The organism is Rhizobium sp. NLR8a (assembly GCF_019685235.1).
Classification (GTDB): domain Bacteria; phylum Pseudomonadota; class Alphaproteobacteria; order Rhizobiales; family Rhizobiaceae; genus Rhizobium.
On sequence record NZ_JABDWI010000003.1, the window covers coordinates 220,714 to 276,652 of the forward strand.

General features: G+C 61.6%; 54 protein-coding genes, 1 tRNA gene and 1 pseudogene (2 of these 56 running past the window's edge). 29 read left to right on the top strand and 27 right to left on the bottom strand.

The genetic code is table 11. The annotated features are described in order from the left end of the window. The 4 genes from HJC04_RS06865 to HJC04_RS06880 form a co-directional block, all read left to right on the top strand. Positions 1-2,172: the 3' portion of a FecR domain-containing protein gene (locus tag HJC04_RS06865; protein ID WP_311044460.1), read on the top strand. 1,545 nt of this gene lie to the left of the window's left edge; the window shows 2,172 of its 3,717 coding nt (coding positions 1,546-3,717); the start codon falls outside the window, past its left edge; the stop codon is at positions 2,170-2,172. Next, positions 2,172-4,139, top strand: coding sequence for an adenylate/guanylate cyclase domain-containing protein (locus tag HJC04_RS06870; RefSeq protein ID WP_221145425.1), 1,968 nt, complete (start codon positions 2,172-2,174; stop codon positions 4,137-4,139). The genes HJC04_RS06865 and HJC04_RS06870 overlap by 1 nt, the downstream gene beginning before the upstream one ends. Before the next feature lie 553 nt (positions 4,140-4,692). After that, positions 4,693-5,250, top strand: a complete 558-nt coding sequence (locus HJC04_RS06875; protein ID WP_221145426.1) for a DUF308 domain-containing protein — start codon at positions 4,693-4,695, stop codon at positions 5,248-5,250. Positions 5,251-5,421: 171 nt separating this feature from the next. After that, positions 5,422-6,402 carry an SDR family oxidoreductase gene (locus HJC04_RS06880; protein ID WP_221145427.1) on the top strand — a complete coding sequence of 327 codons (981 nt, stop codon included), beginning with the start codon at positions 5,422-5,424 and terminating at the stop codon, positions 6,400-6,402. A gap of 566 nt (positions 6,403-6,968) precedes the next feature. Here the strand turns inward: HJC04_RS06880 and HJC04_RS06885 are convergent. Next, complete coding sequence (locus HJC04_RS06885; RefSeq protein ID WP_221145428.1) at positions 6,969-7,721, bottom strand: nucleotidyltransferase domain-containing protein; 753 nt, start codon at positions 7,719-7,721, stop codon at positions 6,969-6,971. A 272-nt stretch (positions 7,722-7,993) separates the two neighbouring features. Here HJC04_RS06885 and HJC04_RS06890 point away from each other — a divergent pair, with 272 nt between their 5' ends. Continuing rightward, on the top strand, positions 7,994-8,689 hold the full coding sequence (locus HJC04_RS06890; protein ID WP_210630820.1) for a fumarylacetoacetate hydrolase family protein: 696 nt from the start codon (positions 7,994-7,996) through the stop codon (positions 8,687-8,689). Between the two features lie 10 nt (positions 8,690-8,699). Beyond that, on the top strand, positions 8,700-9,230 hold the full coding sequence (locus HJC04_RS06895) for a gamma carbonic anhydrase family protein (RefSeq protein ID WP_221145429.1): 531 nt from the start codon (positions 8,700-8,702) through the stop codon (positions 9,228-9,230). A 178-nt stretch (positions 9,231-9,408) separates the two neighbouring features. Here HJC04_RS06895 and HJC04_RS06900 read toward each other — a convergent pair whose 3' ends face one another. Further along, positions 9,409-10,116, bottom strand: a complete 708-nt coding sequence (locus HJC04_RS06900) for an isoprenylcysteine carboxylmethyltransferase family protein (RefSeq protein WP_221145430.1) — start codon at positions 10,114-10,116, stop codon at positions 9,409-9,411. A 214-nt stretch (positions 10,117-10,330) separates the two neighbouring features. Continuing rightward, entirely contained in the window at positions 10,331-10,732 is a 402-nt protein-coding gene (locus tag HJC04_RS06905; RefSeq protein ID WP_210630817.1) for a hypothetical protein, read from the bottom strand. A gap of 311 nt (positions 10,733-11,043) precedes the next feature. On the opposite strand from HJC04_RS06905, the gene HJC04_RS06910 reads away from it, so the two are divergent. Next, positions 11,044-11,415, top strand: coding sequence for a hypothetical protein (locus tag HJC04_RS06910; RefSeq protein WP_210630816.1), 372 nt, complete (start codon positions 11,044-11,046; stop codon positions 11,413-11,415). Between the two features lie 20 nt (positions 11,416-11,435). Here HJC04_RS06910 and HJC04_RS06915 read toward each other — a convergent pair whose 3' ends face one another. Next, positions 11,436-11,834 carry an ester cyclase gene (locus tag HJC04_RS06915; RefSeq protein WP_221145431.1) on the bottom strand — a complete coding sequence of 133 codons (399 nt, stop codon included), beginning with the start codon at positions 11,832-11,834 and terminating at the stop codon, positions 11,436-11,438. Between the two features lie 68 nt (positions 11,835-11,902). After that, the gene (locus HJC04_RS06920) at positions 11,903-12,478 is read right to left on the bottom strand and encodes a transglutaminase-like cysteine peptidase (RefSeq protein WP_221145432.1); all 576 of its coding nucleotides are present in this window, start codon (positions 12,476-12,478) and stop codon (positions 11,903-11,905) included. Positions 12,479-12,669: 191 nt separating this feature from the next. On the opposite strand from HJC04_RS06920, the gene HJC04_RS06925 reads away from it, so the two are divergent. After that, a complete protein-coding gene (locus tag HJC04_RS06925; protein ID WP_221145433.1) occupies positions 12,670-13,959 on the top strand; it encodes a hypothetical protein in 1,290 nt (429 codons plus the stop codon). Positions 13,960-14,195: 236 nt separating this feature from the next. Here the strand turns inward: HJC04_RS06925 and HJC04_RS06930 are convergent, their stop codons facing one another. Genes HJC04_RS06930 through HJC04_RS06940 form a run of 3 tightly spaced genes read right to left on the bottom strand, consistent with a single transcriptional unit; the run spans position 14,196 to position 16,346 of the window. Continuing rightward, positions 14,196-14,594 (bottom strand): Fur family transcriptional regulator, encoded by a 399-nt coding sequence (locus HJC04_RS06930; protein WP_210630812.1) that lies wholly within the window; start codon positions 14,592-14,594, stop codon positions 14,196-14,198. Then, positions 14,591-15,403 (bottom strand): iron chelate uptake ABC transporter family permease subunit, encoded by an 813-nt coding sequence (locus HJC04_RS06935; RefSeq protein WP_210630811.1) that lies wholly within the window; start codon positions 15,401-15,403, stop codon positions 14,591-14,593. Before HJC04_RS06935 ends, HJC04_RS06930 begins: the two co-directional genes overlap by 4 nt. Continuing rightward, the gene (locus tag HJC04_RS06940; protein WP_210630810.1) at positions 15,396-16,346 is read right to left on the bottom strand and encodes a metal ABC transporter ATP-binding protein; all 951 of its coding nucleotides are present in this window, start codon (positions 16,344-16,346) and stop codon (positions 15,396-15,398) included. Before HJC04_RS06940 ends, HJC04_RS06935 begins: the two co-directional genes overlap by 8 nt. A gap of 101 nt (positions 16,347-16,447) precedes the next feature. Here HJC04_RS06940 and znuA point away from each other — a divergent pair, with 101 nt between their 5' ends. From znuA to HJC04_RS06960, 4 genes are all read left to right on the top strand, one after another. Further along, on the top strand, positions 16,448-17,530 hold the full coding sequence (gene znuA / locus HJC04_RS06945) for a zinc ABC transporter substrate-binding protein ZnuA (protein ID WP_210630793.1): 1,083 nt from the start codon (positions 16,448-16,450) through the stop codon (positions 17,528-17,530). A 144-nt stretch (positions 17,531-17,674) separates the two neighbouring features. Then, a complete protein-coding gene (zigA, locus tag HJC04_RS06950; protein ID WP_221145434.1) occupies positions 17,675-18,880 on the top strand; it encodes a zinc metallochaperone GTPase ZigA in 1,206 nt (401 codons plus the stop codon). Between the two features lie 475 nt (positions 18,881-19,355). Next, on the top strand, positions 19,356-19,739 hold the full coding sequence (locus HJC04_RS06955; protein ID WP_210630789.1) for a VOC family protein: 384 nt from the start codon (positions 19,356-19,358) through the stop codon (positions 19,737-19,739). A 93-nt stretch (positions 19,740-19,832) separates the two neighbouring features. After that, positions 19,833-21,164, top strand: coding sequence for a hemolysin family protein (locus tag HJC04_RS06960; RefSeq protein WP_210630788.1), 1,332 nt, complete (start codon positions 19,833-19,835; stop codon positions 21,162-21,164). Here the strand turns inward: HJC04_RS06960 and chrA are convergent, their stop codons facing one another. Together chrA and HJC04_RS06970 are read right to left on the bottom strand one after the other, a co-directional pair. Next, positions 21,165-22,586, bottom strand: coding sequence for a chromate efflux transporter (chrA, locus tag HJC04_RS06965; RefSeq protein WP_210630786.1), 1,422 nt, complete (start codon positions 22,584-22,586; stop codon positions 21,165-21,167). It abuts the gene before it with no gap. Position 22,587: 1 nt separating this feature from the next. Beyond that, a complete protein-coding gene (locus HJC04_RS06970) occupies positions 22,588-23,403 on the bottom strand; it encodes a sulfurtransferase/chromate resistance protein (RefSeq protein WP_210630785.1) in 816 nt (271 codons plus the stop codon). Between the two features lie 332 nt (positions 23,404-23,735). On the opposite strand from HJC04_RS06970, the gene HJC04_RS06975 reads away from it, so the two are divergent. Next, positions 23,736-24,050 carry a hypothetical protein gene (locus tag HJC04_RS06975; protein ID WP_221145435.1) on the top strand — a complete coding sequence of 105 codons (315 nt, stop codon included), beginning with the start codon at positions 23,736-23,738 and terminating at the stop codon, positions 24,048-24,050. A gap of 513 nt (positions 24,051-24,563) precedes the next feature. Here the strand turns inward: HJC04_RS06975 and HJC04_RS06980 are convergent. The 10 genes and pseudogenes from HJC04_RS06980 to HJC04_RS07025 all read right to left on the bottom strand — a co-directional run bounded on the left by HJC04_RS06980 (position 24,564) and on the right by HJC04_RS07025 (position 34,123). Then, complete coding sequence (locus HJC04_RS06980) at positions 24,564-24,866, bottom strand: acid shock protein (RefSeq protein ID WP_210630781.1); 303 nt, start codon at positions 24,864-24,866, stop codon at positions 24,564-24,566. 803 nt (positions 24,867-25,669) lie between these two features. Then, the gene (locus HJC04_RS06985; RefSeq protein ID WP_210631595.1) at positions 25,670-25,966 is read right to left on the bottom strand and encodes a hypothetical protein; all 297 of its coding nucleotides are present in this window, start codon (positions 25,964-25,966) and stop codon (positions 25,670-25,672) included. A gap of 141 nt (positions 25,967-26,107) precedes the next feature. Then, positions 26,108-26,183 (bottom strand) — tRNA-Lys (locus HJC04_RS06990). A gap of 219 nt (positions 26,184-26,402) precedes the next feature. Then, entirely contained in the window at positions 26,403-27,314 is a 912-nt protein-coding gene (locus HJC04_RS06995; RefSeq protein WP_221145441.1) for a PhzF family phenazine biosynthesis protein, read from the bottom strand. A gap of 227 nt (positions 27,315-27,541) precedes the next feature. Beyond that, positions 27,542-28,312: an NUDIX hydrolase gene (locus HJC04_RS07000; protein WP_210630777.1), complete on the bottom strand. Its 771-nt coding sequence runs from the start codon at positions 28,310-28,312 to the stop codon at positions 27,542-27,544. 8 nt (positions 28,313-28,320) lie between these two features. Beyond that, positions 28,321-29,430, bottom strand: coding sequence for an endonuclease/exonuclease/phosphatase family protein (locus HJC04_RS07005; RefSeq protein WP_221145443.1), 1,110 nt, complete (start codon positions 29,428-29,430; stop codon positions 28,321-28,323). Positions 29,431-29,547: 117 nt separating this feature from the next. Next, the gene (locus HJC04_RS07010; protein WP_210630774.1) at positions 29,548-30,567 is read right to left on the bottom strand and encodes an ABC transporter ATP-binding protein; all 1,020 of its coding nucleotides are present in this window, start codon (positions 30,565-30,567) and stop codon (positions 29,548-29,550) included. After that, positions 30,555-32,248 (bottom strand): annotated as a pseudogene (locus tag HJC04_RS07015) (ABC transporter permease). The gene HJC04_RS07010 and the pseudogene HJC04_RS07015 overlap by 13 nt, the downstream one beginning before the upstream one ends. A 7-nt stretch (positions 32,249-32,255) precedes the next feature. After that, a complete protein-coding gene (locus tag HJC04_RS07020) occupies positions 32,256-33,233 on the bottom strand; it encodes an ABC transporter substrate-binding protein (RefSeq protein ID WP_221145444.1) in 978 nt (325 codons plus the stop codon). Between the two features lie 122 nt (positions 33,234-33,355). Continuing rightward, on the bottom strand, positions 33,356-34,123 hold the full coding sequence (locus tag HJC04_RS07025) for an alpha/beta fold hydrolase (protein WP_210630768.1): 768 nt from the start codon (positions 34,121-34,123) through the stop codon (positions 33,356-33,358). Between the two features lie 193 nt (positions 34,124-34,316). Here HJC04_RS07025 and HJC04_RS07030 point away from each other — a divergent pair, with 193 nt between their 5' ends. From HJC04_RS07030 to HJC04_RS07040, 3 genes are all read left to right on the top strand, one after another. After that, on the top strand, positions 34,317-34,787 hold the full coding sequence (locus tag HJC04_RS07030; protein WP_221145447.1) for a MarR family winged helix-turn-helix transcriptional regulator: 471 nt from the start codon (positions 34,317-34,319) through the stop codon (positions 34,785-34,787). A 222-nt stretch (positions 34,788-35,009) separates the two neighbouring features. Continuing rightward, complete coding sequence (locus tag HJC04_RS07035; RefSeq protein WP_221145449.1) at positions 35,010-36,068, top strand: aldo/keto reductase; 1,059 nt, start codon at positions 35,010-35,012, stop codon at positions 36,066-36,068. 204 nt (positions 36,069-36,272) lie between these two features. Further along, the gene (locus HJC04_RS07040) at positions 36,273-37,316 is read left to right on the top strand and encodes a DUF2278 family protein (RefSeq protein ID WP_221145451.1); all 1,044 of its coding nucleotides are present in this window, start codon (positions 36,273-36,275) and stop codon (positions 37,314-37,316) included. 278 nt (positions 37,317-37,594) lie between these two features. Here HJC04_RS07040 and HJC04_RS07045 read toward each other — a convergent pair whose 3' ends face one another. Beyond that, positions 37,595-38,815, bottom strand: coding sequence for a PLP-dependent aminotransferase family protein (locus tag HJC04_RS07045; protein ID WP_221145453.1), 1,221 nt, complete (start codon positions 38,813-38,815; stop codon positions 37,595-37,597). 388 nt (positions 38,816-39,203) lie between these two features. Here HJC04_RS07045 and HJC04_RS07050 point away from each other — a divergent pair, with 388 nt between their 5' ends. The 9 genes from HJC04_RS07050 (at position 39,204) to HJC04_RS07090 (ending at position 45,673) form a co-directional block, all read left to right on the top strand. Next, positions 39,204-40,304, top strand: coding sequence for a branched-chain amino acid aminotransferase (locus tag HJC04_RS07050; protein WP_221102477.1), 1,101 nt, complete (start codon positions 39,204-39,206; stop codon positions 40,302-40,304). Positions 40,305-40,614: 310 nt separating this feature from the next. After that, entirely contained in the window at positions 40,615-40,866 is a 252-nt protein-coding gene (locus HJC04_RS07055) for a type II toxin-antitoxin system ParD family antitoxin (RefSeq protein WP_210630758.1), read from the top strand. Continuing rightward, complete coding sequence (locus tag HJC04_RS07060; protein ID WP_221145455.1) at positions 40,850-41,185, top strand: type II toxin-antitoxin system RelE/ParE family toxin; 336 nt, start codon at positions 40,850-40,852, stop codon at positions 41,183-41,185. The genes HJC04_RS07055 and HJC04_RS07060 overlap by 17 nt, the downstream gene beginning before the upstream one ends. Further along, positions 41,175-41,762 carry a cyclopropane-fatty-acyl-phospholipid synthase family protein gene (locus HJC04_RS07065; RefSeq protein WP_221145457.1) on the top strand — a complete coding sequence of 196 codons (588 nt, stop codon included), beginning with the start codon at positions 41,175-41,177 and terminating at the stop codon, positions 41,760-41,762. Before HJC04_RS07060 ends, HJC04_RS07065 begins: the two co-directional genes overlap by 11 nt. Before the next feature lie 278 nt (positions 41,763-42,040). Next, positions 42,041-42,478 (top strand): DUF2231 domain-containing protein, encoded by a 438-nt coding sequence (locus HJC04_RS07070; protein WP_210630752.1) that lies wholly within the window; start codon positions 42,041-42,043, stop codon positions 42,476-42,478. Beyond that, on the top strand, positions 42,478-44,049 hold the full coding sequence (locus tag HJC04_RS07075) for a sorbosone dehydrogenase family protein (protein WP_221122673.1): 1,572 nt from the start codon (positions 42,478-42,480) through the stop codon (positions 44,047-44,049). Before HJC04_RS07070 ends, HJC04_RS07075 begins: the two co-directional genes overlap by 1 nt. Before the next feature lie 74 nt (positions 44,050-44,123). Continuing rightward, positions 44,124-44,447: a hypothetical protein gene (locus HJC04_RS07080; RefSeq protein WP_210630749.1), complete on the top strand. Its 324-nt coding sequence runs from the start codon at positions 44,124-44,126 to the stop codon at positions 44,445-44,447. Between the two features lie 136 nt (positions 44,448-44,583). After that, positions 44,584-44,847, top strand: a complete 264-nt coding sequence (locus HJC04_RS07085) for a DNA-directed RNA polymerase subunit alpha C-terminal domain-containing protein (RefSeq protein ID WP_210630747.1) — start codon at positions 44,584-44,586, stop codon at positions 44,845-44,847. 25 nt (positions 44,848-44,872) lie between these two features. Then, positions 44,873-45,673: a TIGR04290 family methyltransferase gene (locus tag HJC04_RS07090; protein ID WP_247241718.1), complete on the top strand. Its 801-nt coding sequence runs from the start codon at positions 44,873-44,875 to the stop codon at positions 45,671-45,673. Here the strand turns inward: HJC04_RS07090 and HJC04_RS07095 are convergent. Then, positions 45,637-47,388, bottom strand: coding sequence for a hypothetical protein (locus HJC04_RS07095; RefSeq protein WP_221145459.1), 1,752 nt, complete (start codon positions 47,386-47,388; stop codon positions 45,637-45,639). The two genes, HJC04_RS07090 and HJC04_RS07095, sit on opposite strands and share 37 nt — an antisense overlap. A 142-nt stretch (positions 47,389-47,530) precedes the next feature. Between HJC04_RS07095 and HJC04_RS07100 the strand changes: the two genes are divergently transcribed. Genes HJC04_RS07100 through HJC04_RS07110 form a run of 3 tightly spaced genes read left to right on the top strand, consistent with a single transcriptional unit; the run spans position 47,531 to position 50,237 of the window. Further along, on the top strand, positions 47,531-48,634 hold the full coding sequence (locus HJC04_RS07100; RefSeq protein ID WP_221145461.1) for an inositol-3-phosphate synthase: 1,104 nt from the start codon (positions 47,531-47,533) through the stop codon (positions 48,632-48,634). Then, positions 48,631-49,230: a histidine phosphatase family protein gene (locus HJC04_RS07105; RefSeq protein ID WP_221145464.1), complete on the top strand. Its 600-nt coding sequence runs from the start codon at positions 48,631-48,633 to the stop codon at positions 49,228-49,230. Before HJC04_RS07100 ends, HJC04_RS07105 begins: the two co-directional genes overlap by 4 nt. A gap of 32 nt (positions 49,231-49,262) precedes the next feature. Continuing rightward, positions 49,263-50,237: a beta-xylosidase gene (locus HJC04_RS07110; RefSeq protein ID WP_221145466.1), complete on the top strand. Its 975-nt coding sequence runs from the start codon at positions 49,263-49,265 to the stop codon at positions 50,235-50,237. Here the strand turns inward: HJC04_RS07110 and HJC04_RS07115 are convergent. From HJC04_RS07115 to HJC04_RS07130, 4 genes are all read right to left on the bottom strand, one after another. Beyond that, complete coding sequence (locus HJC04_RS07115) at positions 50,211-51,512, bottom strand: Coenzyme F420 hydrogenase/dehydrogenase, beta subunit C-terminal domain (RefSeq protein ID WP_221145467.1); 1,302 nt, start codon at positions 51,510-51,512, stop codon at positions 50,211-50,213. The two genes, HJC04_RS07110 and HJC04_RS07115, sit on opposite strands and share 27 nt — an antisense overlap. Positions 51,513-51,627: 115 nt before the next feature. Further along, positions 51,628-52,689 (bottom strand): polysaccharide pyruvyl transferase family protein, encoded by a 1,062-nt coding sequence (locus HJC04_RS07120; RefSeq protein ID WP_210630737.1) that lies wholly within the window; start codon positions 52,687-52,689, stop codon positions 51,628-51,630. Between the two features lie 195 nt (positions 52,690-52,884). Next, the gene (gene ilvC, locus HJC04_RS07125; protein ID WP_210630735.1) at positions 52,885-53,904 is read right to left on the bottom strand and encodes a ketol-acid reductoisomerase; all 1,020 of its coding nucleotides are present in this window, start codon (positions 53,902-53,904) and stop codon (positions 52,885-52,887) included. 50 nt (positions 53,905-53,954) lie between these two features. Further along, complete coding sequence (locus HJC04_RS07130) at positions 53,955-54,605, bottom strand: TetR/AcrR family transcriptional regulator C-terminal domain-containing protein (protein WP_210630733.1); 651 nt, start codon at positions 54,603-54,605, stop codon at positions 53,955-53,957. 188 nt (positions 54,606-54,793) lie between these two features. Here HJC04_RS07130 and HJC04_RS07135 point away from each other — a divergent pair, with 188 nt between their 5' ends. Further along, entirely contained in the window at positions 54,794-55,252 is a 459-nt protein-coding gene (locus HJC04_RS07135) for a hypothetical protein (RefSeq protein WP_405047648.1), read from the top strand. 26 nt (positions 55,253-55,278) lie between these two features. On the opposite strand, the gene HJC04_RS07140 is transcribed toward HJC04_RS07135, so the two are convergent. Further along, positions 55,279-55,939: the final stretch of an FGGY-family carbohydrate kinase gene (locus HJC04_RS07140; protein ID WP_221145469.1), read on the bottom strand. Its footprint extends 971 nt past the window's final position; only the last 661 of its 1,632 coding nucleotides appear in the window; its start codon lies off the right edge, out of view — the gene reads right to left on this strand; the stop codon is at positions 55,279-55,281.

Sequence of the window (55,939 nt, forward strand, 5' to 3'; positions counted from 1 at the left end):
CTCGTCCTGCTCGCCCGCGGCCGCTATTACCTGCAGACCGGCGAGCGCGACAAAGCATTGCAAGATCTGCTTGCCGCCAGCACGGCCAATCCGGCGCATTCGCAGTCGCAGTTGATGCTCGCTGCCGCCCATTACGAAAAGGGCGACCGCATTCCATCCCAGCAGGCACTCGACAATGCCGACCGCCTCGACAAGAACGATCCGGCTATCTCGGCATTCCGCACTGCCGTCGATATCGACGATTACGACGCCGACGGCGCTGTCCGCAACGCGCAGGAGTTCCTGCGCCGCTCGCGCGCCCGCGGCGGCGATTACAGCGGCCTCGGCGCCAATGCGAGCGCCGGCTCGACGCTGAACGACGCCTTCCGGCTCCAGGGGCTGGATGCCTGGGGCCGCTATTACGGCGATGCGGTTTTCGATCCCTTCCAAGGCAGCGGCTATATCGATCAGTCGATCAAGGGCAGCATCTTTCCTTTCGTCAACGCGACGAACTTCAGCGACGACAATATCATCCAGAACCGCGGCAACGCGTCGAGCTACTCATCCTTCATCCAGGGCCTGCTGATCTCTCCGCACATGCTCTCCGGCCGCTCGCGCTCGGCAACCCTATTCGACGTGCCCTTCATCGAAGGCTCGCTCGGCGGCGGCATCAACAGTGTCGACGGCCATACAAGGCGCATCGGCGAAGCCGATATCCAAGGCTATTCAAACGCGACGATCCCGATCAGCTTCTACGGCAATCTGACCTGGGAAGAACTGGCGCTCGACCGCGACTACCGGGATTTCGGCGGTGTCCAGACGGATAACAAGCTGCTGGGCGCCAACGGTTATCTGACGGCAACAGTCACGCCTGACGATCGCGTAGTAGCCTTCGTCAACCATGGCAAGAACGATGGAACCCTGAATGCGTTGTCCTCAAACACCGGGTTCATGGAACTCCTGTTCCGTGTCCCTATCGCGCTGCCTCTCTACACAACAGAGCAGACCGCACGAGAAACCACATATGCCGGCATCGGCTGGAGCCATACGTTTGCCTATGAAAACGTGTTGAATGGAGCGTTGCTTTATTCAAGAAGCAAATCGACCACGAACAGCGCGCTTGATGTCGACGTGGACCCGGTGTTTATCGGCGCAGGGGTTCCCTTCGTCATTCCCTTTACCAACGTCACTCAGGAGATCGAATCTCATACCTATATCGGCGCTTTGAGCCATTCCATAGGTGCCGGACCTTTGACATTTCGCTACGGCATCGAAGGCGGCTGGATGGATGCCAGCAGCAGCGTCGATACGACGCTCCTGGGCTTGACAGCTCCTCCCGATCGTACCGAGAATACCATCGATATCGGCCGCGCCTATGTCGATGTGCTGCATGAGATCACGCCCGATCTCAAGGGCGAATACGCCTTGTTCGCCACGCGCATGGAGGGGGACGGCATTGATATCAGCCGGCTGGAGCCGCGCTTCGGTCTTGCCTGGGCGCCGGTTGAAAACCATTGGCTGCGTGCTGCCTTCATGCGTCAGAGCTTTGATACCACCGTGCCGACTCTTTCCCCGATCGGCGTACTTGGGCTGCAGGCGAACCAGTTTTCGAACAATCTGCAAGGCTATACGGATACGGTCGCCCTCCAGTGGGATGCCGAATGGACCGACCGTTTCTTCACGTCAGTGGAGTACCAGCATCAGGAACTGCATGATTTCTCGATCGATTTTCCGCTCATCTCGCTGCCCTCGGATACGAGTCTGCCGATCTCGCGCGGCCGCATCGATCGCGCTGCCGTCACCGCCAACGTCGTGCTCGGCCATGGTTTCGGCCTTTCCGCCACCTACGCCTACATGGATTCGGAAAACAGGGATCCGCTCGAACCGATCTACGGCGGCCCCCTTCCCTTCATACCGCAGAATTCAGGACAGATTGCGCTGACCTGGGTCAACGAAGCCAAGGTCAAGGCGACGGTTGCCGCCAACTATATCGGCGAGCGCGACGGCGATCGGTTCGGCACCAAACTCGACGATTATTGGAGCCTCGACGCCCACTTGGTCTGGGAGCCCTTCGACAAGCGCATGGAGCTGGAAGCGGCCGCCTATAATCTGCTCGACGAGGACTTCGAGATCACGCCCGGCGTGCCCGGCTGGGGCCGCGCCTTCAAGGGCACCCTCAAAGTCCGCTTCTGATGCGGGTGCGGGACAAGCCCCTGCAGGCCAGGCAGACCAGGAGCCGCCATCTCAGGCTGCTGGTGCTATCGCTGACCACGCTGATCGCCATCTTGCTCCTGTCGCGCCTGCCCGCCTGGTCGCTGCTGGAGCTCAGAAGCTTCGACTATCTCTCGACCGTCGACGACCCCCGTCCGCCACCCGGCGGACCCGTCATAGTGGCGATCGACGAACCCTCGCTTGCCGATATCAATGCGCAGTGGCCCTGGCCGCGCAGCCTGCATGCCGAGCTCATCAGCCAACTGCGCGCCGCCGGCGCCCGCGTGATCGGCCTCGATATCATCATGGCCGAACCCTCTACATCTGATAATGACGCGGCGATCACCAGGGCGGTCGGCCCCGATGTGGTGCTGGCCGGCGACGAGACACTGATCGAGACGCCGCAGGCCTCGCAACTGATCCGCGCGACACCCCTGCCGCAAATGATCGAAGCGGGCGCCGTCACCGGCATCGCCTCGATCGATCTGAGCGGCGACGGCATCTTCCGGCGCATCCCGGGCTATGAGGATGGCTTCGCGGCGATGCTAGCAAAGGTCTCGGGCGTGGCGCCCGAAGCGCTGCCGGCTGGCCGGCTTATCCAATCCTTCGGCCCGGCCCGCAGCTATCCCACAGTCTCCTATTACCAGGCGCTTGACCCGAAGAACCTGTTGCCGCCGGGCTACTTCAAGGACCGCGTCGTGCTCGTCGGCTTAAGCCTGCAGAACGCACCTGCCATCGACAAGGGCGGTGTCGATGCCTTCGCCACACCCTATACAGTTCACACCGGCAAGCTGGTCTCCGGCGTCGAAATCCAGGCGACGATCTACGACAATATCCGCGGCGGCCTATCGATCGCCGAGGGCCGGCTGCCGACGGTTGCCGCCTGCATCCTGGTATCGGTGCTGCTTGCCGCCGCCACCGTCTGGCGCTCAACGGGCTGGCTGACGGTGGTGAACAGTGCGGCGGCGCTCCTCGCCTTCGCGGCCGTCAGTGCCGCCGGCATCCGACTTACCCATGTCTTCGTTTCACCGCTCGGCCCGACGGTCGCCTATATCTCCGTCGTCTTCGCCCAGGCCGCCTTCGATTTCGCCGAGGAGCGCCGCAACAAGCGTCAGATCACCCGCGCCTTCGCCCAATACATCTCGCCTGATCTTGTCAAGCGCCTGTCGAGTGACCCGTCGCAGCTGAGGCTCGGCGGCGAGCGGCGCACGCTTTCGGTGCTGTTCTCGGACGTACGCGGCTTCACCACGATCGCCGAGACGCTGAAGGACGATCCGGAGCAGCTGACCGGCCTGATCAACCGTCTGCTGACGCCGCTTTCAGACGTGGTGATGGATCACGGCGGCACGATCGACAAATATATGGGCGACTGCATCATGGCCTTCTGGAATGCGCCGCTCGACGACCCCGACCATGCGCTTCACGCCGTGCGCGCCTCGCTCGCCATGCAGTCGGCGATTTCCCGGCTGAACGGGCAGCTGGAGCGGGAGGCGGCTGCACTCGGCCGCAAGCCGCATGTTTTGAAGATGGGCGTCGGCATCAACACCGGCGAATGCATCGTCGGCAACATGGGCTCGACCCGCCGCTTCGACTATTCCTGCCTCGGCGACAGCGTCAACCTCGCCTCCCGCCTTGAAGGCGCATCGAAGAATTACGGCGTGGCGCTGCTGCTCGGAGAAGAAACCGCCAGGCTGGTCGCTGACACCTATATCGTCGTCGAACTCGACCGCATCATCGTCAAGGGCCGCACCGCCCCCTCACCCGTCTTCACCGTCGTTCACAAAGCCGACGCCAAAGCGCTGGCCGCCCACCAGGCCTTCATCGACGCCAAATATTCCGCCACGCTCGCCCCGTCGGACCCGGTCTTCGACAAGCTGTCTGCCGATATTCCCGAGCTTGCCGGTTATTATGCGATCGTCAGGGATGCGCTGACGGAAGGCGGGGAGTAATCGCGCAGCGACAGTTGTGCACAGATGCTCCTCCAGGAACCGCTCGTTTTCCCCAACGCTGTTCCTTTGCATCCATCCAGCCTTGGCGCACCCGCCTCGCCCTTCGAGGCCCCTGCGGGGACCTCAGGATGAGGCTCTCTTGAGCTTCGGCGCGGCATCCTCCAACGCGCTCCTCATCCTTGTACGTTGCCGTTGCTGTATAGTGGCGTTGTGCGACTGGGATGCCTATTTCAGGTGGGAGTGGATGGGTGTGCCGCGTGGCACCCCCTCTGTCCTGCCGGACATCTCCCCCACAAGGAGGGGAGATCGGCTGGGCGTAACGGCTTCCCCAAACAACTAAAGCACCATGATTGTCGCTGCCGGCTGGGAAGGAGCGACGGTCAGGCCACTTGCCAATCTCCACCCTTGTCGGGGAGATAACGCCTCCCTTCTGGTAGATAGATTGTCAAGTCTTTCGGTGCATCGCGGCATCACAAGAAGGTGTGCGGCCGAGACGTTGACTCTCGTTTTTATTTACCTACTAGTAGGATGGCAATTAGAAAGGAATCTGCCGATGCAAACTCAATCTTCCCCCCAGTCCGACTGGCTGAGATCCTATTATTTCATCCGTGCCGCCTTCTCCATGATCTGGATTGCCGCCGCCATTCTCCTTGCCCGGCAGCCAAGCGCCGTGGCCTTTCTGCTGGTGATCTATCCCCTGTGGGATGCGCTGGCCAATCTGGTCGACACCAGGGTCAATGGCGGCCTGCAGGCCAACCCGTCTCAGACGTTGAATGTCGCCGTCAGCACCGTCACGGCCCTCGCCGTCGTCATCGCGCTCGGCCACAGCACCTACGCGGTCCTGACCGTGTTCGGGGCCTGGGCGATCCTTTCCGGCCTGTTGCAGCTCTATACCGGCGTCAGGCGCTGGCGCATCTACGGCGCCCAATGGGTCATGATCATGAGCGGCGCGCAATCGGCCCTTGCCGGCGGCTTCATGATCAGCCAGTCCTTTGCCGCCGCCGCGCCGAATATCCTCGATATCGTGCCCTATGCCGGGTTCGGCGCCTTCTACTTCCTGCTGTCCTCGGTCTGGCTCGTCGTCGCAGTCCGTCGCAAGGCACGTGCATAAACGGCCCCGGCCACACGGCGGCAATCTCGGGGCATCCATCGCCACCGGCGGGGGTCGGGCACCAGCCACTCCCATGCTCTCGGCAGCACACGAGATTGGGGGAGACGCCCCCCTTCTTTCCGGCTATTAAGAGTGACCGCATATCCCGCCCACAGGCCCTGAGGTCACTCCATGGCTTTGAAAGTCCTCTTCATTGGCGGCACCGGCCAGATCTCCCATCCATGCGTCGAACGCGCCGTTGCCGAGGGCCATCATGTCAGCGTCTTCAATCGCGGCCTGAGAAGCACAGCCTTGCCTGACGGGGTAACCCCGATCGTCGGGGAACTCGGATCGAGCGCCTATGCCAATCTCGCCAAAGCGAACTATGATGTCGTCTGCCAGTTCATCGCCTTCACGCCAGATCAGGTGGCACGTGACATCGAGGTCTTCGCCGGAAATTGCCGCCAATATATCTTCATCTCATCGGCCTCGGTCTACGAAAAACCGCCGCGTCATTACGTGATCACCGAGAAGACCCCGGCGATCAATCCTTACTGGCCGTACAGCCAGGCCAAGATCGCCTGCGAGGAACTGCTCAGGAAATCCGGTGATCTTGCATGGACGATCGTCCGCCCCAGCCACACCGTCCGCACCGGCCTGCCGATCATGATGGGCGACAGCGACATCATGGCGAGGCGCATGCTGGACGGCGACCCCATCATCGTGGCCGGCGACGGCCACACTCCATGGACACTCACCCGCTCAGTCGATTTCGCGGTGCCTTTCATCGGCCTTTTCGGCAATCGCGCGGCGCTCCGTGAAATCTTCCACATCACCTCGGACCGCGCCCACATCTGGAACGATATCCAGAAGACCATCGCAAGATTGCTCGGCGTGGAGGCCAAGATCGTCCACGTGCCGACGGACACGCTGATCAAGTACAATCCGGATTGGATCGGCCCCCTCCTCGGCGACAAGGCTTGGACTGGGATCTTCGACAATTCGAAGGTCAAGCGCGTGGCTGGCGACTTTACCTGCGCCGAGAGCCTGGACGAAATCCTGGCCGACTCTATCATGCACCTCAAGCAGCGCCTGGCGAAGAGCCGCCCGCCGAAGGGGGAGCTGGATGCGTTGATTGATAGGATTTGCGCAGAGCAGAGTGCTCTTGGTTAGGTCTGCTCTTTAGGGCTGAGGCTCAAGGTCAGATAGAATTTAAGTCAGCATCTCCAAAAGGGCCGAGGGCGAACGGAGGAGGCCTCCCACCACGACCCCTACAAGACCAAGTGCCAACGCTCCCACAAGCCCGTGACTTTGCCAGCCGAAATAGGCACCTGCTGCGGTAGCTGTAACAGTGACCGAAATGTTCCACACGATCGCCACCAGTGACATCGACCGGCCCACAGCTCATTGCTTCTTTTTCGTCACGGTAGAAATCATCCTCCAAGCCCTTGATGGGTCTGATATAATAATCAACCTTCCTTCCCACCAGATAGGCCCCCGCGCTAATTCAGGACATACGCTCAAGAAAGCTATCCCTGTTTTCAAGGCATCGGCTTCCAAGGCTGTCACGCGATAGCCCAACGTCTGTTTTAACGCGCGGCATTCTCCAGCGCTTTTTATCAGGCGCGGCATCCTCCAACATCCCTCATCCTGAAGGCGCGCAGGCCAAAGGCCGGAGCCCGAAGACAGGGCGCAACCCTGCTTCTTGCCTACATCCGACACCGGCGCACCGCTCGCGCCTATTCTCGCCGCCGCGCCTCCACAGGAGCCTCCTGCCTGAAGCAGTCGAAAAAGCGCCCGCCATGCAGGGCAATTTCCCGATCGGCGAGAGCCAGGAACCGGGCGCCGTCACCCTGCACCGCCAGTCTGAACGCGGCATCGAAGTCTGCTGCCAGTTCCACATCGAGCTCCCGCAGGAGCCGCGGCGCCCACTTGCCGCGACCAGCCCATGCGCCGCGCCCGCGCAGCATCAAATCGGCGAGCTTCTGATAGAGAAGCGCGGCGATGGCGGCAATCTCTTCAGGCGGGCGGTGGCCGCGCAGGTCATCGGCGAGATCGGTGACCTGATAGCGCAGCATATCGTAGCTCGGGCCATCGAGAGGCTTCGGCCCTGCGGCAAGAACGCTCGCCGCCTTCGCCTGGATGAACCGCGCACGCTCGATGTCAGGCCCGACGATGCTGCCCGTCGCAACCATATGGACCATGATGGGACAGCCGCCCTCCGCATCCTGATGGAGATAAAACGCCAGCGTCTGCGGATCATGGACGAAGGCTTCGACCGGAAAACGGTCTTCGGTGAAGGATTCCCGCCAGGCCCGCTCGAGCGACGGAAATACAACGACGAGATCGATGTCCGAAAACTCGGTCCCCTCACCGCGCATGATGGAACCGGAAACATAGGCGAAGGCGGCCCCGGCATAACGGCTGGCCAGAGAGCGGCAGGCGGTGGCAAGCGTCCGCTCGGCAACAATTTGTTTCCCGATATCGTCCATGTTCTCGTCCTCGAATGCGGGAGACGAGCGGCAACAAAAAACCCGCTCGTTTCCGGCGGGTTGGTGTCTTCTGCGATGAACGGAATTCAGTTCACGCGTCTGCCACCCGCCGCCAAGCGGTGGTCGTAGACGTCGTGGAGACTGCGAAAATCCTGCTCATGGACGTAAGTTATCGCCCGCCGGCAACAGCGTCAATCCGCCAAGCACGCTTCCCCGCGACACTGTTTTCCGTCTAAGATGAGCCTAAGACTCGTTGAACAGGAAGCCCCGCCATGCCCCATCCCGCCACCGTCATTCCGCGTCCCGCACCGGTTTTGCTGCCGGTTGATGGCAGCGACGAGCGTTTTCCGGTGCGCCGCGTCTATTGCGTCGGGCGTAATTATGCCGACCATGCGATCGAGATGGGTCATGATCCGAGCCGCGAGCCGCCCTTCTTCTTCCAGAAGAACGCCGATAATCTGCTGCCGCCTGGCAATGCCTTCCCCTACCCGCCGCTGTCGAACGACGTGCATTACGAGGTGGAATGCGTGCTGGCGCTGAAATCGGGCGGTGCGAACATCCAGGCCGCGAATGCACTTGACTGCATCTACGGCTATGCCGTCGGCATCGATTTCACCCGCCGCGACCTGCAGGGCGAGGCCAAGAAGCTCGGCCGTCCCTGGGAACTCGCCAAGGCCTTCGAACATTCCGCCCCCCTCTCGGCGATCGTGCCGGCGAGCCGCCTCGGCCATCCCGCCGACGGCCGGATCTGGCTGGAGCAGAACGGCAGGCGCGCCCAGGACGGCGACCTCAACCAGATGATCTGGAAGGTGCCGGAGATCATCGCCGAACTGTCGAAGCTCTTCGTACTGGCGCCCGGAGACGTGATCATGACCGGCACGCCGGCCGGTGTCGGCGCGGTTGCCAGGGGCGACCGCATCACCTGCGGCATCGAGGGCGTCGCGATGCTCTCCGTCGACATTGTCTGAGGAGAGACCCATGCCCGTCTACGCCCTCGGCGGCCTGACGCCGAAACTGCCGCCCGCCGGCCTCCACTGGATCGCGCCGGATGCGCATGTGATCGGCGATATCGAACTCGGCGAGAATGTCGGCATCTGGTTCGGATCGGTGCTGCGCGGCGATAATGAGAAAATCACCATCGGCGCCGGCACCAATATCCAGGAAGGGGTGATGGCCCATACCGACATGGGCTTTCCGCTGACGACAGGCAAGGGCTGCACCATCGGCCACCACGCCATCCTCCACGGCTGCACGCTCGGCGACAACGTGCTGATCGGCATGGGTGCGACCATTCTCAACGGCGCCAAGATCGGCAACAACTGCCTCGTCGGTGCCAATGCGCTGGTGACGGAGGGCAAGGAATTCCCTGACAACTCGTTAATCGTCGGCGCACCCGCCCGTGTGGTGCGGGTGCTTGACGAGGCGGCTGTCGAGGGTATTCGCCGCTCGGCGGAAAATTATGTGGCGAATTGGCAGCGGTTCGGGCGGGATCTCAGGTTGATTGCGTGATTGCCGGTGGCAGCCCTCGCGGCCCTCATCGGAAAGCAAGCCTAGCGGCTGGCTGGCAACCTCGGACTTCGCGCAGGCCCGGCCACACGGCATACTGATCAACCCTCATCCTCGGATGCGCAGGCGAAAGGGCCGGAGCCTCGAAGGACGAGGACCGGTCACAGGCGCTTGAAACCGCTCACCAAACACCGGGAATCCACCGCCAGCGCACCCGTTCCATATACTCCGCATATCCTTCAAGCCCCTTGCGCAACTCCGCCTCCTCTCCGAGCGTCCGGCCAAAGAGCACGACGACGAGCAGCCCCACGGGGATCAACGCATAGATCGACGCGAGTGACAGCGCTGTCCCGGTGGCGAGCAAAATGGCGGTTGCATAGCCGGGGTGGCGGATGACGGCGTAGGGGCCGCTGTCGATCACCTTGTGGTCGCGGTCGGTCTGGATGCGCACCGTCGGCTCGAAATGCCGGTTGACCGATTGTGCCCAGGTGAGGCCGAGATAGCCCGCGCTCATCACGAGATAGCCGAGGACAACGACCCACCAGGGTTGCGGCGCCCAGTGGAAACGGCCGTCATCGAACGCGCCGACCGGAAGAATGGCGGCAAAGAGAATGATCGTCAGCGTCGCGACCACGGCGTCCCAGCGCTTGGTTCCCTTCTGATATCGGCTACGCGCCGCAAACAACTCCGGATTCGTCCGCCAGATCCAGACGAGCGCGATTGCTGTCAGCGCCACGAAGAGGCCGAGAAAGATCCAGCCGCGCGGCCAGGCGAACGTGCCGGCGGGCCAGAACAGTGCGACAATCATCACTGCAACGGTTATCGCGAGCGATCCGAGCGACGGCGCCGCCGCAAACGAGCGACGCGGCCGGCTGTGTTCCTGCGTCATGACCGTTTTTCCGTTCCACCGGGCAAGCGCCTTCTGCTGTCGGCAGCGGCCGCAAAAGTCTGACTGTCCTACGCCTGATTTAGGAAGTGAAACGCGCGCAACAACCCGTGGCGAGACGGCAAATGAAACCGCCCCGATAACAGGCGTCATTGTTTCCGCAGTTGCGTGGCCGGAGACTGCCGTTGCGGCAGGATTGGATATTGCTGAAAAACGCCTATTCGGCCGCTTCCAAGAACTGGTTCTCGCCCGACGAAGCGGCAAGCGCCCGAACCTTGGCTTCCGTCTTGGCGATCAGCTGATAGAATTCGTCCTGTGCTTCCACATCCAGCTGAATGACGGCATTGACGTCATCAGGGGTATCGCAAACACAGGCAACCGCCGAAATTGGACAGATGCCGCCGGGATAACGCTTACCGGTCCCCGTGTAGGCACGACGGCCCCAGCGCTCGGAATACACCGTTTCCTCCCGATCGAGATGGAGGATCGTGCCTTTACAGGCGGTCACGATGGCCGCCTTGCCGTAGGCGAACCAATGATAATTCAGCTTCCGGAGAATATATTTGCCAGTGATGTCTTCGCCAGCCAGTTCGGCAGGGTCTTCTATCATTCGGATCATGAGAGCGTCCTCAACATGAGAGCAATATCCGTCATCTCTACTTGCCTCGCAAGTCGAAAAGTGCAGCTTTTGTAGTAGCTTAGTCACAAAGTGTTTCTGATTCTTACATCTTGCACGCGCCAGGCAGCTTGCTGGCCATGCAATCCATCGTCGAATTTCCTGCCTTTGCACCCGATTCCGCCTTTTCCAGCGGGCAGCCAAGCCGCCTTGCGTTTTCCCGTTGAGGCCCAATATATGAAACCTGGATCGGCCAATCAGCCGTCGGATGACGGCTCAACTGGTCCGCCGGTTCACACCAGCAGGAGTGCCCCATGGTCGAAGCCGTCAACCGCATCTCCTCCACGGCCGCGTCCGAGCCCACCAAGGTCGGCATCAGCACCTCGATCGGCTCGGAACCCGACAATGCCTGGGTTGCCGCCCGCCAGTCGCAGATCACGGCCGATCAGCACGCATCCAAGGGAGCCGCGGAGACGAATGGTGCGGGCACTCTTGTTCCGCACGCGGATCTGCTTGTCGACCACGAGGAGCATCCACGAAAGCAGCATGGGCATGCGCGATCGGGCGAAGGGGAAGAGGCCGGCGAAGACGCGGAACAGCCGCTCCTGTCTGGTGAAAGCGAGCGGATCGGCACCCGCAATTTCGACGACGATACGCCTTTCGGCGAGCGCGTCGCCATCCTCTGACGAAGTCCCGCTCCGCCGTGTCACAGCCCGTCCACAAGCTGAGCCTCGATCGCCGCCTTGTCGATGACCGACCAGACCTCGATGATTTTTCTGCCGCGAAATTCGTAGATCACGTTTTCGGTAAAGGAAAGGTGCCTGCCGTTCACATCCAGCCCGAGAAATTTTCCTTTCGGCGAACAGTCGAAGCCCAGACGGCAGGCAACGTAAGGCGGATCGATAAGAAGCATTCGCACATTGAAAGAAAGATCGGGAATCAGATCGAAATCCCGCACCAGCATGGCGACATAGCCCGCAAGTCCAAGCCGCCGGCCATTATGGACCGCATCCTCGTCGACGAACTGGCCGAGATTGGGCCAGTCCTGGCGGTTCAGGCAGGCGATGTAGCCTCGGTAAAGATCGGCAAGTTCGGCTTTGGTCACGAACGAATTCCTTGCTCGGCTGAAGCATTCGGCAGCGGCGGCGAGCGCGCCGACTCGCGGCTTTCAGCTCAGGAGAACTCGCCGGCGCGGGGACCGGCAAGCGTCACGCGCCAGCCTGTGCGCGACTGGAAATCCTGGGTGGCCAAAAACGTGTAACCCGTCGTGCGCCAGGGCTTCACGGTGCTGGTCAGATTGTCGAGCACATAATCGCCGCCGGCCGTGCGGGCAATCAGAACGACGTGGTTCTGATCATGCGGTCCGATCACCACGGAAAGCGCCAGTCTGTTCGATGGAAAACCCGCCTCGATCAAGTCCTTCATCTTCTGCAGCGCATAGTCCTCGCAGTCGCCACGGCCGGCAGCTGGCAGTGACCAGACATCCCCATTTCCGGATGACGAGCGATCTTCCGCCGAAACGATACGTCCGTTTACGGCACGATTGACCTTTTGAAGAAGCGCTATTCCCGCCTGCTCGTCCAACTGTTGCGCCACCGTCCTGCCGCACAGCCACTTGTACTTGGCGCAGGCCGCAGCGAATCCCACCGGTGCGCCGATGCTTCGCTTCACGGGCAGCGATGATCCCGCAACTGCCGGAAAATGCGGAACAATTACCAAAAATATCGCAAGAGAAAGGAGATGCTTCATGGCCGATTCCTTCTGTTCGTAACGGGAGAATATCACGACCAGTATAAAAATTTATTAAAATTTTATACTTGCGAATTTAACTCTATTTGGCGATAGAAACAGATTAACCATTGTTTATTCTTCATGTTAATCCCTTGTTAGTATAAGTCTTCTCCCCATTAACGGTTAATTAACCTTGGGAGACGAGTGAAATGATCAGCAGAGCAGCAAAATTCAGCCTCGCTGTGGCGTCCCTTCTGGCAAGCAGCAGCTTGGCGACGGCAGCCCCCACAGTCGTTAACTGCAAGGCCGCAGTCCGCGGCACCCTCGAATACAGGCTGTGCATGCCCACGCGGGCAATACAGACCGACAGCAAATTCGGTCCGAACGATAAGGATCGCAGCAGCCATGACGCCGGTGGCAAGAAGACTTCCAGCACCAGCTCGCACGCCAGCAATGGCAACGGTGGCAATGGCGGGGACAGCGAAGACGTCGGCCAGAATGGCGGCAGCGGCGACCAGGGCGGCAGTGGCGATCAGGGCGGTAGCGGCGACCAGGGCGGTAGCGGCGACCAGGGCGGTAGCGGCGACCAGGGCGGCAGCGGCGACCAGGGCGGCAGCGGCGACCAGGGCGGTAGCGGCGACCAGGGCGGTAGCGGCGACCAGGGCGGCAGCGGCGACCAGGGCGGCAGCGGCGACCAGGGCGGCAGCGGCGACCAGGGCGGCAGTGGCGACCAGGGCGGCAGCGGCGACCAGGGCGGCAGCGGTGACCAGGGCGGCAGCGGTGACCAGGGCGGCAGCGGCGACCAGGGCGGCAGTGGCGACCAGGGCGGCAGCGGCGACCAGGGCGGCAGCGGTGACCAGGGCGGTGGCGGTGACCAGGGCGGCAGCGGTGACCAGGGCGGCAGCGGCGACCAGGGCGGCAGCGGCGACCAGGGCGACAAGGGCGACAAGGGCGACAAGGGCGACAAGGGCGGCAAGGGCGACAAGGGCGGCAAGGGCGACAAGGGCGGCAAGGGCGGCAAGGGCGACAAGGGCGGCAAAGGCGACAAAGGCGACAAAGGCGACAAGGGCGGCAAGGGCGACAAGGGCGACAAAGGCGACAAGGGCGGCAAGGACCACGATGATCACGGCCGCGGCAAAGGCGGGAAGGATCACGACCACGCCAAGGACGAACCCGGTAAGGGTGGAAAAGACCATCACGGCGGCAGCAAGGACGGGGAAGATCACGGCCACGGCAAGGGCGGCAACGACGGCACGGGCAGCAGCGGCAATGATGGTGCCGGCAAGGGCGGCAACGACGGCGCGGGCAGCAGCGGCAATGACGGTGCCGGCAAGGGCGGCAACGACGGCGCGGGCAGCAGCGGCAATGATGGCGCCGGCAAGGGCGGCAACGACGGCGCGGGCAGCAGCGGCAATGACGGTGCCGGCAAGGGCGGCAACGACGGCGCGGGCAGCAGCGGCAATGACGGCGCCGGCAAGGGCGGTTCCGGCAAAAACTGATCGGAACGATTGAGGCGGTCTGCCCGCGCCAGTCCGCTGGCCGGCAGAGCGGGCCAACCCCTCTTTCCTGATGCTCGCGCTTGTCGCGAGCATCTCCCTGCGGTCGCACCAAGCAGATCCTCGAAGCCAGCGCGAGGCTGACTCGGACGGAAAAAGGTTGTCAGCACGTGGAGGGCCGGTTTGCCGGCCTTATCCTTTTGAGCGCCCTGTTGTTTGCAACGGGACGGCTCCCCGTCTTACGCCCCGCAGGCCTCGCACAATCCGCGAATCTCGATCGTGGTCTTCTCGGGCTTGAACTTCTGCCCGCGCACCCAGCTCATCAGCCGGTGGTCGACCTCGTGGTCGTGGAATTCCATCACCTGGCCACAGCTTTCGCAGATGGCAAAGGCGACGATGCCGTGGCTGTGGCAATTGTCGCCCGGATGGGCGCAGGCGACGAAGGAATTGATGCTTTCGAGCCGATGCACGACACCATATTCGAGCAGCTTCTCCAGCGCCCGGTAGACCTGCAGCGGCGCGCGAAAACCATGGTCGCGCAGCTTGTCGAGGATGGTATAGGCGCTGAGCGGCCCCTCGGCCTTCTCAAGCACCTCGAAGACCAGCGACTGGTTCTTGGTGAGTTGCGGTGTTGTCATGAGCCTTGTCCTTGCGCGAGCGCGCGGCGCCTGACGGGAAGCAGGCTGAGAATGAAGAGGATCAGCGCCGCGACCACGATCGAAGGACCGGACGGCGTGTCGTAGGTCAGCGAGCCGAACAGCCCGCCAACGACGGCGGCCGCTCCGATCAGCGAGGCCAGCACAGCCATGATCTCCGGCGTGACCGAGAAGCGCCGCGCCGCCGCCGCCGGAATGATCAGCAGCGAGGTGATCAGCATGATGCCGACGATCTTCATGGCAATCGCGATGACGACGGCCATCAACAGCATGAAGAACAGCCGCGCCCGCTCGGGTCTCAGCCCCTCGGCCTCGGCAAGCTCGGCATTGACGGTGGCCGCGAGCAGCGGCCGCCAGAGCCAGGCGATCGCCGCCAGCACGAACAGCCCGCCGCCCCAGATCAGCGCAATATCGGTGGTGGACACGGCGAGGATATCGCCGAACAGGAAGGCGATGAGATCGATCCTGACCCAGCTCATGAAGGCGACCATGACGAGGCCGATCGCAAGCGTCGCATGCGAGAGGATGCCGAGCAGCGCATCGGCCGACAGCGCCTGGCGCTTCTGCAGGAAGAGCAGCAGCACCGAGACGAGCGCGGCGACAGCGAAGACGGCTAGCGTCAGGTTGAATTCGAAGAGCAGCGAAAGCGCGACGCCGAGCAGCGCCGAATGGGCGATCGTATCGCCGAAATAGGCCATGCGCCGCCAGATGATGAAGCAGCCGAGCGGCCCGGTCGTCAGCGCCAGCCCGACGCCGGCAAGGATGGCGCGCACGAAGAAATCGTCAAGCATGGCGGCCCTCCCCGCTGCGGGAATGGGCATGTTCATGAGCATGATCGTGCCCATGATGATCGCCATGAGCGTGGGCATGCGCATGCCCATGATCTTGGCCATGTGCATGCTCACGGGAATCGTGAGCGTGCTCATGCGCGTGATGTCCATCTTCGGGATGGCAATGGTCGGTCACTGAGCCGTCCGCATGCAGCACGCGACCATCCGGCAGGTGCGTGTGGTCGTGATGATGGCTGTAGACGGCGAGCGTCTGAGCCGCCCGGCTGCCGAACAGGCGCACATATTCCGGGCTGCGGCTGACGGCCTCGGGCGTGCCGCGGCAGCAGACATGGCCGTTGAGGCAGATCACCGTATCGGTCTCGGCCATGACGACATGGAGATCGTGCGAGATCAGCAGGACGCCGCAGCCGCTGGCGTTGCGGATCGATTTGATGAGGTCGTAGAGCGCGATCTCGCCGGAGAAATCCACCCCCTGCACCGGCTCGTCGAGCACCAGCAGGTCAGGCTTGCGGGCAATCGCCCGGGCCATCAGCGCCCGCTGGAACTCACCGCCGGAAAGGTGCTGCACCTCGGCGCCAATCATGTGGGCAATGCCGGCGGCTTCGAGTGCGGCCTGTATGTCGCGCTCTGGCAGCGGCCCGGTCAGCGTCATCAGTCGGCGCACCGTCAGCGGCAGCGTCCAGTCGATCGAAAGCTTCTGCGGGACATAGCCTACCTTGAGGCCGGAGAGGCGCTCCACCCTGCCCTCGTCCGGCTTCAGCACACCGATTGCCGCCTTGGCGCTCGTCGATTTGCCCGAGCCGTTCGGCCCGATCAGCGTGACGATTTCGCCGCGCGAAACGGAAAATTCCACGCCGCGCACCAGCCAGCGGCCGCCGCGCAACACGCCGACATTTTCGAGCGAAACCAGCCGTTCGCCCTTGGTATTTGCGGGAGAGAGCATCAAATTTTCCGAAAGCGCTGTTGCATCCTGCTATTGCACACGTTATAGCATAACGCAATTGATGTAATAACATAACATTTGTAATTCAAGCGGAGCATATGATGAAACGCGCCTTGGGGCCTGCCCTGAAAACCCTGGCCCTCAGAATTTCGGCTGCCCTCGCCATCCCGGTCCTTGCGATCCCCGCCCTGCTCTTTGCCGGGACGATGCGGGCTGCCGATGCGCCCGTCGTCGTCACCTCGATCAAGCCGATCCACTCACTGGTTGCGGCGATCATGCAGGGCGTGCGCGAGCCGGAATTGATCGTCGATGGCGCCGCCTCCCCGCACACCTACAGCATGAAGCCCTCGAACGCGCGGACCTTGCAGGAGGCGAAGGTCGTCTTCTGGGTCGGCCCGAACCTGGAGGCTTTCCTGGAAAAGCCGCTCGAGACGCTGGGCTCGAACGCCAGTGTCGTCGAACTCGACAACGCTCCAGGACTAACCAAGCTGCCCTTCCGCGAAGGCGGCGCCTTCGAGCCGCATGACGACGGGGACCACGAAAGCGCCCCCGAGCATGCGGATGCCGCCGAAGATGACCATGGCCACGATCATGCGGCTGAGCCCGGACATGACAGTGGCCACGCGCATCACGATGATCATGAAGAGCATGAGCACGGCCACGGCGCCTTCGACACGCATCTCTGGCTCGACCCGATGAATGCCAAGGCGATGGCGACTGTCATCACCACGACACTGGTCGCCGCCGACCCCGCCAATGCACTGACCTATCAGGCCAATGCCAAGGCGCTTGACGATAAGCTGACGGCGCTGGACAAGGAGATCGCCGCCACCGTCGCCCCCGTCAAGGACAAGCCTTTCGTCGTCTTCCACGACGCCTACCAATATTTCGAGAACCGTTACGGCATCCGCGTCGCCGGCTCGATCACCGTCAGCCCGGAAACCATTCCCGGCGCCGAGCGCGTGTCGGAAATCCACCGCAAGGTCGGCGAACTCGGCGCAACCTGCGTCTTTGCCGAACCGCAATTCGAGCCGCGCCTCGTCAAGGTCGTCATCGAAGGCACGAGCGCCAAATCAGGTGTGCTCGATCCGGAAGCAGCGACCCTCAAGGCCGGCCCCGATCTCTACTTCACCCTCATGCGCGGCATTGCCGACAGCATGAAGGCCTGCCTCTCCAGCGCATGACATTCATGCGACGCGCGGGAGCGCCTTGATAAAAGGCCTCCCGGGGAGAGCTGAGGCGGAAAGAGGCGGATGACCCCGTTCCGCCTTTTTTCGTCGCCACAGATGTAATGATATAACATCAAATATCGATCCGATGAGGTTCCCATGGACAACAGACTTCCGGTCACGGTGCTCTCCGGCTTTCTCGGCGCCGGCAAGACGACCCTGCTCAACCATGTGCTCGCCAATCGCGAGGGCCTGCGCGTCGCCGTGATCGTCAACGACATGAGCGAGGTGAACATCGACGCCGCACTGGTGCGCGATGGCGGCGCCAATCTCTCTCGCACGGAGGAACAGCTGGTCGAGATGACCAACGGCTGCATCTGCTGCACTCTGCGCGACGACCTGCTGAAGGAGGTGCGTCAGCTCGCAGATCAGGGCCGCTTTGATTACCTGCTGATCGAATCCACAGGCATCGCCGAACCCCTGCCCGTCGCCACCACCTTCGAATTCAGCGACGAGAACGGTGAAAGCCTGTCCGATGTCGCAAGGCTTGATACGATGGTGACCGTCGTCGATGCCGCCAATCTGCTGGCCGACTATGCCTCGGCCGATCTCCTCGCCGACCGCGGCGAAACCGCAGGCGACGGCGACAACAGGATGATCGTCGACCTGCTGGTCGAGCAGATCGAATTCGCCGATGTCGTGGTGCTGAACAAGATCGGCACGGCAAGCGACGAGCAGCGCGACGCCGCACGCAAGATCATCATCGGCCTCAATCCGGATGCGAAGCTGATCGAGGCGGATTTCGGCAAGGTGCCGCTCGCGGAGGTGCTTTGCACCGGCCGTTTCGACATCGAGAGGGCCGAGACCCATCCGCTCTGGTACAAGGAACTGCACGGCTTCAGGGATCACGTGCCGGAGACCGAGGAATACGGCATTCGCTCCTTCGTATATCGCGAGAAGCGGCCCTTCCATCCGGCAAGATTGCAGGCTTTTTTCGATCGGACATGGCCGGGCGTGGTGCGCGCCAAGGGCTTCTTCTGGCTGGCGACCCGACCGCACCATGTCGGCGAGATCAGTCAGGCCGGCGCGATCGTGCGCACCGGCAAGATGGGCCTGTGGTGGGCTTCCGTGCCGCGCGAACAATGGCCCGACGCGCCCGGTTTCCTCAGCGCCATCGGCCCCTATCTCGACCCCGTATGGGGCGACCGTCGCCAGGAAATCGTCTTCATTGGCGCCGACCCGATGGACGACGCGTGGATCAGCAGCGAACTCGACGCCTGTCTGGTGGAAAGTGATGCCTTCACACCTGAACGCTGGCGCAACCTGCCCGACCCCTTCGCCAGCTGGAGCCGGCAGGCGGCATGAAGGCGACAGCGATCAAACGATATCGCTGCGTCTGCGAGGAATGCGATCCGTTGCCGCCGGTCGAGGGGCTGCATCCGTCGACGCATGAGGGCGATGTGAAGGTTGATGCCGAAGAGACTGCTTGGCATCATCGCCGCTGTGCGCCGGAAGGTTTAGGGCAGGCGTCACCTCACCCACCCTCATCCCTGTGACGAGCACAGGAATGAGGAAGGCGGGGAGAGCGACTGTGCTTATCCCTTCACCGCCCTCATCCATTCCCAATCGGCGTTTTAGTTTAATTTTACACACTCCAGTGAACTGCCGTTCTTCCCGACACGACGCGATCGACGCATAGTCCCGAAGATCGGATTCGATTTTGTGCGGAATTGGGCGCAGATTCAAATAACGGAGCGCTGCTCCGCACCTTCGATCGAGCGCCTGGGGCCATTGGATCCGTCGTCCGGGATCGCTCGCCTTAAAGATGATGGAGGAAATCATGCCCGGCATCAGCATGCGTTATATCGTTGACGACGTCGACGCCGCGTTGGAATTCTACACGCGGCATCTCGGCTTTTCGGTCGCGCTTCACCCGGCCCCGAGCTTCGCCATTCTGACGAGGGACGGTTTTCGTCTGCTCGTCAGCGGCACAACCGGACCGGGCGGAGCATCCCAGGCGATGCCGGACGGACGATGGCCGGAGCCCGGTGGATGGAACCGCATCCAGATCGAAGTCGCCGACCTCGAAGCCGAAGTCACTAAGCTGCGCCAGGCGGGCGCGCATTTTCGCAACGACATAGTCCAGGGCATCGGCGGCAAGCAGATCCTGCTGGAAGACCCGGCCGGAAACCCTGTCGAGCTCTTCGAAGCGCCGAAGCGATAAGCGCCGCGGCATCGCAAGAATGGCGGCCGCGCCTTGCCAGCTCTGTGCGAGCGTGTAGTTTCGGACTCGCATCAATTCAGGGGTAAGCAAAATATGTCCGAATCCGCGGGCGGGCTCTTCGACTTTGTCGGGATACTAGCCGTGTTCTTTCTCGTCGCTGCCAATGGCTTCTTCGTCGCCGCAGAATTCGCACTGGTTTCGATGAGGCGCAGCCGTGTTACCGAGCTTGTCGCGGCCGGTCGCATGAACGCCTCCGCTCTCCAGCGCGCCATCGACAATCTCGATGCTAATCTCGCCGCAACCCAGCTCGGCATCACCATCTCGTCGCTGGCTCTGGGCTGGGTAGGCGAGCCGGCGCTCGCCCATCTGATCGAACCGCTGCTCTCCTGGCTGCCTGAACCGTGGGCGACAACCGGCGCCCATACCGTCTCCATCGTCATCGCTTTCGTCATCATCACGGCGCTGCACATCGTGCTCGGCGAACTTGCGCCGAAAAGCCTGGCGCTGCAGCGCAGCGAGGCGACCTCGCTTGCCGTCGTGCGTCCCCTCGGCCTCTTCCTGCTATTGTTCAAGCCGGCGATCTTCACCTTGAACGGTATGGGCAACCTTGTGCTGCGGGCGGTCGGCCTTCGCGCCGGAACCGGAGAATCCTCGTTCCACTCCCCGCAGGAGTTAAAGTTGCTGGTCGCCGAGAGCCAGGAGGCCGGTCTTCTGAACCAGGTGCAGCAGCAACTCGTCGAGCGGGTATTCAACATCGGCGACCGGCCGATCTCCGACATCATGACCCCGCGTCTCGACATCGAATGGTTTGATGCCGACGACAGCGAGGCGGAGATTCTGAAGACGATCCGAGAGTGCAGCCATGAGCAGTTGCTGGTCGCCCGCGGCTCGATCGACGAACCGATCGGCATGGTGTTGAAGAAGGATCTTCTCGATCAGGTCCTCGACGGCGGCAAGGTCAGGCCGCTGGAGGTGATCAAGCAGCCCCTGGTGCTGCACGAGGGTAGCAAGGTCGTGCGCGTCATCGACAGCTTCAAGGCGTCGCCCGTTCGCCTCGCCATCGTCGTCGACGAATATGGCAGTCTCGAAGGCATCGTCACCCAGACCGACCTGCTCGAAGCCATCGCCGGCGATCTGCCGGGCGCCGACGAGGAGCCCGACATTGTCGTGCGGGAAGACGGTTCGCTGCTGATTGACGCGATGATGCCGGCCTTCGACGCCTTCGAACGGCTGGGCCTCAAGGATCGCCCCGACGCCGATTTTCATACGCTGGCGGGCTTCGCGCTGCATCAGCTCCAGCATATCCCGGAAGCCGGCGAAACCTTCCTCTTCGAAGACTGGCGCTTTGAGGTGCTCGACATGGACGGCATGCGCATCGACAAGATGCTCGCAACCCGCGTTCCCGCCGAGGGAACAGAGGCCTGATCAGTTTATCGCCAGCGTCCAGAGCATGCCAGCGATCGCACAGCCGAAGAGCGTCGTGATAACCGAGGTCTTGAAGCGGAAAAGTGCGATGGCGGCGGCGACAGAGAGCGCGATCGCCGCCGGTACGGCAGATTGCAGCTGTGGAATATCGAGCCGCAGGTTTCCGAAACTGACCTGCGCGACTTCGGCAAACAGCGTATGCAGGCCGAACCAGATGGCGAGGTTGAGAATGACGCCGACCACCGCCGCCGTGATCGCCGACATTGCCCCGGCAAGCGCGACATTGCCGCGCAACTTTTCGATAAAGGGCGCACCAAGGAAGATCCAGAGGAAACAGGGCACGAAGGTTACCCATGTCGTCAGGATCGCAGCAAGGGTGGCGGCAAGCATCGGATCGAGCGAGCCGGGATTGCGAAAGGCGGCCATGAAGCCGACGAACTGGAGCACCATGATCAGCGGCCCCGGCGTCGTCTCGGCCATGCCGAGACCGTCCAGCATCTCGCCCGGCTTCAGCCAGCCGAAATGCTGCACGGCCTCCTGCGCGACATAGCCGAGCGCGGCATAGGCGCCGCCGAAGGTGACGACCGCCATCTTGCTGAAGAACAGGCCGATCTGGCTGAAGACGTCACCTGGGCCGAAGAACGCGTAAAGGGTGGCGACCGGCACCAGCCAGAGGGCGAGCAGTATAGCTGATATGCGCATCGACCAGGCGAGGTTGGCGCGCGCATGCGCCGGAATACCCTCGCCTAGCGCCGATTCCGCATCCGACAGCATCGCGCCGCTTGCGGCCTTATGGCCGCCGCCCGCCTTGAAGGCGTCGAGACCGAGCCTGCCGCCGAAGAAACCGATGATTCCGGCGGCCAACACAATCAGCGGGAACGGCACGTGGAGGAAGAAGATGGCGACGAAGGCCGCGGCCGCCACGGCAAGCATGACGCGGTTCCTCAGCGCCCGGCTGCCGATGCGGATGACGGCCTGCACGACGACGGCAAGGACGGCCGCTTTCAGGCCGAAGAACAGGCCGGCGACGATGCCGACGCTGCCATAGGCCGCGTAGATGTAGCTGAGGCCGAGGATCGACAGGAAGCCCGGCAGCACGAAGAGCACGCCGGCAACGAGACCGCCCAATGTGCGGTGCATCAGCCAGCCGATATAGACAGCGAGCTGCTGCGCCTCGGGGCCAGGAAGCAGCATGCAATAATTCAGCGCATGCAGAAAGCGGTGCTCGCCGATCCATCGCTTCTCGTCGACGATAATGCGGTGCATGACGGCGATCTGGCCGGCCGGGCCGCCGAAGCTCAAGGCGGCGACGCGCAGCCACACCCGGAACGCCTCCCCAAACGAAACGCCGTGGTGATGCCCCTCGCCCGCGTCCTTCTTGCCCGCCTGTCCGGCGGGCGCATTCTCCGTCATGTCGACCATCTCATACTCTCTTTTTCGGCGCGGGCCAGTTGTGGGTCTCTTCGGTCGCATCGCGGCACCAGCGGAAGAAGGCATCGTAGAGAAGCATTCCGGCCTCGAGCTGCTCCAGATCGTCGGAATACATTCTCGAGAGGCCGAGCGAGGCGGCAAGCAGACCGGATGCCTCGGGCGCGAGATCGAGCCTGGCCGTATCCGCCGCCCTGACGATCCGCGCCAGGCGCAAGAGCGGTTCGGAGGCCAGGCCGAACTCCTCGACCATCACGTCGAAGGTGCAGAGCTCGCCACGATGGCTCCAGAACACGTCCTCGATATCGAAGGGCGCAGCCCCGAAGCGCTCGCCGACGGCGACAACTTCAGGCGCCGGCACGAACAGGAAGACGGCATTCGGATCGACGAAACGCCGAATCAGCCAGGGACAGGCAATGCGGTCGATTTTTGGCCGCGCCCGTGTCACCCAGACGGTGCGTCCCTGCCCGTCGCGACGCGGCAGCTTCGCCTCGGGCACGACGGGTCCCGCCGCGACCCAGGCTTCGAAGCCGCCTTCGAGGCTTTCCGCCTCGATCCCGGCATGCCTGAGATAGGCGGCGACACCATGGCTGAGTTTGGCGCCCCTGTGGCAGACCACGACGACGGCATCGGCATTGATGCTATCAGCCCAGGACGCAACCTCGGCGTGGTCGCGCCGGATCGAGCCCGGCACCAGGCGCGGATCGAGCCCGAAATCCTCGTCCGTGCGGACGTCGATGATGCAGGGCGCCCCAGGAGTACCAATGAGGCGGCTGAGCTTGTCGGGAGAAATTTCGAGAAATGACGGCATGACGCGTCCTCCGTTGATCGGGTTTACCGGACGCGATTCTTCAGCATGACGCCTCGTGGGGTGATCGCGACCCCAGATCCAAAGCATTGGCAAAGACACCCCGTCCTGTCAAGAACGACGCTTCCGCTGCGGTTATGCCCGTCTATACGGCGGCTGTGCTGTGCGTATGACAGCACGATCTCCTCAGGCGTCATCCCCGCAATTGCCTTTTGCTTTCCACTCAAGAAGCCGCTCCAGGCTCAAAAATCCCGCCAACACAGGCACTTCGGCCCCAGAATGGAACAAAAGTCCCACTGATCCATTACTTCATCACCGAAAGAGGAGAAAGTACCATGACGTACGACCCCAATAATGCCAACGATCCGAACCGCCCGCTGAACCCGAACCTGGATCTGCGCACGACGCCGACGACGCGCAGCAGCAATACGTGGGTTGTTTGGGTTGCTGCATTGGCCGTGATCGCTGTTGCTGCATTCGCCTATTCGCAGTGGAGCAGCACACCTCCCGGCACTTCGCCGGATACGACAGCCTCCACGACCCAGTCCGAGCCGGCCCCGGCTAAGCCGATCGCTCCGACCGATAACAGCGCAACGCCTGCTCCGGCACCCGCACCGGCTACCCCGCCGGCCGCTCCTGCTCAGCAGTAACCGCTGCCGGTCGAAAGGAGCCGCGCTAGATACCTCCTTGGCGCGTCCGGCCAGGACACGCCAAGGAGGATCTATGCATCGAAGATGCGTATGATCCTAAGGTGACCGCAATCTCAGGGTGACGCGCGGGCACGAGCTTCTTTTGTGCGGCCGGCCCTTGAATAACCGCAATCGGCACTTATTTAGAGATTATTAAATTTGTCTCTGACGGCTGACCACGGATGTACTGGCAGCCGTCATTGAGACAGATCGAGGAAGGTCGGTGCGAGTTTCGCCCGGCCTTTTTTCTTGTTCTCGTCACCAACTCCGAACCAGTCCGGCTACCTGCCTTTATTGATTTCTTGCCGTCGGACCCTTAAGGCTCTGCCGGTCTGGAAAAGCGGTCTCGGCTACCGGAGGTCTTGTAACTGCCGCCGGAATGGCTCTCCATCGTGTCGACATCGCCGCCATCGGTCCGGACCGGGCCGGCGCTTTCGCAGGCTCGATTGGTCGAGCGACGCTGGGATTCAAAGGCTAGTTGGGGATTCTGTTATAGAAAGACTGAGGATCGTAGACGCACTCATGGTCGAGGAGGCAGATCTTGCCGTCTGCGTCTCTCACTCGCGCAGTGTCGTATTTGTCCCCCAGATTGCACCTCGCCGGCGGATAACGAAAGCTGCGGCCGCCGAATCCCATGCGCACGAAGACCCGCTTTTCCTGCTGAATGACGCGTCGGAGTTCCGCGCAGCTGTGGTCCCTGGCATTGACTTCCACCGTCTCGGCGGCAAAGGCTGCCGACGACAGCGATAACGCGACGGCCACGACGACACTTTTCATGGGTAACTCCTGAATGGGAGGGCTGAAGTAGGGCGCTCGGCCCAGAGGGCCAGTAGGGAATTCGCCTGCACCGCGTCGGAGCAGGAATTCCCGCCCGCTCTCATTCAAAGCGACCATCGCCTGACGTGTGGTGCCTGGTGATGCGATGCCCCTCCATCCGCAATCCATCTGTTGTTACCCTTATTGCCGCACGATCCGCACCGCAGCCTTGGCGTCGGCATGCCGATCATCGTACTGGCGCCGAACCGTCGCGCGAGCTCCGAATGGTCGATCCGGGCTTCGTGACAGCATGCCACGCACCTCGCGCTGAGGCTCTCCCCTTTCTTGACCTCGGCCAATGTCAGCTGATCCCCGCCATAGGCCGTGGCCCTTCTCGCAGGTTTGGTCGAGCCCAGTCCTGAAGCCCCTCGTCGGTTGCCTTCGTTGACTGAGTAGCCGGCGTCGGCGCCAGACCTGACAAGGTCGATGCCCTTCTGGTGCTTCATGGTTAAGACGCTCTTTCTGAGCCTTCAAGCGGCGCACGATATTTTTCGACATCAGACTGCTGGCGATAAGGAGCTGATCTCTCAAGAAGTTGGCGTCGGCCAGCAGGTTGCGATAGTAGCGAGCGCATAGCTTTTATGTGCTCGCAAAATAGAGGCAGCCAGATCCACTTCTGAAGGTGGCCAACCGGTTACGGCGGCCCCGATGCTAAAGCCAGGCTGCTCTGACATGACATTTCCCTGGCATTGAGGCTCCGGGTTCAAGGAGTTTCGCTCCCATTTGTCAATGGTTCTCAAAGAGTTAAGACAGTTGCCGCATTGTCAGGGGAAATTGTAAAGCGAGGCGGGATCATAGACGCAGGCATAATCAAGGACGCACTGCCGCCCTTCAGCATCGCGGAAACTCGCCGTGCTGCGCTTGTCGCCCAGGCTGCATTGCGCCGGCGGATACCGAAAACTGCGCCCGCCAAAACCGACTCGAACGAAGACCTTCTTATTCTGACGGATGATCTGCGCAATCTCGCCGCAGCTATGTGCGCTCGCTTTGACTTCCATCACGCCGCCAGCAAGAGCCGGCGACGACAGCGACAAGGCAACGGCAAAGACGACGCTTTTCATGAAACCCTCCAGCTTCGGAGAAGAACATAGGGCAAGCGTGTCGGTGCAGCCAGTATCAACCAGATCTTCCGTTTCTGGAACGATTTCCATCAAACCGGAAGCCCGGTCCGAATTTAAAAATCTCGATCTTTTCAAGAAGATTGGTGGGTGATGTAGGGCTCGAACCTACGACCCGCTGATTAAGAGTCAGCTGCTCTACCAACTGAGCTAATCACCCGTTCGCGCTTGGCTGCGCGGTGTGACGGGGCGTATAAACAGGATCGGCAGGCTTGTCCAGCGCATCAGCGAAAATTCTTTGGTTAATCTCAAAGATTTTTCCGCAGCGCCGAAATGCGGCGCACAATCCTAAAAATCGGAAACGATCTCCGCGAGGGATGATGCGCCAATTCAAGGTGATAGAGCGTCCCGCCTGCCGGAGCGCGGCGCTCTCATAAACTCAAAGATCGAGTGTGCCACTCGCCAGTCGCACCGCCTGGCCGCCGATCCGCGCGTTGGAAATCGTCCCGCCTTCGACATCGATATGCAGGTGGATGAAGGACGGACGGCCCATCTCGACGCCCTGCTCGATCATGATCGGGTGGTGCCCGTCGGTCAGCCGGTCAAAATGGCGGATTGCGCCGGAGAGAGCGGCCGCCGCCGCCCCGGTGGCCGGATCCTCGACGATGCCCATGCCGCTGGCGAACATGCGCGCATGGAACTTCGCCACGTGGTTGACGCCGCCGCGGCAATAGACATAGGCCGAGGCCAGCGCGCCATCGACGAAGGGCACGATCTTTTCCCAAAGCTGCGGATCGAATTCCACCCGCTGCGCCGTGCCGACATCGTGCACCGGAATGAGCAGAAACGGAACGCCGGCGCTCCAGACCGACGGAACGTGGTTTTCGAAGCCGATTTCGGTGACCTTCAACGACAGCGCATCGGCAATACCGAGCTTGTCGAGCGGCATGACGGCCTGCTGCGATTTGCGCGGCAGGTCAAATTCGGCAAAGCTCGCCTCGCCCTGCCTCAGCCGCACGGCGCAACGCACCGGCCCGACATTTTCCTCAAGCACCATGACGAGATCGAGCGCCGCTGCGCCATGAGCCCGCTCGGCCAGCGCCACCGCCGTGCCGACTGTGGGATGACCGGCAAAGGGCAGCTCGCGGCCCGGCGTGAAGATTCTGAGCTTCGCCGCGTAGGCGGGATTGGTTGAAGGCTGCACGAAAACCGTTTCGGAGAGATTGATCTCCTGGGTGATCGCCTGCATCGCCTCGTCGCTGAGATTGTCGCCGTCGAAAACCACCGCCAGCGGATTGCCCGCAAGCTTTCGATCGGTGAACACGTCATAGACGCTGTAGCTTCGCGCCACATCGGCCTCCTTGAATCGATCGTCGCGCCGCCAACCTGCCCGACCATGCGACCGAGTGCAAGGCGCTAACTCGGGTAAGAACAACCCGTCTCCGGCACGAGACGTCGGCAGCCCGCAATTTGCGCGGGATCGTTAATGAAAATCGATTTTTTCTCGGAAGCGCTTGACGAGCGTGGTACCCCCGAAAGGGGCCTCGAAGGACGAGGGCGGCCTCCGATTGCCGCGCCCTATGCGCCACTCTTCCCGAAATACCAGTCAATCACCGGCAGCATGGAGATGTTATACGGATACGCGTCACGATCAGCCGAACGGATCGCCACCGCACCCGCGATCTCCTTGTCTTCGGCGACCAGCATGTGGGCCTCGATCCGATCGACCATCTCGTCTGCCGTCAGGTCGAAACGGAAGAGCCTCAGCAACGTCACCGTACGCCTGGCGTGGCTGGAAAAGAGCTGCTGCCCCGCCACCGAATCGGAAAGATTGAGGCCGGTTTCCTCGAGAACCTCGCGGCGCATATTGGCTTCGATGTCGCAGCGCCCGTTGAAGATATCCTCGGGTTCCAGCGAGCCGGCGGCGAAATAGACCTGGCCGGGATTGGCGGTGTGCGCACCCATGCGGATCGCAACCAGCGCGCCGTCGGAGCTTTCGAGCACGGGATAGGCGAAGATGTGCAGCCCGCCTTGGCGTTGGGGCTGGCGGCGCCAGTACATGAAGGCGGAAAAGGGCGTGACGTAGCCCTCACCCGAAATTCCTTCCTTACCGAGCGACAGCCGCTGCTGGAAAATCAGCCGCCCATCGAAGAGCGCCGGGTTGGCGGCGATCTCCCTCACCCAATTCTCGCGGATCGCCGTCTCCTCGGCGGCGACGAAAGGATGAGTGCCGGGCAGGACGCGGAGATCAACGCCGGCGATGGGGAAGACCGTGTTCTCCGGCGGCCAGCCGGCGAAATCATCGGGAAAATCGGCGTTCGGAAAATTTCTGCTCAAATTCGTTTTCATGTTCGCTTTCAGGGGAGATCCAGTGTCATGATGACGGGGCAATGGTCGGAGGCCTTCGGCCGGTCCCAGCCGCTACGGGGATAACGCTCCACCTCCTGCCCCGGCGGGAAGATGGTGCGGTAGGGTTGGCCGCTGCGGATGATCTCGGGCAGGCGGCCGGCATTATGGGCGGCAAGTGCGGGCGAAAGCCAGATATAATCGAGCTGGCAGAGGTGCTGCTCCTGCGGCCCGCGCGCATGATAAAGCGTCCAGCGGTCGAGGGGCTGACGACGGCGGACGACATTTTCCGCAAAACTGTCATGGCTGAAGACGTCGAGCGCGCTTTCGGTCTCCGCCTGATGCTCGAAATGATAACCGGTGCCGCGCCGCCCAACGACGGCGACGCGCTCCTGATAGTCGTTCATGTCGCCGCAGATCGCAAAGCTCTTCGAGGCGGTGTGGCCGGCGCCGAAGCGGTCCTCGATGATGCGACGCACGGCGCGCGCCTCGGCGCGACGGAGCGGCAGTGTCGATTGCCGCCCGTCCAGCCCGTCGCGCGGATTGCCCATCGACTTGAAATGCACAACATAGAGCGAGAAAGGCCTGCCGCCGATCAGGAGGTCGAGCTCCAGGCAGTCGCGCTTGAAGATCTTGTCGTCGATACGGTTGGTAAGCGCCAGTTCCTCGTCGAAGAGATCGAAATCGCGATAGGTCGTCATCGCGTGACTTCTGATATCCCTGAGTTCGATCTTCTGGCCATCGCGCGTTTCCTCGCGCATCAGCACGGCGACATCGATTCCGCGGCTGTCATTGCCCTCGACCAGGAATTTCTGCCGATAGCCGTTTCCGACCATGCGGAAGAGATAGCCGTATTCGAACGCCTGAAGAGCGGCCATATTGTCGATTTCCTGCAGGCAGAGGATATCGGCGTCGGCATCGGCGATCGCCAGCGCCGTCATCTGCCTCGTATCATCGGTGGCGGCGATCACGCGCGCCTGCTCGAGCTGCTGATAGACGCCCTCGCTGTTCACCTCGAAAAGCTTGATGACGCGGTCCTGGCGAAGCTGGTTGCGAAAACCCGTAAAATCGAAACGGGTGAGCAGGTTTTCGACGTTGAAAGTGGCGAGGCGAAGCGACATGGAATGAGTCCGGTTGCGCGCAGTACCTTATCCGGCAATCGCTGCAGGAAAAGGTGGCGGGCCGAGAAAATTGCGGACAAACGCCCCTCTTGCCGCCCCCGGATGCGATTATCTCGATCAGAGCCGCCACCCCGCGCGGATGACGACACGCACGGCTTCCCCGGCCTCGACGACGACGCGGCTGTAGGCGCGCAGCGTCTGGCCGTTGCCGAGCGTCAGTTTGACGGCGTAGCGCTCGCCCTCGAAAAGCACGGATTCGACGGTCGCGGGAGCGCCCTCGCCGCCGATGATCACATCCTCCGGCCGCACCAGAATATCGGCGCCATCGATATTGGCCGCCTGCAGCGCATCCTGCAACTCATCCCACTCCAGATGGCGTTCGCCGCCCATCACAGGCAGCGTCAGGATCGCGCCGCGCCCGATCAGCCCGCCGACAATGCGGCCGTCCGGCCGGGCATAGATTTCGGCCGGCGATGCCACCTGCAGCAGCCGGCCCTCCGACATGACGGCGACGTCGGTCGCGAGCGCCATCGCCTCGCTCTGATCGTGGGTGACGTAAATCATCGTCGCGCCCGAGCGCTGGTGGAACTCGCGGAAGGTCTCCTCCATCTCCTGCTTCAGGTGCCGGTCGAGATTGGCGAGCGGCTCATCGAGCAGCACGACGTCAGGCGACGTCACCAGGCAGCGGGCGAGCGCCACGCGCTGGCGCTGGCCGCCGGAGAGATCGGCCGGCCGCCGCCCGGCGTAATCGGCGAGCCGGACGGTGGAGAGCGCGTCCTGTACTTTCGCCCGGTAGGCCTCACCCGAGATGCCGTGCACCTTGAGGGGATAGCCGACATTGTCGGCCACGCTCATATGCGGCCAGAGCGCATAGGATTGGAAGACCATCGCCATATTGCGCTTTTCCGGCGGCAGCGATTGCGCCGCATCGGCAAGCAGCCGCTCCCCGAGATGGATCGAGCCGTCGGAAGGCGCCTCGAAACCGGCGATCATCCGCAGCACCGTCGTCTTGCCGCAGCCGGAAGGCCCGAGCAGCGCCAGGAAACCGCCCTCGCGCACATCGAGCGAAAAACCGCTGACGGCCGCCCTTCCGGTGCCGAAATCCTTGGCCACCTGATTGAGGGTCAGTTGCGCCATGGGACCACCCCTTTCGGAAGGCGTTTGGTCAGAGGCTCGAGCAGCAGCATCATGACGACGACCATGAGCACGACGAGCACTGAGAGCGCCGAAGCAAGGTCGGAACTGCCGCTGTCATCGAGATTGTAGATCGCGACGCCGAGCGTCTGGGTGCCGGCCGACCAGAGCAGCGCCGAGATCGTCAGCTCGTTGCAGGCGATCAGGAAGACGAGGATGACCGAGGCGCCGACGGCGGGCGCAATCAGCGGCACGATGATATCGAAGAGTCGGCGGACGAAGCCGGCGCCGGAAAGCCGTGCGGCCTCTTCCAGCGCTGGATCGAGCTGGTGGAAGGCGGTGATCAGCGGCTTTAGGCTGACGGCGAAAAAGGAGGAGAAATAGGCGATCAGGATGATCCAGATCGTGCCGTAAAGCGAGATGTTGAGGACCGGGACGGGTGCGGCGAAGACCAGGATGAAGGCGACCGCCAAGACGATGCCGGGCAGCGAATAAGGTATCTCGATCAGGCTGGCGACGATACGCGACGCCAGGTCTCTACGCCGCGTCAGCACATAAGCCGCAAGCACCGTCACGACGAGCAGACCAAGCGCGGTGGCGCCGGCAAGCGACAGCGAATTGACAAAGGCCGTGCGCGTGACCGCCTGCCGGAATAGGATCTCCTGAAGGGCATGCAGCGACATGGTCTTGAAGGTGAGCGGCACGCCATAGGCCGGCACCAGCGCGCCGGCGACGAGCGCGGAGAAGGGTGCGGCCAGCATGAAGAACAGGATCGCCCAGAGAAGCGGCGTGGCAAGGAAGCGCCAGGGGCCGAGCTGGAAAGCGGCACTTGCCCCTGACAGGCCGATGACACGATAGTCCCGGCCTCTGAGCGCCCGGTCCTGGATCATCAGCCCTGCGACCGAGATCATCGCGATGATGCCCGAGAGCACGGCGACATCGCCGAAGGTGCGGCTGGTGAAGGCTGAGAATTTGGTGAAGATGAGCGTCGGCAGCGTATAGATCGAGGCCGGGATGCCGAGAATGGCGGGAATGCCGAAATTGCCGGTGCAGGAGACGAAGGAGATTGCCGCCCCGGCGATGATGCCGGGCAGCGACAGCGGCAGGATGATGTCGCGGAACACCCTGAGGCTCGAGGCGCCGGAAAGCCGCGCGGCCTCGACACCGTCGCGCGGCAGCGTCATCAGCCCGGCCCTGAGCGCCAGATAGACCAGCGGCGCATGCTGCACGCCATAGAGCAGCGCGATGCCGCCCACCGAATAGAGCGGCTGCGGCGACCCCAGCGGCGGCGCAAGCGAGAGCGCCTTCAACAACGGGCTCGACGGCCCCGACATCTGCACCCAGGCAAGCGCCGTCACCTGCGGCGGGATCATCATCGGCAGCACGAAGAAGAAGCTGAGCGGCCCTTTGCCGGGAAGATCGGTCAGCGTCAGCAGGAAGGCGAAGAGGCAGCCGATGAGAAGCGAGATGATCGTGCCCAAGACCGCGGTGACGATGGTGTAATAGGTGGCCTGCCAGAGCGACGGTTCGCTCAGCACATCGATGACGCCGCCGTTGGGAAGGCCGCAATGCCGACCATGGCGAGGCGGGCGAGCGGCAGCACGCTGAGGATCAGGACTGATATGACGATAAAAGGAAACAGCCAGGCGGGCTGGCTGTTTCCCGATCTCACATAACCATGCATGGAAGGATCAGTTCGAACCGTAAATGCCCGAGAAGGTCTTCAGATCCTGATCGGTATTTTTCAGAGCTTCCTCCGCCTTGATCGGCAGCACCTTGATGGCGTCGCGCGCCGGGAAACCCTCCGGCAGCTTCATGTCGTTGCGGGCCGGGATATAGCCGAGCTTGAGGAAGCCTTCCTGGCCCTTTTCCGAGAGCACGTAATCGACGAATTTCTTCGCCGCCTCCGCATTCTTGGTGCTGGCGAGAATGCCGACCGGCTCGGTGATGGCGGAAACGCCTTCGCTCGGGAAGACGAACTCGACGGGCGCGCCCTTGGCCTTCTCGCGGATCGGCAGGTAATCGACGACCATGCCGTAAGCCTTTTCGCCCGAGGCGACCGACTTCAGCACGGCGCCGTTGCCGCCGGCGGCAATCGCGCCGTTTGCCTGAAGCGCCTTGTAAAAGTCCCAGCCGAGGCCGGGAACGGCAGCCAGTGTCTGGGCGTGGATGAGCGCCGCACCCGAGGCGAGCGGGCTCGGCATGGTGACGAGGCCCTTGGCCTCCGGCTTGGTCAGGTCCTTCCAGCCCGCGGGCTTCATGCCGGCCGAGGTGTTGTACATGATGCCTGTCGTGATCAGCTTGGTCGAGTAATAGTAGCCGTCGGCGTCATAGAGACTGGCGTCGTATTGCGCGGCTTCCGGCGACTTGTAGGCGAGCAGCTTGCCGTCTTGCTTCAAGCGCTCCAGCGTCACCATGTCGGCGATGAGCAGAAGGTCGGCGACCGGGTTGCCGGCCTGGATCTCGGCCTGGAGCTTGGCGATGATCTTCGGCGTGCCGTCGCGCACCCAGTCGACCTTGATATCGGGATTGGCGACCATGAAGCCATCGACCGTCGCCTGCGCATCCTCGTTCGGCTGGCTGGTGTAGAGAACGAGGTTTGCGGCCGAGGTCGGAATGGCAAAAAGGCTCGCGGCGAGAAGAGCAGCGGCGGAAACGATCGTCTTCATGGGAGGGGTCCTCGGGATTGCGTCACCCTCCCTTATTAGGGGTCGTTGACAGGTATGTGACAGGACGCAGCGGCTGCGCTGCGCCCTGTGCTGCTGAATTGCCGTCACCCTTCAGAGAGACGTTACTTCGCGGCCTCTTCGATGAGCTCCGCCACCTTCTGCGGCTGCGAAACCATCACGACGTGGGATGCGCCATCGACCACGACGGTCAGCTTGGACCCTGCCCGCTCGGCCATGAAGCCAAGAGCTGCGGCCGGGATGTTCTTGTCGCTGGTGCCGTAGACAAACCATGACGGCAGTTTCTTCCAGGCAGGCTCGCCGGATTTTTCGGTCAGGGCCGCTTCGGTGATCGGCCGCTGGGCCGCCGCCATCAGGGCAGCCTGCTCAGCCGGCACGTCGCTGGCGAACTGGTCATGGAACTTGGTTTGGTCTATGGAAAGATCGACGCCGCCTGCACTGAGCTTCACCGGAACCGCCAGCGCTCCGCTCAGCGTACCGCCGGGAAACTTGCCGGCGAGATCCGCAACCGATTCCCCTGCCTCCGGCGCGAAGGCCGCGACATAGACCAGGGACTTGACGTTGTCATGGCCGTTCGCGGCGGTCGAGATCACCTGCCCTCCATAGGAATGGCCGACCAAGACGACGGGGCCGGCAATGCTGCCGACGACATCGGAAACATAGGCGGCGTCGCCGGAAACGCTACGCAGCGGATTGGCGGCAGCAACGACCGGGAAACCGTCCTTGCGCAGGATCTCGACCACGCCGTTCCAGCTGGATGAATCGGCAAAGGCGCCGTGAACGAGGACGACGGTAGGTTTGGCCGACTGAGCGACGGCAGCCCCGGAAAGAAGAGCGCCCGCCAGGGCGACGACTGCAGCAAACTTGAACATGGGTCATTTCCTTTCGTCGGTTGAAGTTCAAAGGAGCCGAACTGGTACGTTCGCGTGCCTTCAAGTTTCCAAATCGGAATCTAATTTGTGGACGATTTATTTGTGTGCGATATAAATAACCCTCATCGTTCACGTCGTCAATAGCTTGCAAACAGATCGTGCGCAAATTATATTGAGCGCAGAGGAGAACGTGATGAAAGACACGCCATCGAATGGTGTTGCCGACGTGCCGAAGATCGATGAATTGCTTTGCTTTTCAATCTATTCGGCAGGCCACGCCTTCAATCAGCTTTACCGCCCCCTGCTCGACGAGTTGGATCTGACCTATCCGCAATTCCTCGTCATGACCGCCTTATGGGCGCGCGACGACCGCACGGTGAAGGATCTCGGCGACACGCTTTTCCTCGATTCCAGCACTCTCACCCCGCTCTTGAAGCGACTGGAAAATGTCGATCTCGTCACTCGCAACCGGAATCCCGCCGACGAGCGCCAGGTGCTTGTGCGCCTGACGCAGAAGGGACAATCCCTCAAGAGCCGCGCGACCCACGTGTTCGACTGCATCGGCAAAGCCGTCGGTCTCGACGCCGAGACCGTGAGCAAGATTCGCGATACGATCGCTTCGCTCCGCGACAACATTCACAAGAAGAACAAGGACGAGACCTGACCCGCGGCAGCCCCCCGCTGCGTCGTCTTCACGCCAGAACGATTTCCGTCGACAAGCCGATCACATATTGTACGATCTGCCCGCGCCCCAGCGCCGCGCAATTGATCTTAGCCTCGGGCGCCCGCAATCTCGCCGACCCCTCACGCAGGCGTGAACATGCCGCCATTGTCATGCTATTGCGTTGAGGTACGTCAATCGCGTTTCGATGAAGGAGGAGTTTCAATGGAATATCGTCTGCTCGGCCGTTCCGGCTTGAAGATTTCGACTTTGACCATGGGCACGATGACCTTCGGCGGCGTCGGTTGGGCGAAGATGGTCGGCGATCTCGGCGTCTCCGAGGCGAAGAAGATGATCGACATCTGCATCGATGCCGGCATCAACCTGATCGACACCGCCAACGTCTATTCGTCAGGCGAATGCGAAAATATCATCGGCGAGGCGCTCGCCGGCAAGCGGCCGCAGGGCGTGCTGCTCGCCACCAAAGCCCGCTTCGGCATGGGCGACGGCCCGAACGACCGCGGCCTGTCGCGCTACCACCTGATTCGCGAATGCGAGGCCAGCCTGAAGCGCCTGAAGACCGATGTCATCGACCTCTATCAGGTGCATGAATGGGACGGCCAGACGCCGCTCGAAGAGACGATGGAAGCGCTCGACACGCTGATCCGGCAGGGCAAGGTGCGTTATGTCGGCTGCTCGAACTATTCCGGCTGGCACATCATGAAGGCGCTCGGCATTGCCAACGAACACCGCTACCAACGCTTCGTGAGTCAGCAGATCCATTATACGCTCGAAGCCCGCGACGCCGAATACGAGCTGCTGCCGATTTCGATTGACCAGGGCCTCGGCGTGCTGGTCTGGAGCCCGCTTGCCGGCGGTCTGCTCTCCGGCAAACACCGCCGCAACCAGGCCGCTCCCGAAGGCACGCGCCAGTTCGCCGGCTGGACCGAACCGCCGATCCGCGACGAAAACCGCCTCTGGAACATCGTCGAGACGCTGGTGGCGATCGGCGAGGAACGCGGCGTTTCGGCCGCTCAAGTGGCGCTCGCCTGGCTGGTCGGCCGCAAGGCCGTCACCTCGGTCATCATCGGCGGGCGCACCGAAGCCCAGTTCCGCGACAACATCGCCGCCGCAGAGCTGAAGCTCACCGGAGAGGAGCGCAAGCGTCTCGACGCCGTCAGCCTGCCGCCGGTGATCTATCCCTACTGGCACCAGCTGAACACGGCGAGCGACAGGCTCGGCGAAGCCGACCTCGAGCTTTTTGGCCCACATCTGCAGCAATAGCACCAAGCTGCAAGTCAGCCATTGCACGGCGAAAGACAAGCATGTCGCGCAAAAGTGTGCAGCGGTTTCGCGGGGACGACATGCGTGAAATTAAAAAGCTAAATCGTGGCACCGAATCTGAGGGATCGCGCTGCGATTTAGCCATCACAAAAGATGCGCCTTCGCCGTGTTATCGTGAGGTCCCGCCATTCCCGCGAGGTTCTCATGCTGAAGAATTACAAGGTCTTGAAAGGCACCGCGAGCGCGCTCGCCCTTGATGACGACAACGATCCCCATCTCGAAATCCGCATCGAGGCGAACGGCGTCAGCTACCGCATCGCGCTGAATGTCCGCTCCAAGGAATCGCCGCACGACCTGCTCTATGCCAGCGTCGTCGATTTTAAGCACGGGACGCTGACGGAGGCGCTCGAAGCCCTGCCGATGGGCTTGACCGACATCCGCAGGGATCGTCCGGAGCTTGCGATCGATTATGTCCGTGGCGGCCTGATCGAGCGCGAGGACATGAACGTCGCGCCCTTCCAGCTCTCCGGCCCGAAGAACGATCTTCGCGAGTTCATCGAGCCGATCGTCGACGAAGGCATTGCCGATCCCGACATCCATTTCTATGCCTTCGGCGAAGCCTGGGGGCCCGAGCACAACAAACCCGACCAATATTTCGAATTCGAGCCGGGCAACGGCATCCACGATATCCATATGAACCAGGGAGACAGTGGCGGTTTCAAGGCCACCAACGGGCCGAACCAGGACGGAGCGCTGCTCGTCCATTTCACCGATACCGACGAATGGGCGGCAATCTTCCTCTGCTTCCAGTCGCAGAACTGGAACACCGATGCGGCGACCGGCCATGCGGTTTCGGAAAATCGCGGCGGCCAGGGCCGCGGCGAAGGCACCCGCCGGCCGCAGCCGGTCGTCGCCTCATCCCTGCGCATCATCGCCGCGCTGATCAACCCGGTGAACGGCGCAGGCGGCATCGAGAATGAGACGGTGACGATTATCAACCGTTCCGACATATCGGTATCGCTCGATGGCTGGAAGCTGGAGGACGAAAACGGCCGGACGCAGACGCTGTCGGGAGCGCTTGCCGCAGGCGAGATCCGCACCATCGCGCTCGACGCAGCCGCCGGCGGCCCGCAGTTCGCCAACCGGGGCGGCGACATCATCCTGCGCAACACCGACGGAGCGGTCGCCGACCGCGTCGGCTACGGCAAGAGCGAAACGGCGAACGAGGGCTGGACGACGATTTTTTGATTGTTGTTCCGCCTGGCTGGCTTGCCGAAAGCATGGCAATGGAAGGATAAACCGCTTACCCGTTTCCTCTGAGAGAAGAAGGCGGAAGTAGTTCCCTCCCCTCCCTCGTTGCTGTGCTCGTCACAGGAATCCAGCGTGCCCAAGGACTTGGGCACGAGAGAGTCTTTCACGAATAAGAGTCCATCACGGCGCGGACGCGCCGTGGCTGGATTCCTGTGACGAGCACAGGAATGAGGGACGGCGGTGAGTGCCGCGGCGTCTTCTCATCTCTCAAGCAATCACCCACCAATCTCCTCAGCGATCATCCTACCCAACCGACCAATCCCATCCTCGATCATCTGCTCATTCGCGCAGGAGAAGCTGACGCGGAAGGTGTTGGCGCCGGAGCCGTCGGCGAAGAACGCCTTGCCGGGCACGAAGGCGACCTTGACCGTTTCGAGCGATTTCGCCAGCAGCTTGGCGCCGTCCATGCCTTCCGGCAGCGTGATCCAGATGAACATGCCGCCTTCCGGCTTCGTCCAGCCCGTGCCCTCGGGCATGTACTTCTGGAGCGCTGCCAGCATGCAGTCGCGGCGATGGCTGTAGACCGCTTTGATCTTGGCGACCTGCTTGTTGAAGCCGCGCACGGCGACATCCGATATCGCCATCTGGTTGATCGTCGAGGAATGCAGGTCGGCCGCCTGCTTCATCAGCACCAGCTTGCGGATGACGGGCGCATTGGCGACGATGAAGCCGACGCGAAGGCCGGGCGCGAGGGTCTTGGAGAAGCTGCCGCAATAGATCGTGCGAGTATCGTTGATATGGCCCTTTTCGGCTATTTCGAGCGCCAGGATCGGCGGGATCGGATCGCCATCGTAACGCAGCGACTGATAGGCAGCATCTTCGATGACGGCGACGTCGAGTTCTTCGGCAAGCGCCAACACCTTCTTGCGGCCATCGAGATCGACCGTTTCGCCGGTCGGATTGGAAAAATCCGCCGAGAGATAGGCGAACTTCACCTTGCCGCCGGCAGCGGCCGCGGCAACGCGATAGGATTCGGGTGTCCGGTTGCCGTTCAGCGTCAGTTGGTCGTAGGCCGGTTCATAGGCGTTGAAGGCCTGCAGGGCGCCAAGATAGGTCGGCCAGGTCACCAGCGCGGTATCATTGGGCGACAGGAAGAGCTTGCCGAGATAATCGAGCCCCTGCTGCGAGCCGGAAACGATGAAGACGTTGTCGAGTTCGCAGGGAATGCCGAGCGCCGCCATCTGCCCGGCCAGCCATTCGCGCAGCGGCTTGTATCCTTCGCTGACCGAATATTGCAGCGCCGAGTTGACCGCAGCACCCGAGAAAATATCCGCATAGGCCCGCTGGAATTCGTCGGCTGGAAACAGCGCCGGATCCGGAATGCCGCCAGCAAAGGAAATGATGTCAGGCTGGTCGAGAAGCTTCAGGAGCTCGCGGATTTCGGATGCGCGCATGCGCGACGATCGCGACGCAAACATGGTGTCCCAGTTCAGCATGGAGGTTTCCTCGTATTTTCTATGTCGCCGACAAATCATGCGGCGGAAATTATGTCAATAATGCTGACCTATTTTCTTGTCATGGTGACAAGTCGGAGATCTCATATTCCAAGGCCTTGGTGCAAAATTCGCGAACGTCATTCCCGAGAGGAGTGAAATTCCCGAACCGACCGAAGCCTTTCGGGTAATGCTGATGTCGCGGTTTCACTTGATGGTGACGCATCCCTGATCGAAGGCGCTCGGTTCCAAATTTGTTGCTCGACGTCAGCCACCTCAAGCGATTATTCCTCTGATCAAAGCCGAAACCGGCTGCTTCAGACCTTTCCAAAACCGGCTCGGCGGCGGTAGTGTCGCCGCCACCATTTTATTTGCTATCAAGGTGCCAGCAATGACCGTGACGTCGGCCTCTCCTGAAATCAAAATCGAACTCCACAAGTCTCCCGTCTCGGATGCCGACCGGATCCAGGCACTGGAGACGCCCGGCTTCGGGAAGCTCTTCACGGATCACATGGTCCTGGCCCGATGGACGGCCGACAAGGGCTGGCACGACGCGAAGGTTACGCCCAGGCGGCCCTTGGAGCTCGATCCCGCGAGCGCCGTGCTGCACTACGCGCAGGAAATCTTCGAGGGCATGAAAGCCTACAAAGCAGACGATGGCCGGATTCTGCTCTTTCGGCCTGAAGAGAACGCACGCCGCTTCGCGCAGTCGGCGACCCGCATGGCGATGCCTCCTGTGCCCGAAGAACTCTTTTTGAAGGCGGTCGAAGCACTGGTCCGCGTCGACAAGGCCTGGATTCCGTCCGGCGACGCCAGCCTTTACCTCCGCCCCTTCATGTTCGCCAACGAGGCGTTTCTCGGCGTTCGTCCGGCTCAGGAATATGTCTTCTGCATCATCGCCTCTCCGGTCGGCGCCTACTTCAAGGGCGGCGCGAAGGCCGTCTCCCTGTGGGTCGAGACCGAATACACCCGTGCAGCCAACGGCGGCACCGGCGCTGCAAAATGCGGCGGAAATTACGCTGCCAGCCTGGTGGCGCAAGCGGAAGCCGCGAAGAGGGGTTGCGATCAGGTCGTCTTCCTCGATGCCGCGGAGCATCGCTGGGTCGAAGAACTCGGCGGCATGAACGTCTTCTTCGTGATGAATGATGGATCGATGGTGACCCCGCCCCTTGGCGGCACGATCCTGCCGGGCATCACCCGGGCTTCCGTCATCGTGCTCGCCGAAGAAAGGGGCTTGCGCGTGGAGCAGCGTCCCTACTCCTTCGCGGAATGGCAAGAGGATGCCGCCAGTGGCAGGCTCGTCGAAGCCTTCGCTTGCGGCACTGCCGCAGTCCTGGCGGGCATCGGCCTGGTTCGACATGCCGGCGGCGAGTTTCTGGTCGGAGACGGACAGACCGGCAAGCTGACCAGCGAACTGCGCCAGCAGCTCGTCAGTCTGCAGAAGGGCGTAACGAACGATGAGCACGGCTGGACGCGCCTCATCCCGGTCTGAACGTCAGGCTTTCCACGCGAACGGCGGCGCCAACACTGGCATGATAGGCGCCGCTCTCGGCCTCGCCTTCAAAGCAGTCGGGCTGACGCCAATACGATCGTTTACGCGACCACGAGCGCCACGATGCCGGCATCCTGACTTGCGACGCCCGTGTCAAGGATCTCGAACGCGCCGTCTACAGCGCTAAGAAGACTGACCATCATGTGACCCAAGCGCTCGACTGCGGGTGCCAACGCTTCTATCAACGGTCGGGAATGGTAACGGGCATCAGGGACGGCTGAACCGGCACGCACGGACGGCAGCGAATTCAATGGCGAAAATGACGATCTCGCTTCCGAATAATCTGGCGGATTACATCTCGCGCTGTGTCGCAAGCGGCAGATACGACAGCGCCGACGCATTCGTGGCGGAGCTGATCGTGAAGGACCAGGACCACCGTAAGCTCGACGACGACGAACTGCGCGAGATCCTGAGGCAGGCCGAGGAGAGCGGTATCAGCGACCGGCGCATTCACGATATCCTGTTGGAAACGAAGGTGAAGCTGCGTGACATCAACCTATAGGCTGACCCGAACGGCCGACGCCGTACTGTCAGGCATTGACGAGTATGCCAATCTGCATTTCGGCGAGGCGCAGGCGGATGCCTACCTTCTCGACTGGGACCGGATTTTCATACTTCTTTCGCGCGTGCCCTCCATGGGCGACGAGTGTGACGCGCTCGGCGCCGGCCTTCGCCGCCTCCTCCACATGCGCCACGTCGCCTTCTACCGGGAAATACCCGACGGCATACTCGTCATCGACATCATCGGCGCCGACCGACTTGCCGAAAGACATCTCCAATCCAACCGACGACCCGGACCGGCCACCCCCCATGCCCCATAACAGCACCTCCGCCTTCTACGACAACAACGCAGAGATATACGCCAACCGCGCGCGCAGCCTGCCGAAACAGAAGCTCGACGCCTTTCTTGCCCGACTTGCGCCGGGAGCCGCGATCCTCGAACTTGGCTGCGGCGGCGGCCAGGACAGCGCCTACATGCTCTCTCAAGGCTTTGACGTGACGCCAACCGACGGCTCACCCGAACTCGCAGCACAGGCCGAGGCGCGAATTGGCAGGAAGGTCAAGGTCATGCTGTTTGAGGATCTCAACGCCGAGGTCGCGTTCGACGGCGTCTGGGCCGAAGCGAGTCTCCTTCATGTCCCGAGATCGGCCCTGCCCGACATCTTCGCCCGTATTCACCGCGCGCTCAGAACCGGCGGCATCCTCCACGCAAGCTTCAAGTCGGGAGAAGCCGAAGGGCATGACGGCTTCGGGCGCTATTACAACTATCCATCCGCCGATTGGCTGTCGGCGCTTCTGACGGCAGGCGGCTGGCGCAACCTCGCCGTCGAGGAAAGCGACGGCGGCGGATATGACGGCAAGCCGACCCGCTGGCTCATCGTGAGTGCGCAACGATAAAGGTCGGCGCTTCGTCCCCGTGTTCGGCGGCAGTCTTGGCACCGTCGCCCTTTCAGGCGAAAACGCTGCCCCTCCTTCATTCCTCCGCCTGTCGCAGGCATGACCGACAGAGGGGCCTCCAAACATTGTCATTCCGGTAGTGCAACGCGAAAGGCGGCCGCCGCAATTCCGCGATTTCGCCGAGGAGGCGATCGACAAACCGGTGCCGCCGCAACGGAACTATCCGCTGCCTCCACGGTTGGATCGCATATCTGCGCTCTTGCCGCTCGGAGCATGCCATGGCTATACTTTCCCCCAACGATCGGGACGCGACCGCCTATCCGATACAGTCGCTCTTCGTCCCGTTCCCTTTCGTCTGCTTCACGCTTGCGCTCGCGACCGATATCGCCTTCTGGCAGAGCAACAACCTCATGTGGCAGAACTTCTCCGCCTGGCTGTTGTGCGCCGGCCTGGTGTTCGGCGCGATTGCGATCCTGGCTGGCTTGATTGACCTTGCGCGGCCCCGCACCCGTCCGCTGCGGTCGGCTTTCCCGTCTGTGCTTCTCTACCTGATCATCCTCGTCCTCGCCTTCCTGAACAGCCTTGTCCATGCCGGCGACGGATGGACTGCCGTGGTTCCCTATGGGCTGACGCTCTCGGCCGTTACATCAGCGCTTTGCCTGGTGGCAGTCGCTGTTTCTGCCCGCAAATATGCCAGATTGGCCTGGAGGATATGATGATGAGGTCCCTCATTCTCGGCCCGTCGGTTCTGTTGCTTTTCTTCGGATTCGGCACGTCGGCGCAGGAGGCCGAATTCGATCTGTCGCAGCAGATCGGCCCGAACCCGGTTCTGCCTGAGCCGTCTTCCTCCCTGATATCTGATCTGAAGGTCGCGGAAGTGGTCGACTGGAAGGAAGGAGAGACGCCTGCCGTTCCCGATGGCTTGAAGGTCACTGCCTATGCGAAGGGCCTTGCCAATCCGCGCACGGTCCATACCCTGCCCAACGGCGACGTGCTCGTCGTCCAGTCCCGCGGCCCGACCGGCGAACCGACCTCGCGGCCGAAGGATCTCATCCGCGGCTGGATCATGTCTATCGCCCACGGCGGCAGCGGTGAACAGAAAGAGAGCAATATCATTACGCTGCTGCGTGACACCAATCGCGACGGCACCGTCGATGAACGCCATGACCTGCTGAAGAAGCTCGATTCTCCCTTCGGCCTTGCCTGGATAAACAATACGCTTTACGTCGCCACGACGAGCGCCATCCTTGCCTACCCTTACGAACTCGGCCGGAACGACATCACCGCGCAGCCGAAAATCCTGACGCCGCTTCCCGGCGGCCCGATCAATCATCATTGGACAAAGGATCTGGCCCTCAGCCCCGACGGCCTGACGCTCTATGTCTCGGTCGGTTCGAATTCCAACATCGTCGAGAACGGGCTGGAGGCAGAGAAAGGCCGTGCAGCGGTCTGGCAGGTCGACCGGCAAACCGGCGCCGCCCGCGTTTTCGCCTCCGGTCTGCGCAATCCGAACGGTCTCACCTTCAATCCCGAAACGGGGGCGCTCTGGGTTGTCGTCAATGAGCGTGACGAGCTCGGCCCAAACCTCGTTCCCGACTATATGACCTCTGTGGAGGACGGCGCCTTCTACGGCTGGCCGTGGAGCTACTACGGCAATCACGTCGACGCTCGCGTTCATCCGCCCCGAACCGATATGATCGAAAAGGCAATCCGACCGGACTACGCCCTGTCCAGCCATGTTGCCGCGCTCGGATTGACCTTCTCGATGAATTCCGCGCTGCCAGCCGCATACGCCAACGGCGCCTTCATCGGCGAGCACGGCAGCTGGAACCGGAATAGCTTCAATGGCTACAAAGTAGTCTTCGTACCGTTCCAGAATGGCAAGCCATCTGGCAAGGCCCAGGACGTCGTCACTGGCTTTATCCAGGGCGATCAGGCAAAGGGGCGGCCGGTCGGAGTGGGGATCGATGGGACGGGAGCGCTGCTTGTTGCAGATGATGCCGGCAACACCGTTTGGCGCGTCGCTTCATCCGACGGCAAAGTCACGCCGCAGCCAATTGGCACCGATCAGCTATCGGGGAATCCACAAGGCTCGACGAATTCGAAAACAGCGCCGACCTTCGCTTCGAACCCCGGCATCGGAACGGAACCGACGAATTCCACCGCCCAAACCCAGGGACACCAGGCCTCGGTCGACGAGCGCTTGACCGGCCAAAAACCACTTTCCGGACTGCCGGACAAGTTTCAGCCTGGGCCGATGCAGATTGCCCCTGCGGCCGGCCCCTAAGGACTTGGTGGAGGCCTAATTCGAAAGAAGGACTGAGATGACATCTGGATAAACTACAAACGGAGGTTTCAGGCATGCCGACCACATCCCGGGAGTTCAAACGACTCCTAAGCGCGCTGTCGCTCGCCGTGGCGATCCTTCCCCTACCGCTCCAGGCGAACGCGCAGGCGCCGCCTGACAAATGCGTCGCCCCGTCACAGCCAAACCAGAGCCGCGGTTCAGCGGATGACCACCAAGATCTCTCCAAGAAACTGGACGAATGCAACGGCGAACTCAGGCCCCCTCCCGTCGGCGACGCCGAGATGGTGGAGCCGGCGCCCGACACCGGTTATTCGCGCATCATCCGTCCGGGAGATATGCCGCCCAACACCAATCCGTCGAACAATTCTGATGATTAGTTTCACCGTCCAGAAATCTTTGTGTGAGCCGACAAGGACAATGTCGCACAGAATTGACGGGTTTTTCTTCTTCAGCGGGAACCGAAAACCATCAAGAGGGTTCGACCACATCTGAAGAAGCCGGCTAAAGCTGAACATGCCGCAGGTATCTCAAAAGCGGACGAAGATTGGAGGGGGAGATACCGAAGATCCCTTATTGACCACCTGTCTCGCTGGATGGATCGCCCGTTCGCTCGGCAGAAGCGGAATTCACCGAATGAGCCAATTGGCAGATATGAAGAACGCTGAACTCCTCCAACTCCCGGGGATCGGCCCCCGGTCCGTCGAGCAGATACGGTCGGCGATCAGAAAATTCAAACGTAACCGAACACACATCTCGGCGGCACAGTCGAAGCAATGATCGACGCTGCGGATCGGAGCACGGAATGAACGAGAAGGCTCGACTGGAAAGCGACATCGCAGCCCTGAGGCCATGGTTTCACAACCTGCGAATTAACGGCGTTCAGACAGCACCTGATCATTTCCTTGGTGACTACCCCTCCTTCAAATGGGCCCACTTTCAGCAGGTTGTGCCTGAAGATCTCCGGGGGTGCAGCGTTCTCGACATCGGCTGCAACGCCGGGTTCTATTCACTTGAAATGAAAAGAAGAAATGCCGGACGGGTCGTCGGAATCGATTCCGACCCGCATTACCTCAGGCAAGCCGAGTTCGCAGCCAGACAGACAGGTGAGGATATCGAGTTCAAGCTGATGTCGGTGTACGAGGTGGAAAAACTGAAGGAGAGATTTGACCTGGTCCTTTTCATGGGTGTCCTTTATCACCTGCGGCATCCGCTGCTGGCGCTCGACCTTCTGCATGAGCATGTTGTCGGCGGCCAGATGCTGTTTCAATGCATGCAGCGCGGTGAAGAGGAAGTCGCGGCACTCAGCGAAAACTACGACTTCTTCAACACGACAATATTTGAGCAGCGCGGCTTTCCCAAAGTGTATTTCGTGGAACAACGTTACGCTGGCGACCCGACCAATTGGTTCATTCCGAACAAGGCGGCGGTCGAAGCGATGCTGAGAAGCGCCGGGTTTGTCATTCGTGCCAATCCGGAACGTGAAGTTTATCTGGTGGAACATGGAACTCGCCACCCGATGGCGGAACCGCCTCCGTCATTTGCTGATAAACTGCCAGATCGCCGCAGTCATGGTCCAATCAATGGCGGCAGGCGGTCCAGGTAACGTTTGATGGTATTTTCAATGCGCTCTGCCTCCGCGCCATCGACGCTGGCCCTGGCCTGCGACCACAGGCCTATCTGAAAACCGAGATAGCAGGGCTCAAAAAACCTGAGCACGTCGTCGCTGAGATCGCAGTCCGCTTCCCGACCGACGAGATCGACAAGACGATCACGCTCCTTGCTCGAGAGTTCGAATTCCACGCAGGCACCCACGACGTCCCAGGCAATGTCCTGGCACCCGATCAGATCGTGGGCCGCATTGTGATCGAGCGCATCCGTCTTCACGATGCGCCGCCCGGCGGTGGTCGTCAGCCATTCCCAGGGGTGAAGCCGGTTGTCCGTGTCGACCGGCCGCAATCGTCCGGCTAGCCGCCCGGGCGTGCCTGTCAGGCACCTCAAATTTTCTGCCGTGTCCGATCCTGCCGCTTCCGCAATATTGTGAGTGGCCATCTCATACAGTTTCTGGATCGAGGCGCCGCCGCTTCGTGCCGGGAGGTGACGGGCACGAAAACCGAGATAACGTCCGAGGTGATCCACGATGTCGCGCCTGCTGACGCCGCTATGGTCGAGGGGCGTTCCATCCAGCCACTCGTCGATGAGAAATCCGTAACAGGTGCCGGCAATCTTCGGGATAAAGCCGGCTTCGCTCAGCAAAGAGCCTCTTCTGGCCTTGTCGACGTCGCTCCCGCAGAGTCCGGCAAACTTGACATGCCAGGCCCGTCCTTCGGCCTCCATCAGGAATTTGCGTTTTTCCATCTGCATGTAGCTCGGCGGCCAATGTGAAGGATCGCGATACCGAACCCCGCGCCAAGCGCCACCGGACAGGTCCCGCCACGATGAACGCGCAACTCCGACAACATCGGCCGCCCATGTCTGCAGACGGTGTTTCGGATCTTGGGGCTTGAGGACAAGATCGTCGAAGCTGACGACATGGCGTGGCCGATCTCGCCAACGGGTCCGATGGGGCTCGCTTGCATGCGGGCCCGGTTCACCCGTGTGGCTCGGGAAAAAATGAAGCCGGCCAGACGCCACGCCGTTCTCCTGCAACCAGTCCGCAACGCAACCGAACGAGCTCCCCGATAGCCCCGGCCCCTCATCGACGATGGCAAAATCGGTTTCAGGGTCGGCAAGAATGCGCTTCGATAGAGCCGGTGCGACACGTACACGCCGCTCGAAGGGGTGGCCAGTCGGGCGCAACGAATAAGCCGGCTCGGCACCCAAGGCTGCAGAAACCAGGGCCGCGAGTCCGGTTCCTATGCTTCGTATCCCGATGACGACTGTCTTAGGCGTCAAATTGGAGATCGAAGCCGACTCGATATAGCTCTCGGGATACACAGCATAAAAAGCGTAGCCCTCTGCGCGTTTCGTCCGCACCGGATCGGCACTGGCAAGACAATCGAGTTTGGCTCGCCAATCCTCTGGAAAGGACAGACTGCCGGCAAAACCGTTTCGCCACGATCGCATGATCGCCCGTGCCTGCATGCGCAGAAGTTTCGCGCCTGCGTCCTGAGACACGGACATATCGTCCGCGCCCTTTCTCCCGAATTCCTGATCGGCCAGTCCCTGAACCAGTTCCCCAGTCAGGATGAATGCACGAACCAGGGCTTCGTGGCGCTGCCGGCTCGGCTGCATGTCGATGCACGCCATCATCATTTTGGAAATCGATGCGCGTACTGCAGCTGCGTTCTCGATGTGCTCGACATCGCCATAGACCAGCATCCGGTCCTCCTCTTTGCGGCAATGCCTGCCCGAACTCGACGACCGCCAGACGTGATTGAAATAATCGGGAGGGCCGGGAACCGTGGCGGCTCCCGCTTGTTAGCTTTGTAGATGCCTCGGCAAGCAGCCCCTGGAGGGAACCATGCGTTCGAAATCCATCCGCGTTGGATTGGTGGGAGTTGGCAATTGCGCCTCGTCATTGGTTCAAGGACTTACCTACTATGATAACGCCCGGGAAAACGAGCCGGTTCCAGGCCTCATGCACATTGATCTCGGTGGATATCACGTGCACGATATTGAGATATCCGCAGCCTTCGATGTCGCGGCTTCAAAGGTAGGGCGCGATGTCGCGGAAGCGATCTACGCCGAGCCAAACAACACGCAACGTTTCGCAGATGTCGCTCCGCTCGGGGTCAAGGTGAATCGCGGCAGAACGATGGATGGGATAGGGAGATATCTTAAGGATCGGATCGAGGAATCGACGGAGCCTTCAGCGGACGTGGCGGAAATCCTCAGGCAAACCCGCACGGACGTGCTGGTTTCGTATCTTCCCGTTGGCTCGGAAGAAGCAACGAAGTGGTACGCCGAACAGGCGCTCGCGGCAGGTTGCGCCTTTATCAATTGCATTCCGGTCTTCATAGCCTCCAAACCGGAATGGCAGCAGAAGTTCGCCGCCCGAAAGCTGCCGATCATCGGCGACGACATCAAAAGCCAGGTGGGGGCGACCATCGTCCACAGAATGCTCGTCAATCTCTTCCGCGAACGGGGCGTCCGTGTAGATCGGACCTACCAGCTCAATTTCGGCGGAAACACCGATTTTCTCAATATGCTCGAGCGCGAGCGGCTGGAATCAAAGAAAATCTCCAAGACCCAGTCGGTCACCAGCCAATTGGACATTCCGCTTCCTGCAGACGATGTACATGTCGGGCCGAGTGACCATGTTCCGTGGCTCACCGATAGGAAATGGGCCTATATTCGGCTCGAGGGTACCACTTTCGGGGGCGTGCCGCTCAATGCAGAGCTCAAGCTTGAGGTGTGGGACTCGCCCAATTCCGCCGGCGTGGTCATCGATGCAATACGCTGCGCCAAACTGGCCCTCGACCGAGGCCTAGGCGGAGCTCTGACAGGGCCGTCGAGCTATTTCATGAAATCGCCGCCGCAGCAGTTTACCGATTACGAGGCCCGCCGCCGAACGCAGAATTTCATCGATGACCAGGAGGATGTTCTGCGCGGAGCCGCGGAATGACGGCAACGTTCTTCCTGGTGCGTCACGCCGCGCACGACAACGTCGGGAATTTCCTGGCGGGCCGTGCAGCCGGTATTTCGCTTGGCGAAGCCGGCCGCTCGCAAGTTCAGCGTCTCGGGCAGAGGCTGCGGCACGAGGACATCAATGAGATCTACACCAGCCCGCGCGAACGAACACGGGAGACGGCAGAAGGTATCGCATCGGCCTGTGGCCTGTCTCTACCGCAAACGGACGATGCTTTGGACGAGGTGAATTTCGGCAACTGGTCCGGAAAGACGTTCGACGTTCTCAACGACGATCCCCTGTGGCGCCGCTGGAATACCACACGCAGCCTCACCCGCACGCCCGGAGGCGAGACCATGCTGGACATCCAGGCTCGGATTTTCAGCCTCATGGAGAGCCTTACCAGCTGCGGGAATGGGAAGCGAATAGCTCTGGTGTCTCATGCCGATGTGATCAAGGCGGCGGTCTGTCATGTTCTGGGACTGCCGCTCGATGCTTGGCCGAGATTTGATATCGCGCCCGCCTCCGTCACGACGGTTGTGATCGGCGACTGGGGTGCAAAAGTGATGACGCTCAACGAAGTGATCTTATAACCCGTTCGTTAAATCCTGCCCGGGGAAGTCAAATGATCGAAGCTGCAATGATCTGGAACGAGCCGAACAACAAATCGCACTGGGATCCTGAGATCGATCCCGAATGGAGCCTGTTTGCGCAAATGGCAATCCTGGCGGCCGATGCTATCGCAGCCAAGAATCCGGAACTGACGAAGGTGCTCGGCGGAATATCTCCGATAGACCCCTTCTTCATCAGCCGCATGAAGAATTACGGTGTGCTCGATCACCTTGATGCCGTCGCGCTGCATGGTTTCCCGCTCGACTGGAACCTCTGGCAGATTCATGACTGGCCGGAGAAAATCAACGAAATACGCGCCGTCACCGATCTGCCGATCTGGGTCAGCGAAGTGGGCGTCTCGACCTTCGGCGCGGAGGAAGTGCAGTTGTGGGGTCTCCAACGAACTGCCGAGTTGCTCAAGGGCAAAGTCGAGCGCTGCCAATGGTACAGCCTCTACGACCTCCCACGATCATGGGAGGCAACAACGCGTCATCGCGAAGCCGAAGGCTCCTCCTACTATCGACACTACTATATGGGCATTTTGCGCGAAGACGGAACGCCGAAACCGGCGCTTGAGGAGTTTGCCAAACACACGCCGGATTTCGGACTGGTGCAATGGTTCCATTTCGAAGATCCGCGGCTGGATGAGGCCGCTGCCTGGATGAGGCGGCTGGGCGTGAAATCTGTGCGTACCGGGCTTTCCTGGGCAGACCGATTCCGGCCCAATGCCCTCGATTGGTTCGACCGACAGATGCGGGCCCTCGAAGATTTTGACGTAACGGTGACATTCTGCTTCACTCCGGAGCATCGAGGTATCGCGCCGCACCATACCAGTGCACCCCTGGTGCCCGAAGAATTCGCCGGCTTCTGCGAAGAAATGGTCGACCGTTACGCGCCGCACAGGGATAGCGGATATGTGTCGCGCGTTGCCAAGTCGGCAGCCCGACTGCTGGGGCTTGAATCACGTGCGTTCCTCGGAGCCGGCTAAACCCAGGCTCTGGGCTATCCTGCCGATCGGTCCCCGGGAATAAGCGACGCCCTGATAGCATGCCAGGGCAGCACGAGCCCACAGAATGTAAAGTCCGGGGCTATGCAGGAAAACGGCGATCGAAAAGACGCGATGACTCCAGAAACTGATCCCATAGCGCATGATGTAGACCGCCATGCGCTGCCGAGACAGGTTCGGGCTGCCGGCACGGACGCGTTTACGCGGGCGCATACCCATGCGAGGCCAGGTCAAGCGGAATGCGAGGCCCTCGCGACGCTGGCGGAATCCGGCGGCCTGGGTGGCGATAACGAAGTCGGAATCCACTGAAGACAGTACGATCCTCTTCTCAGCGATCCCGGCATGGATCGCATCCAGAAGTGCAGTTGAGCGGACGACCACCACGTTCGTTCCTCTTCCGTCAGAGGAATAGGGCTCCTTCCAGGCATCCCCGAAAGCGATATCGGCCGTTTCCGCAACGACGTCGTCGCAGAAATTGCAGGCGGAATTCTGAAAAAAGCCCGCGCCCCAGTCCCCGTCGGCCAGATGCCACCAGTCTTGGGCGCACGTCTCTCCGTTTTCGAGGGTCAACTCAGCCCGATACCAATTCGCAGGCCGATCCTGGGCTTTCTTCCTGTAGTCGAGCCGTTTAACCCTGCTGATGTCCTGCCCCATCTGCCATGCGAAGCTCTCGGCCATGCGCGCGCTTTTCATATGGCCGCAAAACAGCCCAAGCGTGAAGGCAATTCGCTCCTTCAATATCGGGTCATTGGCACAGGCCAGTCGCACCGCCTTGATGAAACAGGGAATGCCAACCACGGCGTACCGGCCGGGCGCCTCGCGAATAGACTGAAGCACGCCGGAAAGCTCGACGGGATAATATCGGGATTTAGCGCCGGCCTGAAGTTCCTGCAGATTACGTGACAGCGAATAATGAAACAGGCGCCCTTCCGATTGCGGATCATCGCTCGCCTTGACGTGAGCAACACCGTCGACAAGCCCCAGGCGCAGCAATTCCGCCGCCACCCAGGTGACCATGCCGCCGGAACTGCCACTCGAACGATATTCCCCTTCCTCGACATGGCCGACAAAGGCAGCCTCGAAACGGCCCAGCAGAGGGTCTCGGTTTCTCGCACCGGCAAAATATTCGGCTACCAATTCGTCCTCGTCCCGGGCCACCGGCGAAAACGGGCAAATTCGCGCAAATTCTTCATCACGGCCCCGCAACCAAGTCGTCGGGCCTGTCGGCTTCATCTGCCCGTACCGGTCGAGTTCCATGCGCACATCAGGTCGCGCTGACCTTGCGGCACAGGAGCCGCAGCCGATGCAGAAGCCGGCGCCTGCAATATCCTTGGGAGCGATGCCCGGCGTGAGCCGATTCTGTCGAGCGGAGCTATTGCAAGGCATGGCTGAGATAGACGTTGGATGTATCGCGCAGCGAAGATATGCGCTGCGAAATGCCCATAGGAAGTGGGTTACCGAGGATAACATCCAGATGCGAGGGCGTCGTATCTTCGGTCAGCACATGATGTTCGGCTCGGACGAGCCGCGTTAGATCGCGAAGCTTGTTGGAGCGGTAATCGGAGAGCACACATGCAAATGGCTTGTCGTTGACGAGCGAGAACACGCATCCATGAAAGAAGTTCGTTACGACAGCCTTTGCTTTGGAAATGAAGCTGGCGAAGTCCTCCGGGCCGGCATCAATCCATTGTTCGTCGGCCCAATCGTTCCGATAGCCGATGCTGACAAGCGGATGACCCCGGTCTCGTGCCCATCGGCGCACTGCATCCTGAAACCACACGGGAAAACTGTGCCCGTAGACGGCTATATACGCTGCCGCCTCCCCGTCATCCCCGCTCGCCTTCATCGTCTGCGGAAATTGCAGGCACGGGTCGAGAACGAGTTCGGGCTCCAGTCCCAATGTCTCGCGGATGATCCGGTCCGAATGGAGGTCCCGAACCGAAATATGAGAGAACTTACGCAGCTTTTCCGCCCAACCCTCCAGCCGCTCCGACGACGCCAGACTTCCAAACGTCGCGGCATAGGAGACAAGACGCCCGCATCGCAGGCCCTCTCCATAAAACAGCGGATACCCGCCATACCAGGGATGGCGAAGGTTCCACACCTCGTCGCTGCCGACGACGATGAGCGAATAGTCGTCCATCGCCGCTGGGTTCTCCAAGGGAAAAGGCGATGAAAGAGGTAGGCTGGCAAACGAGTGAAAGAATTTCCGGATCTTCGCTTTGTAGAGCGGGTAGTCTTCCTTTGGCGTTGCGGCAGGAAGCAGCGGTTGCAGCGCGCATCGCCATTCCGCGCGGTTCACGCGATCGGACACATGTTCCAGAAGAACGGCTTCCACTCCCATGGACGCAAGGCCTTCGGCCAGACAGCGTGCCTGCCAATAGGAGCCGTAATTTATGCAGCGATGAAAGGTAAGAATTCCGGCCTTAGGCATCTGGTCCCTGAAGCAGATCGAATAGATTCCACTAACCGACCAACTCCAGTTCCGTTCCCAACAAACCGCAGCTCGCTCCTGGTTCGGGAGCAGCTTTCTTCAGCATGTCGCAATGAATCAGATAACCCCCAGCTCAGCCGGGGGTTATCAGCAGTTTGCAGGCTGAAGCTTTCACTCCGGCCTTGCTGAAACAGCTTAGTTGACCGACTTGTCGACCAGCTTGTTCTTGCCGATCCAGGGCATCATGCCGCGCAGCTTGGCGCCGACTTCCTCGATCTGATGGCTGTCGTTGTTGCGGCGGATGCCCTTGAAGCGGGCGGCGCCCGACCGGTATTCCTGCATCCACTCGGAGGTGAACTTGCCGGTCTGGATGTCCTTGAGCACGCGCTTCATCTCAGCCTTGGTTTCTTCGGTGATGATGCGCGGACCGGTGACGTATTCGCCCCACTCGGCCGTGTTGGAGATCGAGTAGTTCATGTTGGCGATGCCGCCTTCATAGATCAGGTCGACGATCAGCTTCACTTCATGCAGGCACTCGAAATAGGCCATTTCAGGCGCGTAACCGGCTTCAACCAGCGTTTCGAAACCGGCGCGGATGAGCTCGACGAGACCGCCGCAGAGAACGACCTGTTCGCCGAAGAGGTCGGTTTCACACTCTTCGCGGAAGTTGGTTTCGATGATGCCGGAACGGCCGCCGCCGACGCCGCAGGCGTAGGAGAGAGCGAGTTCAAGAGCGTTGCCGGAGGCGTTCTGATGAACGGCGACGAGGCAGGGAACGCCGCCGCCCTTCTGGTATTCGCCGCGAACCGTGTGGCCCGGGCCCTTCGGGGCGATCATGACGACGTCGACCGAAGCCTTCGGCTCGATCAGGCCGAAGTGAACGTTGAGGCCGTGGGCGAAAGCGATGGCGGCGCCGTCGCGGATGTTCGGCGCGATGTCCGACTTGTAGATGTCGGCCTGCAGTTCGTCCGGCGTTGCCATCATCATCAGGTCGGCCCAGCCGGCGGCTTCTGCGACGGTCATGACCTTGAAGCCATCGGCCTCGGCCTTCTTGACCGTGGGCGAACCGGCCTTCAGCGCGATGGCGAGGTTCTGGGCGCCGCTGTCCTTGAGGTTCAGCGCATGGGCGCGGCCCTGCGAGCCGTAGCCGATGACGGCGACCTTCTTGGCCTTGATGAGGTTGAGATCGGCATCACGATCGTAATAGACGCGCATTTGAAGTTCCTTCCCTTGTGCTTGTCCTGTTGACTGTCATTAAGGCGAAATCAGCCGAGAGCCGGCATCTCCGCCAGAACCTTGTCCGTGCCGTAGAGCCGGAGGAAGGCGGTGACCGCCCTCTCCGCCTGGCGCGCGGTATCCTTGAGGCCGGGTTCGCCGAGCAGCATGCGCACATGCAGGTCGGAAACGACAAGGCCGTAAAGCGTATGATAGGCTTCGTCCGCATCGGAAAACCGCAGCAGCCCTGCCCTCTTTCCGGCGTCGATCAGCGCCATGGCGCGCCGGTCGATCTGGCGGCGGCCGCGTTCGAGCAAAAGCTTGCCGAGTTTCGAGCCGTCGCGGTGCGACTGGCCAATGGCAAGCCGGTTCAGCGCCAGCGAGACGTCGCCGGCGAGCACCTCCAGCAGGTCCCGCGCGAAGATGACGACATGATCGTGCAGGCTCGTCGCCGTCAGCCGTTCGCCGTTGCGCTCGAAGGTGCGCACCTTGCTCGCCTGATAGGCGATCATCGCCGACAAGAGGCCGTCGCGATCGCCGAACCACTTGTAGAGGCTTTCCTTGGAGCAATTGGCGGCGCGCGCAACACCGGAGGTCGTCAGCGCCTTCTCGCCGCCATCAACGAGCAGCCGCAGCGCCTGCTCCAGAACGGCGTTCTGGCGCGACGAAAATTCGTTCGGCTCTGCAGTATCGACGGACACGGTCAAGGCTCCCCTATACGTACCGTACGGTACGGTTCGCAGGCTTTATGCGACAATCCGATCGGGCCGTCAAGCAGGTCCAGGCAGATTTTTATACGGGAAAGGCCGGCGCTGCACCAGAATTGGATAGGCGGACACCGGATGCAGATTGCATAATGCCGCGCAAAATCATTTGCCGGGAGTCTTCCATGTTGCGTCCATCTGCCGCCCTTCTCCTGACGGGAGCGATGCTCCTGGCAACGACGTCCTTCACCGGCCGCGCCGCCGCGCAGTCGGATAGTGAGGTCTATAACCGCATCGAGGAATTGCACGGCGATGCCGCCGGGTTCGACCGGCCGCTGCGCCAACTCGTCCAGGCGATGCGCGCCGGCGATGCAGAAACCATCGCAGGCCTTGCCGAATATCCGCTGAGCGTAAAGGCAGATGGCGAAACCTATGATGTCGAAAACGCCGAGGATTTCATCGAGAATTTCGACGATCTGGTGACCCAGGAGACCCGCCGCGCTGTCGGCCGCCAGCAGTATGAGGATCTCTTCGTCAGCAGCGAAGGAGTGATGCTCGCAAATGGCGCCGTCTGGATGGGTGCAGTCTGCGACGACAACGCCTGCGAGGAGAGCCATTGGGCGATCATCGCCATCAATAATTAGCCCGCGGCATTTGTCGCACAGCGATGTCAGCCATCGCTGCGAAGCTTGCGCGCCAACGTCTGAAGCTCCTTGAACGCCTGGTAACGCTTGCGGTGGAGATTGGAAATTTCGCCCCCCGATGGCTGAAACCGTGTTTCCGCCCGGGTGAGTTCGCTCATCGCTGCTCGGACATCCGCAAACTGCCGGCCGGCGACGGCGCCGAGAATGGCCGCTCCCAGCAATACCGGCTCCTCGGCCTTCGTCGCCACCACCGGCTTGCCGCTCGCATCGGCGAGCAATTGGCGGACGAAATCGTGCTGGCCGGCCCCGCCGCTGATGACGATGTTCTCGATGGTCACCCCCGCCTCGCCCTGCGTTTCGATGATCTGCCTGAGGCCGTAGCCAATGCCGCAAAGCCCCGCGATATAAAGCGCGACCAGGTTGTCGACATCCCGCTCCATGCCGAGACCGACAATGACCGCGCGGGCATGCGGATCAGCAAAGGGCGCACGGTTGCCGAGGAATTCAGGTACGACGTGCAGCCCGGCCACCAGCTTGACGGCGCCGGAAGAACGCCCCGCCTTGCGGGTGGCCATGTCGGCAAGCAAGACCGGCAGAGCAATACCGGCGCTCTTTGCAAGCTCCTTCGCCTCGCCGGCCGCCGGGTGGAAGGAGAGGAGGTGGTCTATCGCCGCGCCGGCGGCACTC

What these genes read in the sequence shown, in the direction of transcription:
- HJC04_RS06910 (WP_210630816.1), top strand. Translation starts at nt 11,044, where the DNA reads ATGGTCGAAGCCGTCAACCGCATCTCCTCCACGGCCGCGTCCGAGCCC.
- HJC04_RS06905 (WP_210630817.1), bottom strand. Translation starts at nt 10,732, where the DNA reads ATGATCCGAATGATAGAAGACCCTGCCGAACTGGCTGGCGAAGACATC.
- HJC04_RS06935 (WP_210630811.1), bottom strand. Translation starts at nt 15,403, where the DNA reads ATGCTTGACGATTTCTTCGTGCGCGCCATCCTTGCCGGCGTCGGGCTG.
- HJC04_RS06980 (WP_210630781.1), bottom strand. Translation starts at nt 24,866, where the DNA reads ATGAAAAGTGTCGTCGTGGCCGTCGCGTTATCGCTGTCGTCGGCAGCC.
- HJC04_RS06895 (WP_221145429.1), top strand. Translation starts at nt 8,700, where the DNA reads ATGCCCGTCTACGCCCTCGGCGGCCTGACGCCGAAACTGCCGCCCGCC.
- znuA (WP_210630793.1), top strand. Translation starts at nt 16,448, where the DNA reads ATGAAACGCGCCTTGGGGCCTGCCCTGAAAACCCTGGCCCTCAGAATT.
- HJC04_RS07115 (WP_221145467.1), bottom strand. Translation starts at nt 51,512, where the DNA reads ATGGAACTCGACCGGTACGGGCAGATGAAGCCGACAGGCCCGACGACT.
- HJC04_RS07025 (WP_210630768.1), bottom strand. Translation starts at nt 34,123, where the DNA reads ATGTTCAAGTTTGCTGCAGTCGTCGCCCTGGCGGGCGCTCTTCTTTCC.
- HJC04_RS06900 (WP_221145430.1), bottom strand. Translation starts at nt 10,116, where the DNA reads ATGACGCAGGAACACAGCCGGCCGCGTCGCTCGTTTGCGGCGGCGCCG.
- HJC04_RS07010 (WP_210630774.1), bottom strand. Translation starts at nt 30,567, where the DNA reads ATGGCGCAACTGACCCTCAATCAGGTGGCCAAGGATTTCGGCACCGGA.
- HJC04_RS06885 (WP_221145428.1), bottom strand. Translation starts at nt 7,721, where the DNA reads ATGGACGATATCGGGAAACAAATTGTTGCCGAGCGGACGCTTGCCACC.
- HJC04_RS06920 (WP_221145432.1), bottom strand. Translation starts at nt 12,478, where the DNA reads ATGAAGCATCTCCTTTCTCTTGCGATATTTTTGGTAATTGTTCCGCAT.
- HJC04_RS07095 (WP_221145459.1), bottom strand. Translation starts at nt 47,388, where the DNA reads ATGCTGGTCTATGGCGATGTCGAGCACATCGAGAACGCAGCTGCAGTA.
- zigA (WP_221145434.1), top strand. Translation starts at nt 17,675, where the DNA reads ATGGACAACAGACTTCCGGTCACGGTGCTCTCCGGCTTTCTCGGCGCC.
- HJC04_RS06960 (WP_210630788.1), top strand. Translation starts at nt 19,833, where the DNA reads ATGTCCGAATCCGCGGGCGGGCTCTTCGACTTTGTCGGGATACTAGCC.
- HJC04_RS07055 (WP_210630758.1), top strand. Translation starts at nt 40,615, where the DNA reads ATGGCGAAAATGACGATCTCGCTTCCGAATAATCTGGCGGATTACATC.
- HJC04_RS07040 (WP_221145451.1), top strand. Translation starts at nt 36,273, where the DNA reads ATGCTGAAGAATTACAAGGTCTTGAAAGGCACCGCGAGCGCGCTCGCC.
- HJC04_RS07110 (WP_221145466.1), top strand. Translation starts at nt 49,263, where the DNA reads ATGATCGAAGCTGCAATGATCTGGAACGAGCCGAACAACAAATCGCAC.
- HJC04_RS07065 (WP_221145457.1), top strand. Translation starts at nt 41,175, where the DNA reads ATGCCCCATAACAGCACCTCCGCCTTCTACGACAACAACGCAGAGATA.
- HJC04_RS06940 (WP_210630810.1), bottom strand. Translation starts at nt 16,346, where the DNA reads ATGCTCTCTCCCGCAAATACCAAGGGCGAACGGCTGGTTTCGCTCGAA.
- HJC04_RS07080 (WP_210630749.1), top strand. Translation starts at nt 44,124, where the DNA reads ATGCCGACCACATCCCGGGAGTTCAAACGACTCCTAAGCGCGCTGTCG.
- HJC04_RS06890 (WP_210630820.1), top strand. Translation starts at nt 7,994, where the DNA reads ATGCCCCATCCCGCCACCGTCATTCCGCGTCCCGCACCGGTTTTGCTG.
- HJC04_RS06870 (WP_221145425.1), top strand. Translation starts at nt 2,172, where the DNA reads ATGCGGGTGCGGGACAAGCCCCTGCAGGCCAGGCAGACCAGGAGCCGC.
- HJC04_RS06880 (WP_221145427.1), top strand. Translation starts at nt 5,422, where the DNA reads ATGGCTTTGAAAGTCCTCTTCATTGGCGGCACCGGCCAGATCTCCCAT.
- HJC04_RS07035 (WP_221145449.1), top strand. Translation starts at nt 35,010, where the DNA reads ATGGAATATCGTCTGCTCGGCCGTTCCGGCTTGAAGATTTCGACTTTG.
- HJC04_RS06975 (WP_221145435.1), top strand. Translation starts at nt 23,736, where the DNA reads ATGACGTACGACCCCAATAATGCCAACGATCCGAACCGCCCGCTGAAC.
- HJC04_RS06985 (WP_210631595.1), bottom strand. Translation starts at nt 25,966, where the DNA reads ATGAAAAGCGTCGTCTTTGCCGTTGCCTTGTCGCTGTCGTCGCCGGCT.
- HJC04_RS07100 (WP_221145461.1), top strand. Translation starts at nt 47,531, where the DNA reads ATGCGTTCGAAATCCATCCGCGTTGGATTGGTGGGAGTTGGCAATTGC.
- HJC04_RS07135 (WP_405047648.1), top strand. Translation starts at nt 54,794, where the DNA reads ATGTTGCGTCCATCTGCCGCCCTTCTCCTGACGGGAGCGATGCTCCTG.
- HJC04_RS07070 (WP_210630752.1), top strand. Translation starts at nt 42,041, where the DNA reads ATGGCTATACTTTCCCCCAACGATCGGGACGCGACCGCCTATCCGATA.
- HJC04_RS07105 (WP_221145464.1), top strand. Translation starts at nt 48,631, where the DNA reads ATGACGGCAACGTTCTTCCTGGTGCGTCACGCCGCGCACGACAACGTC.
- HJC04_RS07075 (WP_221122673.1), top strand. Translation starts at nt 42,478, where the DNA reads ATGATGAGGTCCCTCATTCTCGGCCCGTCGGTTCTGTTGCTTTTCTTC.
- HJC04_RS06930 (WP_210630812.1), bottom strand. Translation starts at nt 14,594, where the DNA reads ATGACAACACCGCAACTCACCAAGAACCAGTCGCTGGTCTTCGAGGTG.
- HJC04_RS07050 (WP_221102477.1), top strand. Translation starts at nt 39,204, where the DNA reads ATGACCGTGACGTCGGCCTCTCCTGAAATCAAAATCGAACTCCACAAG.
- HJC04_RS07045 (WP_221145453.1), bottom strand. Translation starts at nt 38,815, where the DNA reads ATGCTGAACTGGGACACCATGTTTGCGTCGCGATCGTCGCGCATGCGC.
- HJC04_RS06925 (WP_221145433.1), top strand. Translation starts at nt 12,670, where the DNA reads ATGATCAGCAGAGCAGCAAAATTCAGCCTCGCTGTGGCGTCCCTTCTG.
- chrA (WP_210630786.1), bottom strand. Translation starts at nt 22,586, where the DNA reads ATGGTCGACATGACGGAGAATGCGCCCGCCGGACAGGCGGGCAAGAAG.
- HJC04_RS07000 (WP_210630777.1), bottom strand. Translation starts at nt 28,312, where the DNA reads ATGAAAACGAATTTGAGCAGAAATTTTCCGAACGCCGATTTTCCCGAT.
- HJC04_RS07030 (WP_221145447.1), top strand. Translation starts at nt 34,317, where the DNA reads ATGAAAGACACGCCATCGAATGGTGTTGCCGACGTGCCGAAGATCGAT.
- HJC04_RS07005 (WP_221145443.1), bottom strand. Translation starts at nt 29,430, where the DNA reads ATGTCGCTTCGCCTCGCCACTTTCAACGTCGAAAACCTGCTCACCCGT.
- HJC04_RS06955 (WP_210630789.1), top strand. Translation starts at nt 19,356, where the DNA reads ATGCCCGGCATCAGCATGCGTTATATCGTTGACGACGTCGACGCCGCG.
- HJC04_RS06875 (WP_221145426.1), top strand. Translation starts at nt 4,693, where the DNA reads ATGCAAACTCAATCTTCCCCCCAGTCCGACTGGCTGAGATCCTATTAT.
- HJC04_RS07120 (WP_210630737.1), bottom strand. Translation starts at nt 52,689, where the DNA reads ATGCCTAAGGCCGGAATTCTTACCTTTCATCGCTGCATAAATTACGGC.
- HJC04_RS06970 (WP_210630785.1), bottom strand. Translation starts at nt 23,403, where the DNA reads ATGCCGTCATTTCTCGAAATTTCTCCCGACAAGCTCAGCCGCCTCATT.
- HJC04_RS07090 (WP_247241718.1), top strand. Translation starts at nt 44,873, where the DNA reads ATGAACGAGAAGGCTCGACTGGAAAGCGACATCGCAGCCCTGAGGCCA.
- HJC04_RS07020 (WP_221145444.1), bottom strand. Translation starts at nt 33,233, where the DNA reads ATGAAGACGATCGTTTCCGCCGCTGCTCTTCTCGCCGCGAGCCTTTTT.
- HJC04_RS07085 (WP_210630747.1), top strand. Translation starts at nt 44,584, where the DNA reads ATGCCGCAGGTATCTCAAAAGCGGACGAAGATTGGAGGGGGAGATACC.
- ilvC (WP_210630735.1), bottom strand. Translation starts at nt 53,904, where the DNA reads ATGCGCGTCTATTACGATCGTGATGCCGATCTCAACCTCATCAAGGCC.